Origin of the sequence: Streptococcus dysgalactiae subsp. dysgalactiae (genome assembly GCF_900459225.1) — a bacterium.
Lineage (GTDB): Bacteria > Bacillota > Bacilli > Lactobacillales > Streptococcaceae > Streptococcus > Streptococcus dysgalactiae.
On sequence record NZ_UHFH01000003.1, the window covers coordinates 32,501 to 90,000 of the forward strand.

Annotated in this window: 60 protein-coding genes, 1 tRNA gene, 2 rRNA genes and 1 pseudogene (2 of these 64 running past the window's edge); 60 read left to right on the forward strand and 4 right to left on the reverse strand. The window is 40.1% G+C overall.

The genetic code is table 11. From position 1 onward, the window contains the following. Window positions 1-1,081 (reverse strand): IS3-like element ISSdy2 family transposase gene (locus tag DYD17_RS00330; RefSeq protein ID WP_115252487.1). Its coding sequence is split into 2 segments (ribosomal slippage): window positions 1-805 and window positions 805-1,081, totalling 1,107 coding nucleotides (it extends 25 nt beyond the left edge of the window); the frame shifts between segments, so codons are not numbered across the junction. Window positions 1,082-1,632: 551 nt separating this feature from the next. On the opposite strand from DYD17_RS00330, the gene pcsB reads away from it, so the two are divergent. From pcsB to DYD17_RS00355, 5 genes are all read left to right on the forward strand, one after another. Then, complete coding sequence (gene pcsB, locus DYD17_RS00335) at window positions 1,633-2,829, forward strand: peptidoglycan hydrolase PcsB (protein ID WP_003049030.1); 1,197 nt, start codon at window positions 1,633-1,635, stop codon at window positions 2,827-2,829. Between the two features lie 166 nt (window positions 2,830-2,995). Further along, entirely contained in the window at window positions 2,996-3,958 is a 963-nt protein-coding gene (locus tag DYD17_RS00340) for a ribose-phosphate diphosphokinase (RefSeq protein ID WP_003049033.1), read from the forward strand. A gap of 229 nt (window positions 3,959-4,187) precedes the next feature. Further along, complete coding sequence (gene recO / locus DYD17_RS00345) at window positions 4,188-4,952, forward strand: DNA repair protein RecO (RefSeq protein ID WP_003049037.1); 765 nt, start codon at window positions 4,188-4,190, stop codon at window positions 4,950-4,952. A gap of 106 nt (window positions 4,953-5,058) precedes the next feature. Continuing rightward, complete coding sequence (gene plsX / locus DYD17_RS00350; protein WP_115252488.1) at window positions 5,059-6,066, forward strand: phosphate acyltransferase PlsX; 1,008 nt, start codon at window positions 5,059-5,061, stop codon at window positions 6,064-6,066. Continuing rightward, complete coding sequence (locus DYD17_RS00355) at window positions 6,059-6,301, forward strand: phosphopantetheine-binding protein (protein ID WP_003049042.1); 243 nt, start codon at window positions 6,059-6,061, stop codon at window positions 6,299-6,301. Before plsX ends, DYD17_RS00355 begins: the two co-directional genes overlap by 8 nt. A 73-nt stretch (window positions 6,302-6,374) precedes the next feature. On the opposite strand, the gene DYD17_RS00360 is transcribed toward DYD17_RS00355, so the two are convergent. After that, window positions 6,375-7,623, reverse strand: a protein-coding gene (locus DYD17_RS00360) for an ISL3 family transposase (RefSeq protein WP_174221685.1) whose coding sequence is annotated in 2 segments (ribosomal slippage) — window positions 6,375-7,211 and window positions 7,213-7,623 — 1,248 coding nt in all. Because the reading frame shifts where the segments join, the coding sequence is not laid out codon by codon here. A gap of 253 nt (window positions 7,624-7,876) precedes the next feature. Between DYD17_RS00360 and purC the strand changes: the two genes are divergently transcribed. The 8 genes from purC to purH all read left to right on the forward strand — a co-directional run bounded on the left by purC (window position 7,877) and on the right by purH (window position 18,682). Continuing rightward, window positions 7,877-8,587, forward strand: coding sequence for a phosphoribosylaminoimidazolesuccinocarboxamide synthase (gene purC / locus DYD17_RS00365; RefSeq protein WP_003049045.1), 711 nt, complete (start codon window positions 7,877-7,879; stop codon window positions 8,585-8,587). A 208-nt stretch (window positions 8,588-8,795) separates the two neighbouring features. Next, on the forward strand, window positions 8,796-12,521 hold the full coding sequence (locus DYD17_RS00370; RefSeq protein WP_003049048.1) for a phosphoribosylformylglycinamidine synthase: 3,726 nt from the start codon (window positions 8,796-8,798) through the stop codon (window positions 12,519-12,521). Window positions 12,522-12,639: 118 nt separating this feature from the next. Continuing rightward, window positions 12,640-14,091 carry an amidophosphoribosyltransferase gene (gene purF, locus DYD17_RS00375; protein WP_003049051.1) on the forward strand — a complete coding sequence of 484 codons (1,452 nt, stop codon included), beginning with the start codon at window positions 12,640-12,642 and terminating at the stop codon, window positions 14,089-14,091. 152 nt (window positions 14,092-14,243) lie between these two features. Then, on the forward strand, window positions 14,244-15,272 hold the full coding sequence (purM, locus tag DYD17_RS00380; protein ID WP_115252491.1) for a phosphoribosylformylglycinamidine cyclo-ligase: 1,029 nt from the start codon (window positions 14,244-14,246) through the stop codon (window positions 15,270-15,272). Next, complete coding sequence (gene purN / locus DYD17_RS00385; protein ID WP_003049057.1) at window positions 15,265-15,819, forward strand: phosphoribosylglycinamide formyltransferase; 555 nt, start codon at window positions 15,265-15,267, stop codon at window positions 15,817-15,819. Before purM ends, purN begins: the two co-directional genes overlap by 8 nt. A gap of 214 nt (window positions 15,820-16,033) precedes the next feature. Continuing rightward, window positions 16,034-16,489 carry a GNAT family N-acetyltransferase gene (locus DYD17_RS00390; protein WP_003049059.1) on the forward strand — a complete coding sequence of 152 codons (456 nt, stop codon included), beginning with the start codon at window positions 16,034-16,036 and terminating at the stop codon, window positions 16,487-16,489. 117 nt (window positions 16,490-16,606) lie between these two features. Further along, window positions 16,607-17,119, forward strand: coding sequence for a VanZ family protein (locus DYD17_RS00395; protein ID WP_003049062.1), 513 nt, complete (start codon window positions 16,607-16,609; stop codon window positions 17,117-17,119). Between the two features lie 18 nt (window positions 17,120-17,137). Then, window positions 17,138-18,682 (forward strand): bifunctional phosphoribosylaminoimidazolecarboxamide formyltransferase/IMP cyclohydrolase, encoded by a 1,545-nt coding sequence (gene purH / locus DYD17_RS00400; protein ID WP_003049065.1) that lies wholly within the window; start codon window positions 17,138-17,140, stop codon window positions 18,680-18,682. Between the two features lie 79 nt (window positions 18,683-18,761). Here the strand turns inward: purH and DYD17_RS00405 are convergent, their stop codons facing one another. Continuing rightward, on the reverse strand, window positions 18,762-19,889 hold the full coding sequence (locus DYD17_RS00405) for a peptidoglycan hydrolase ScrM (protein WP_115276304.1): 1,128 nt from the start codon (window positions 19,887-19,889) through the stop codon (window positions 18,762-18,764). 280 nt (window positions 19,890-20,169) lie between these two features. Between DYD17_RS00405 and purD the strand changes: the two genes are divergently transcribed. The 44 genes from purD (at window position 20,170) to rplQ (ending at window position 52,960) form a co-directional block, all read left to right on the forward strand. After that, the gene (gene purD / locus DYD17_RS00410) at window positions 20,170-21,432 is read left to right on the forward strand and encodes a phosphoribosylamine--glycine ligase (protein ID WP_003049071.1); all 1,263 of its coding nucleotides are present in this window, start codon (window positions 20,170-20,172) and stop codon (window positions 21,430-21,432) included. Window positions 21,433-21,686: 254 nt separating this feature from the next. Next, window positions 21,687-22,175 (forward strand): 5-(carboxyamino)imidazole ribonucleotide mutase, encoded by a 489-nt coding sequence (gene purE / locus DYD17_RS00415; protein WP_003049074.1) that lies wholly within the window; start codon window positions 21,687-21,689, stop codon window positions 22,173-22,175. Continuing rightward, window positions 22,162-23,247, forward strand: coding sequence for a 5-(carboxyamino)imidazole ribonucleotide synthase (gene purK, locus DYD17_RS00420; RefSeq protein ID WP_115252493.1), 1,086 nt, complete (start codon window positions 22,162-22,164; stop codon window positions 23,245-23,247). The genes purE and purK overlap by 14 nt, the downstream gene beginning before the upstream one ends. A gap of 9 nt (window positions 23,248-23,256) precedes the next feature. After that, window positions 23,257-24,549, forward strand: coding sequence for an adenylosuccinate lyase (gene purB / locus DYD17_RS00425; protein ID WP_115252494.1), 1,293 nt, complete (start codon window positions 23,257-23,259; stop codon window positions 24,547-24,549). Window positions 24,550-24,690: 141 nt separating this feature from the next. After that, a complete protein-coding gene (locus DYD17_RS00430; protein WP_003049081.1) occupies window positions 24,691-25,602 on the forward strand; it encodes a helix-turn-helix domain-containing protein in 912 nt (303 codons plus the stop codon). Window positions 25,603-25,688: 86 nt separating this feature from the next. Further along, on the forward strand, window positions 25,689-25,784 hold the full coding sequence (locus DYD17_RS10970) for a quorum-sensing system DWW-type pheromone (protein WP_198455558.1): 96 nt from the start codon (window positions 25,689-25,691) through the stop codon (window positions 25,782-25,784). A 50-nt stretch (window positions 25,785-25,834) separates the two neighbouring features. Further along, window positions 25,835-26,833: a Holliday junction branch migration DNA helicase RuvB gene (gene ruvB / locus DYD17_RS00435; RefSeq protein ID WP_003049085.1), complete on the forward strand. Its 999-nt coding sequence runs from the start codon at window positions 25,835-25,837 to the stop codon at window positions 26,831-26,833. A 134-nt stretch (window positions 26,834-26,967) separates the two neighbouring features. Beyond that, the gene (locus tag DYD17_RS00440) at window positions 26,968-27,399 is read left to right on the forward strand and encodes a low molecular weight protein-tyrosine-phosphatase (protein ID WP_003049087.1); all 432 of its coding nucleotides are present in this window, start codon (window positions 26,968-26,970) and stop codon (window positions 27,397-27,399) included. A 28-nt stretch (window positions 27,400-27,427) separates the two neighbouring features. Next, window positions 27,428-27,829 carry an MORN repeat-containing protein gene (locus DYD17_RS00445; protein WP_003049089.1) on the forward strand — a complete coding sequence of 134 codons (402 nt, stop codon included), beginning with the start codon at window positions 27,428-27,430 and terminating at the stop codon, window positions 27,827-27,829. Next, entirely contained in the window at window positions 27,826-29,601 is a 1,776-nt protein-coding gene (locus DYD17_RS00450) for an acyltransferase family protein (protein WP_003049091.1), read from the forward strand. Before DYD17_RS00445 ends, DYD17_RS00450 begins: the two co-directional genes overlap by 4 nt. Window positions 29,602-29,921: 320 nt before the next feature. After that, window positions 29,922-32,564, forward strand: coding sequence for a bifunctional acetaldehyde-CoA/alcohol dehydrogenase (gene adhE / locus DYD17_RS00455; RefSeq protein ID WP_115252495.1), 2,643 nt, complete (start codon window positions 29,922-29,924; stop codon window positions 32,562-32,564). A gap of 258 nt (window positions 32,565-32,822) precedes the next feature. Next, window positions 32,823-33,875 (forward strand): zinc-dependent alcohol dehydrogenase family protein, encoded by a 1,053-nt coding sequence (locus DYD17_RS00460; RefSeq protein ID WP_003049094.1) that lies wholly within the window; start codon window positions 32,823-32,825, stop codon window positions 33,873-33,875. 185 nt (window positions 33,876-34,060) lie between these two features. Further along, window positions 34,061-35,077, forward strand: a complete 1,017-nt coding sequence (gene adhP, locus DYD17_RS00465) for an alcohol dehydrogenase AdhP (RefSeq protein WP_003049096.1) — start codon at window positions 34,061-34,063, stop codon at window positions 35,075-35,077. A 193-nt stretch (window positions 35,078-35,270) separates the two neighbouring features. After that, window positions 35,271-36,755 (forward strand): threonine synthase, encoded by a 1,485-nt coding sequence (gene thrC / locus DYD17_RS00470; protein ID WP_003049098.1) that lies wholly within the window; start codon window positions 35,271-35,273, stop codon window positions 36,753-36,755. A gap of 44 nt (window positions 36,756-36,799) precedes the next feature. Continuing rightward, the gene (locus DYD17_RS00475; RefSeq protein WP_115252496.1) at window positions 36,800-38,089 is read left to right on the forward strand and encodes an MATE family efflux transporter; all 1,290 of its coding nucleotides are present in this window, start codon (window positions 36,800-36,802) and stop codon (window positions 38,087-38,089) included. A 198-nt stretch (window positions 38,090-38,287) separates the two neighbouring features. Next, window positions 38,288-38,596 carry a 30S ribosomal protein S10 gene (rpsJ, locus tag DYD17_RS00480; protein ID WP_003046044.1) on the forward strand — a complete coding sequence of 103 codons (309 nt, stop codon included), beginning with the start codon at window positions 38,288-38,290 and terminating at the stop codon, window positions 38,594-38,596. 105 nt (window positions 38,597-38,701) lie between these two features. Beyond that, the gene (rplC, locus tag DYD17_RS00485; protein WP_003049101.1) at window positions 38,702-39,328 is read left to right on the forward strand and encodes a 50S ribosomal protein L3; all 627 of its coding nucleotides are present in this window, start codon (window positions 38,702-38,704) and stop codon (window positions 39,326-39,328) included. A gap of 23 nt (window positions 39,329-39,351) precedes the next feature. Continuing rightward, window positions 39,352-39,975: a 50S ribosomal protein L4 gene (gene rplD / locus DYD17_RS00490; protein WP_115276305.1), complete on the forward strand. Its 624-nt coding sequence runs from the start codon at window positions 39,352-39,354 to the stop codon at window positions 39,973-39,975. Next, the gene (locus tag DYD17_RS00495) at window positions 39,975-40,271 is read left to right on the forward strand and encodes a 50S ribosomal protein L23 (RefSeq protein ID WP_002986656.1); all 297 of its coding nucleotides are present in this window, start codon (window positions 39,975-39,977) and stop codon (window positions 40,269-40,271) included. Before rplD ends, DYD17_RS00495 begins: the two co-directional genes overlap by 1 nt. 17 nt (window positions 40,272-40,288) lie before the next feature. Then, window positions 40,289-41,122, forward strand: coding sequence for a 50S ribosomal protein L2 (rplB, locus tag DYD17_RS00500; RefSeq protein ID WP_003049108.1), 834 nt, complete (start codon window positions 40,289-40,291; stop codon window positions 41,120-41,122). Between the two features lie 138 nt (window positions 41,123-41,260). Continuing rightward, the gene (rpsS, locus tag DYD17_RS00505; RefSeq protein ID WP_000533765.1) at window positions 41,261-41,539 is read left to right on the forward strand and encodes a 30S ribosomal protein S19; all 279 of its coding nucleotides are present in this window, start codon (window positions 41,261-41,263) and stop codon (window positions 41,537-41,539) included. Window positions 41,540-41,554: 15 nt separating this feature from the next. After that, window positions 41,555-41,899: a 50S ribosomal protein L22 gene (gene rplV, locus DYD17_RS00510; protein ID WP_002986651.1), complete on the forward strand. Its 345-nt coding sequence runs from the start codon at window positions 41,555-41,557 to the stop codon at window positions 41,897-41,899. 12 nt (window positions 41,900-41,911) lie between these two features. Further along, window positions 41,912-42,565 carry a 30S ribosomal protein S3 gene (gene rpsC / locus DYD17_RS00515; RefSeq protein ID WP_003049111.1) on the forward strand — a complete coding sequence of 218 codons (654 nt, stop codon included), beginning with the start codon at window positions 41,912-41,914 and terminating at the stop codon, window positions 42,563-42,565. A 3-nt stretch (window positions 42,566-42,568) separates the two neighbouring features. Further along, window positions 42,569-42,982, forward strand: coding sequence for a 50S ribosomal protein L16 (rplP, locus tag DYD17_RS00520; protein ID WP_003049114.1), 414 nt, complete (start codon window positions 42,569-42,571; stop codon window positions 42,980-42,982). Window positions 42,983-42,991: 9 nt separating this feature from the next. Further along, the gene (rpmC, locus tag DYD17_RS00525; protein ID WP_003046054.1) at window positions 42,992-43,198 is read left to right on the forward strand and encodes a 50S ribosomal protein L29; all 207 of its coding nucleotides are present in this window, start codon (window positions 42,992-42,994) and stop codon (window positions 43,196-43,198) included. Between the two features lie 27 nt (window positions 43,199-43,225). After that, window positions 43,226-43,486, forward strand: a complete 261-nt coding sequence (gene rpsQ, locus DYD17_RS00530; RefSeq protein ID WP_003049116.1) for a 30S ribosomal protein S17 — start codon at window positions 43,226-43,228, stop codon at window positions 43,484-43,486. 24 nt (window positions 43,487-43,510) lie between these two features. Next, entirely contained in the window at window positions 43,511-43,879 is a 369-nt protein-coding gene (gene rplN / locus DYD17_RS00535; protein WP_000615920.1) for a 50S ribosomal protein L14, read from the forward strand. An 83-nt stretch (window positions 43,880-43,962) separates the two neighbouring features. Then, the gene (gene rplX, locus DYD17_RS00540; RefSeq protein ID WP_003046059.1) at window positions 43,963-44,268 is read left to right on the forward strand and encodes a 50S ribosomal protein L24; all 306 of its coding nucleotides are present in this window, start codon (window positions 43,963-43,965) and stop codon (window positions 44,266-44,268) included. Between the two features lie 23 nt (window positions 44,269-44,291). Then, a complete protein-coding gene (gene rplE / locus DYD17_RS00545; protein ID WP_003046060.1) occupies window positions 44,292-44,834 on the forward strand; it encodes a 50S ribosomal protein L5 in 543 nt (180 codons plus the stop codon). Between the two features lie 15 nt (window positions 44,835-44,849). After that, window positions 44,850-45,035 carry a type Z 30S ribosomal protein S14 gene (locus tag DYD17_RS00550; RefSeq protein ID WP_002987746.1) on the forward strand — a complete coding sequence of 62 codons (186 nt, stop codon included), beginning with the start codon at window positions 44,850-44,852 and terminating at the stop codon, window positions 45,033-45,035. Between the two features lie 207 nt (window positions 45,036-45,242). Continuing rightward, a complete protein-coding gene (rpsH, locus tag DYD17_RS00555) occupies window positions 45,243-45,641 on the forward strand; it encodes a 30S ribosomal protein S8 (RefSeq protein ID WP_003049119.1) in 399 nt (132 codons plus the stop codon). Window positions 45,642-45,842: 201 nt separating this feature from the next. Continuing rightward, on the forward strand, window positions 45,843-46,379 hold the full coding sequence (rplF, locus tag DYD17_RS00560; protein ID WP_115252498.1) for a 50S ribosomal protein L6: 537 nt from the start codon (window positions 45,843-45,845) through the stop codon (window positions 46,377-46,379). Between the two features lie 104 nt (window positions 46,380-46,483). Next, the gene (rplR, locus tag DYD17_RS00565) at window positions 46,484-46,840 is read left to right on the forward strand and encodes a 50S ribosomal protein L18 (protein WP_003046068.1); all 357 of its coding nucleotides are present in this window, start codon (window positions 46,484-46,486) and stop codon (window positions 46,838-46,840) included. A gap of 18 nt (window positions 46,841-46,858) precedes the next feature. Next, window positions 46,859-47,353, forward strand: coding sequence for a 30S ribosomal protein S5 (rpsE, locus tag DYD17_RS00570; protein WP_003046070.1), 495 nt, complete (start codon window positions 46,859-46,861; stop codon window positions 47,351-47,353). Window positions 47,354-47,367: 14 nt separating this feature from the next. After that, window positions 47,368-47,550 carry a 50S ribosomal protein L30 gene (gene rpmD / locus DYD17_RS00575; protein ID WP_002986624.1) on the forward strand — a complete coding sequence of 61 codons (183 nt, stop codon included), beginning with the start codon at window positions 47,368-47,370 and terminating at the stop codon, window positions 47,548-47,550. Window positions 47,551-47,763: 213 nt separating this feature from the next. Continuing rightward, window positions 47,764-48,204 carry a 50S ribosomal protein L15 gene (gene rplO / locus DYD17_RS00580; protein ID WP_003049124.1) on the forward strand — a complete coding sequence of 147 codons (441 nt, stop codon included), beginning with the start codon at window positions 47,764-47,766 and terminating at the stop codon, window positions 48,202-48,204. A 16-nt stretch (window positions 48,205-48,220) separates the two neighbouring features. Next, window positions 48,221-49,525, forward strand: a complete 1,305-nt coding sequence (gene secY / locus DYD17_RS00585) for a preprotein translocase subunit SecY (RefSeq protein ID WP_003049126.1) — start codon at window positions 48,221-48,223, stop codon at window positions 49,523-49,525. 147 nt (window positions 49,526-49,672) lie between these two features. Beyond that, window positions 49,673-50,314, forward strand: a complete 642-nt coding sequence (locus DYD17_RS00590; protein WP_003049128.1) for an adenylate kinase — start codon at window positions 49,673-49,675, stop codon at window positions 50,312-50,314. A gap of 116 nt (window positions 50,315-50,430) precedes the next feature. Next, window positions 50,431-50,649 carry a translation initiation factor IF-1 gene (infA, locus tag DYD17_RS00595; RefSeq protein ID WP_001040189.1) on the forward strand — a complete coding sequence of 73 codons (219 nt, stop codon included), beginning with the start codon at window positions 50,431-50,433 and terminating at the stop codon, window positions 50,647-50,649. A 25-nt stretch (window positions 50,650-50,674) separates the two neighbouring features. Further along, a complete protein-coding gene (rpmJ, locus tag DYD17_RS00600; protein WP_000868345.1) occupies window positions 50,675-50,791 on the forward strand; it encodes a 50S ribosomal protein L36 in 117 nt (38 codons plus the stop codon). Window positions 50,792-50,808: 17 nt separating this feature from the next. After that, the gene (gene rpsM / locus DYD17_RS00605; protein WP_003046081.1) at window positions 50,809-51,174 is read left to right on the forward strand and encodes a 30S ribosomal protein S13; all 366 of its coding nucleotides are present in this window, start codon (window positions 50,809-50,811) and stop codon (window positions 51,172-51,174) included. Between the two features lie 17 nt (window positions 51,175-51,191). After that, entirely contained in the window at window positions 51,192-51,575 is a 384-nt protein-coding gene (gene rpsK / locus DYD17_RS00610; RefSeq protein WP_001118387.1) for a 30S ribosomal protein S11, read from the forward strand. Window positions 51,576-51,620: 45 nt separating this feature from the next. Next, on the forward strand, window positions 51,621-52,559 hold the full coding sequence (locus tag DYD17_RS00615) for a DNA-directed RNA polymerase subunit alpha (protein WP_003049133.1): 939 nt from the start codon (window positions 51,621-51,623) through the stop codon (window positions 52,557-52,559). Window positions 52,560-52,573: 14 nt separating this feature from the next. Further along, complete coding sequence (rplQ, locus tag DYD17_RS00620; RefSeq protein ID WP_002986602.1) at window positions 52,574-52,960, forward strand: 50S ribosomal protein L17; 387 nt, start codon at window positions 52,574-52,576, stop codon at window positions 52,958-52,960. Between the two features lie 230 nt (window positions 52,961-53,190). Here the strand turns inward: rplQ and DYD17_RS00625 are convergent. Further along, window positions 53,191-53,597 (reverse strand): annotated as a pseudogene (locus tag DYD17_RS00625) (transposase); the annotation flags it as partial. A 741-nt stretch (window positions 53,598-54,338) separates the two neighbouring features. Between DYD17_RS00625 and DYD17_RS00630 the strand changes: the two are divergent. From DYD17_RS00630 to DYD17_RS00640, 3 genes are all read left to right on the forward strand, one after another. Further along, a 16S ribosomal RNA gene (locus tag DYD17_RS00630) occupies window positions 54,339-55,887 on the forward strand. Between the two features lie 53 nt (window positions 55,888-55,940). After that, window positions 55,941-56,013, forward strand: a tRNA-Ala gene (locus DYD17_RS00635). Between the two features lie 161 nt (window positions 56,014-56,174). Next, a 23S ribosomal RNA gene (locus DYD17_RS00640) occupies window positions 56,175-57,500 on the forward strand; it runs 1,577 nt beyond the window's last position. The 16S and 23S rRNA genes sit together here with 1 tRNA gene alongside, the layout of an rRNA operon.

Sequence of the window (57,500 nt, forward strand, 5' to 3'; positions counted from 1 at the left end):
GGTGTTTGGTAGTTGAGACTACCATGAATGCGGTGGTAATTCCACCAATGAACATAGTCTTTAGTCTTAAGAGCTAGTTCTTCCAGCGATTGAAAGGTTTCTTGATAAACAAATTCAATTTTGAAAGCACGATACGTACTTTCAGCTACGGCATTGTCATAAGGACAACCAGCCTGACTAAGCGAACGTGTGATTCCAAAGGCTTCCAATATTTCATCAATTAACTGATTATCAAACTCTTTGCCACGATCTGAATGGAACATCTTGACTTTGGTCAGGGCGTAAGGGATGCTTTGAATGGCTTGCTTAACGAGTTCAGCGGTTTTGTGCCAACCAAGAGACAGGCCGATGATTTCACGGTTGTATAGGTCAATAATAAGGCAAACATAAGCCCAACGATTGCCTACACGAACATAGGTTAAGTCAGTGACTAAGGCTTGTAGTGGTCTTTCTTGCTTAAATTGCCTGTCTAAATGGTTGGGAATAGGGGCTTCATTCTTGCCTCTGTAATGTGGTTTGAAGGTGGCTTTCTGATAAACAGAAACCAAATTGAGTCGCTTCATAATGCGTCGAATCCGACGACGTGAAAGTGTAATACCTTCGTTATTCAAGCATATTTTGATTTTTCTGGATCCGTATCTGGACTTGCTCTTGAGGAAAATTCTTTTAATAGTTTCTTCAAACTCCGTTTCAGATACTGACTCCACGGCTTGATAGTAATAACTTGAGCGTGGCATATTCAGCCAGCGACACATGGCTGAAATGCTATAGTTATCCTTATTAGCAGTGATTATTTCCCTTTTTGTGCCATAATCACCGCCGCTTGCTTTAGGATATCTAATTGCATTTCGAGTTCTTTATTGCATTTTCTGAGTTCAATCAGCTCCCGCTGTTCATCTGTCAGATTATCAACAGACTTGAATGAACCTGTTGTTTTGGCTTGTCTAACCCACTTATCGAAGGTGGAAGGGGTTAGCTCATATTCCTTGATGAGACTGCTACGCTTTCTACCAGCATTGTAAAGGTCAACAATTTGTTGCTTAAAATCATCGGTGAAGTGGCGACGTATTTTTCTAGACATATCTGTTCTCCTATTTTCTTTAGTGTAGAACACTTTATAAATTCTGTCTAGTTTAGTGTAACCGATTCAGTTTGCGCCGAAAGGCTAATAATTCCTATGGGTGTTTTACCCATTACAGAAATTAGAGAGACGAATTTCTTTGAGGAAGTACATAAGTTACTTGTAAATGATTTCAATCATTTCTTTGTTGTGAGGGAATAGTGTAATGGGTTATACTACTAAATGACTATAACCTTATTTTTTGTTATTAACCTGTGGAAAAGTTTATTAATTGTAGTTTATATCTGTGGATAAGAAAAACATAACTTTAGTAAGTCTGATAAAAAGGGAACAATGCTTTAAATACAATTGGTAATAGTTTCAATCTGATAACATTTCAGAAATACGGTCTATATAGTTGGGAGAGTTTTTTGATTTTACATGTCGCCTAATAAATAAGAAGGGAATTTTAGTGATTATTACATATAACTGTAACAATTGCGTAATATTAAATGCTTGTTTTTTTGATAAAATATAAGATGTCTTATCGAAAAAGGAGTAATTTTTTAATTATGAAAAAAAGAATTTTATCAGCCGTTCTTGTAAGTGGTGTAACCCTTGGAGCAGCTACTGTAGTTAGCGCGGATAATTTTGATACCAAAATCTCTGATGCTAACTCAAGAATCTCAGCCTTAACTGCAGAACAGCAATCTGCTCAGAATCAAGTTAATGCATTACAGGCAAAAGTTAGTTCATTACAATCTGAACAAGATAAATTAACAGCAAAAAATTCAGAACTTGAAGAACTTTCAAAAGGATTCGAACAAGAAATTCAATCTCTTACAAGCCAAATTATTGCTCGTAACGAAAAACTGAAAAATCAAGCACGTAGCGCTTATAAGAATAATGAAACATCTAGTTACATCAATGCGCTTTTAAATTCTAAGTCAATTTCTGACATGGTTACTCGTTTAGTTGCTATTAACAAAGCAGTCTCTGCTAATGCTAAAATGTTAGAGCAACAAAAAGCTGATAAAGCTTCACTTGAAGAAAAACAAGCGGCTAATCAAGAAGCCATCAACACCATTGCTGCTAATATGGCAATGATTGAAGAAAATCAAAATACTTTACGTACTCAACAAGCAAACTTAGAAGCTGCAACTGCTAATCTAGCTCTTCAATTGGCTACTGCTAACGAAGACAAAGCAAGCTTAGTAGCTCAAAAAGAGGCAGCAGAACAAGCAGCTGCTCAGGCTTTAGCAGCAGAACAAGCAGCTAAAGCTAAATCTCAAGAACAGGCAGCTCAACAAGCAGCTTCTGTTGAGGAAGCAAAAGCTACAATCGTTGCACCAGTAGCTATGATAGCTGAAAGCCCAGCTGCTCCAGCTTCAGTTACAGCACCTTCTGCAACACCAGTAGCATCTGTAGCAAGACCACAAGTTTCATATAGTTCTGTTAATAATTACCCAGTAGGACAATGTACATGGGGTGCAAAATCATTAGCTCCATGGGCAGGAAACAATTGGGGTAATGGTGGACAATGGGCTGCAAGTGCTCAAGCAGCGGGCTACTCTGTAGGATCTACACCTATGGCAGGAGCTATTGCGGTTTGGAATGATGGCGGTTATGGTCACGTCGCAGTAGTTGTTGAAGTTCAAAGTTCATCAAATATTCGAGTGATGGAATCAAACTATAGTGGTAAACAGTATATTGCTGACCACCGTGGCTGGTTTAACCCATCTGGAGTTGTATTTATCTACCCACATTAATAATCGTTTAGGTTAGAATAGTTCTGTTCTAACCTTTTTTATTTCTTTCCCAAAATAAAGAAAAGAAATAAAGGAAAGAAGTTTTGTGAGTTGCCTTTTTAATTTCATTTGATAAATACTTTAAAAAACGTTAAAATAGTATAGGATTAAAGCTTTGGAGGAAAAAATGTCTTATTCTGATTTAAAATTGTTTGCCTTATCGTCAAACAAGGAATTAGCAGAAAAAGTTGCGTCTGCAATGGGGATTCAACTTGGAAAGTCTACTGTACGTCAGTTTTCAGATGGTGAAATTCAAGTAAATATTGAAGAATCAATTCGTGGTCATCATGTCTTTATTTTGCAATCAACTAGCTCGCCAGTGAATGACAACTTGATGGAAATCTTGATCATGGTTGATGCGTTGAAACGAGCTAGTGCAGAGAAAATTTCAGTTGTAATGCCTTACTACGGCTATGCACGCCAAGACCGTAAAGCACGTTCTCGTGAACCGATTACTTCTAAATTAGTTGCTAATATGTTAGAAGTTGCTGGTGTAGATCGCTTATTAACGGTTGATTTGCATGCTGCTCAAATTCAAGGGTTCTTTGATATTCCAGTTGATCACTTGATGGGTGCACCTTTAATTGCAGATTATTTTGATCGTCATGGTTTAGTGGGTGAAGATGTTGTCGTTGTCAGTCCTGACCATGGTGGTGTGACTCGTGCGCGTAAGTTAGCACAATTCCTCCAAACACCAATTGCAATTATTGATAAGCGTCGTAGTGTGGATAAAATGAACACCAGTGAAGTGATGAATATTATCGGTAATGTTGAGGGTAAGAAGTGTATCTTGATTGATGATATGATTGATACCGCAGGGACTATTTGCCATGCAGCAGATGCCCTTGCTGAAGCGGGTGCAACAGCTGTGTATGCGTCATGTACGCATCCAGTTCTTTCTGGGCCAGCACTTGATAATATTCAACGTTCGGCTATCGAAAAACTAATTGTTCTTGATACTATTTATCTGCCAGAAGAACGTCTCATTGATAAAATTGAACAAATCTCGATTGCTGATTTGGTTGCGGAAGCTATTATTCGTATTCATGAAAAACGTCCATTATCACCTTTATTTGAAATGGGGAAATAATAAGTTGATGAAGCTTGAGACCTTATGTCTCAGGCTTTTTTTATGTCTCTTTCTTTTTACTAGCTAAGTTTATTTGTTTTAATGGGACTACTCTTCCTTAATATGAGAGGTTTTAGGCAAGGCTAGTGAAGTAATGTTGGTCATGCAATTTTCTAAGATTTTGGGTATAATAAGAGCTGTATTTAATGCTCTGAATGGGCTAAATCTGAGAAAAGATGTGGCGAGGAATATGCAGTTAAACGAGTCATTGGGAATTGTTCTTTTTAATAGAAATTATCGAGAAGATGATAAATTGGTCAAGATATTCACAGAGGCAGCAGGCAAACGTATGTTTTTCGTGAAACATATTAGTCGTTCTAAACTTTCTTCCGTCATTCAACCTTTAACGGCTGCTGACTTTATATTTAAGTTGAACGAATCAGGTCTTTCTTATATTGACGACTACAATCATGTGGATACTTATCAACAGATTAATCAGGATCTTTTTCGACTTTCCTATGCGAGCTATGTAGTGGCTTTGGCAGATGCTGCTATTTCAGATAATGAGCCAGATCCTCACCTCTTTGCCTTTTTGAAAAAGACACTTGATTTAATGGAAGAGGGGTTGGATTACGAGGTTTTGACCAACATTTTTGAAATCCAAGTTTTAGAGCGTTTTGGGATTAGAATAAACTTTCATGACTGTGTTTTTTGTCATCGTGTCGGTTTACCATTTGATTTTTCACATCACTATTCGGGTGTGCTTTGCCCTGAACATTATCATAAAGATGATTACCGGAATCATCTAGATCCTAATGTCATCTATTTACTAGACCGTTTTCAAACTATTCAGTTTGATGAATTGAGAACCATTTCCTTAAATGATGAGATGAAAAGAAAACTTCGTTATTTTATTGATGAGTTATATCATGACTATGTAGGAATCAAGTTAAAAAGTAAAACGTTTATTGATGATTTAGCTAAATGGGGAGATATTATGAAACCAAAGGACTAGCTGAGTCTTTCTTGGTTCTAAATGGGAAATGTCCTTAGATTGTGCTATAATAATGACGTTATGATAAGTGATATTAAAAAGATGAAATGAAATCAAAGGAGTAAAAATGAAGAAAATTGCAATAGATGCTATGGGCGGAGACAACGCTCCTAAAGCCATCATTGAAGGTGTGAATCAGGCAATAGAAACTTTTCCAGATATTGACATTCAACTTTATGGAGATCAGGCTCAAATTGAGGCTTACCTTGTTCCCTCTGATCGGGTCTCTATTATCCATACTGATGAGAAAATTTATTCAGAAGATGAGCCTGCGAAAGCCATTCGTCGAAAAAAGAATGCGTCGATGGTTTTAGCAGCTAAGGCTGTTAAAGAGGGAGAGGCAGATGCCATTCTTTCAGCAGGAAATACAGGTGCCCTTTTAGCCGCGGGTTTATTTGTTGTAGGGCGTATCAAAGGTGTTGATCGTCCAGGATTATTATCAACTATTCCCACCACAGATGGTAAAGGTTTTGATATGTTAGACCTTGGCGCCAATGCTGAAAATACAGCAGCACATTTGCATCAATATGCGATTTTGGGTTCTTTTTACGCGAAGAATGTTCGAGGTGTTCATAAGCCTCGTGTTGGTTTGTTAAACAATGGAACAGAGGCCACTAAGGGGGATTCGCTTCGTAAGGAAACTTATAATCTTTTGGCTGCAGATTCCAATTTAACCTTTGTAGGGAATGTGGAAGCGCGTGATTTGATGTCAGGTGTTGCAGATGTTGTAGTCGCAGATGGTTTCACAGGAAACGCAGTTTTGAAAGCCATAGAGGGAACTGCGATTAGTATTATGGGACAACTCAAGGAGGTTATTAAATCGGGTGGTCTGAAAGCAAAAATAGGAGCCCTTCTCTTGAAAGATAGCCTTTATGACATGAAGAATTCTTTAGATTATTCTAGTGCTGGTGGAGCGGTTTTATTTGGTTTAAAGGCACCTGTTGTGAAATCCCATGGTTCAAGCGATGCTAAGGCTATCTTTTCAACGATTAAACAAGTACGCACTATGCTAGAGACACAGGTTGTTGGGCAATTGGTGGAAGAATTTGCCAAGGAGACTGAAACAGATGACTAGAGAAGCTATTTTAGAGAGATTGATTGCATTAATCCAAAAACAAAGGAGTCACCTAGAACTCACTATTACAGAGCAAACAAGTCTAAAAGATGATTTAGCTGTTGATTCTATTGAATTGGTGGAATTTGTGATTAATATTGAAGATGAATTTCATATCGCTATTCCAGATGAAGATGTTGATGGGATGAAGTCTATGGGAGATATGTTAGATTATTTGGTCAACCGTTTGGCTTAGGGTGATATTAGAGTAGACAAAGAGCGCAAGCTCTTTTTTATTGGCTCTTTGTCAACTGTAGTTGGTAGCGGGTCTAAACCCTAGAGAGAACCAGATTGGCTCTCTCTTTTTGTATGTTCAAAGCGAGGAGGATTTTAGATCTAAAGTTCTTAAAATTGCGAAAGCCGAAGGCTGATCGTTTGATGTCCTTGATGAGTTTGTTGGTAGCCTCGAGCTTGGCGTTAGAATAGTCGAACTGGAGGGCATTTTCGATGTAAGGTTTGAGTTTGCGGAAGGTCACAAAAAACTTTTTGAAGGTCGGAGTGACGAGCTCCGTGTTATCCTCGATGATTTCAAAGAAAACCTCTGTTCGTTTTTCTTGAAAATGGAAGAGCAGGAGCTGGTAGAAATCGTAGTAATAACGGAGTTCGTCTGAGAATTGAAGTGTCTTGTCCACGCTTTCCTGAGGCTTGAGGGTCTGTCTAAAGGTCTTGGAATAAAAACGATTATTAGACAGTTTTTGGCTGTCTTTCTGAAAAAGGCGCCAGTGATTTTTAAGGGCACGATAAGGCAGAGATTTCTTGTCAAAGGTCTTCATGATAGCGATTCGAGTGGTCATCATTGCTCTGCCAAGATGTTGGACGATGTGAAACCTATCCAACACAATTCTAGCCTTAGGAAATAGTTGCTTGATGATTGGAATGTAAGCACCAGACATGTCCACGGTCACGACTTTGACCTGTTCTCTGACCTTTCTCGGGTAGCGGTAGAAATAATTTTTGATGGTATTCTGGCGATTGTTTTCGAGGAGGGCGATGAATTTCCTGGTCTCAAAATCTTGAGCGATAAAAGCCAATTTCCCCTTGTTCCTGGCAAATTCGTCCCAAGATAAAACCTCAGGCAACCTGGTGTAGTCCTCTTTAAACGTTAGACCGGTCTAGCTTTCTCTGGACGGTTGAGACAGAGACGTGAAGGGCTCTAGTATTGGTTCGGTTTTCAGTCAACAGCTGGGTAAGCTTCTGCCAGACCAGGTTGGAAATCTGATGATTCTTGTCTACGACTGGCGTCTCAGCCACAGTCACTCGACGACAGGATTTGCATTGAAATCGCCGTTTTTTGAGTCGGAGCAGACTTGGAAAACCATGGGCATCCAAGAGTGGCATTTTAGAGGGTTTCTGGAAACCGTACTGAATCATCTTCCCGCCACAGTGGGGGCAGCAAGAAGCTGCACAATTCAGCGTAGCTCTGATTTCAAGATGAGTCTGGTGCTGTAGGATAAAGTTGATTTTGATATTTGGGTCTTTCATTCCCAGCAATTCTGTGGTATTCTTGATGTGTTCCATATGAGTCTTTCTAAATGATAGTTTAGTCGCTTTTCATTATAGGTCATATGGGACTTTTTGTCTGCACTCAAAAAGCCCTATAACCTCTGTGTCGGATTTACCAACTACAGATATTATAGAGCCTTTTTATTTTTACTTCTCTTTATAGAAAACGAACATTTAAAACTATTTTACCTATAAATGTAAACAAATAATTGAATAATATTTTTTGTTATGTTATTCTTAAATAAAAAAATGACGAAAGACGAATATTATGAAAACTAACCAACTTATTTATTCAGGTAAAGCCAAAGACCTTTATGCTACGGAAGATGAGCACATGATTTTATCTGTTTATAAGGACCAGGCAACGATGCTAAATGGAGCCCGTAAGGAGACTATTAACGGGAAGGGGCGCCTAAATAATGCTATTTCTTCTTTAATTTTTGAAAAGTTAAACACTGTTGGGATAAACACACATTTTGTGAAACGCTTGTCAGAAACCGAACAATTAGTCAAAAAAGTGACTATTATTCCTTTAGAAGTAGTACTTCGCAATGTCGCTGCAGGTTCTTTTTCCAAGCGGTTCGGTATTGAAGAGGGAGTGGTTTTAGAAACACCTATTATTGAATTCTACTACAAAAAGGATGAGTTGGATGATCCTTTTCTTAATGAAGAGCATATTAGCTTGTTAAAAATTGCTAGTGAGGAAGATATCGCTTATATCAAACAAGAAGCACGTCGTATTAATGCTTATCTAAAGTCTTGGTTTGAACAAGTTGGTCTTCGATTAGTTGACTTTAAACTAGAGTTTGGCTTTGATAAGGATGGTCATATTCTGCTAGCTGATGAATTTTCACCAGATAATTGTCGTCTTTGGGATGAAGATGGGCATCATATGGACAAGGATGTCTTTCGAAGGGATTTAGGTAGTCTGACAGCTGTTTATGAGGTTGTTTTAGAGAAGTTAAAAGAACTGGATTAAGGCAAACGTAGTGAGAAAATGAAAGGAAATTGAACCCGTCCGGCAAGTGATAGGGAAAACGCGTGAATAAGTCAGAGGCATCGTTGTAGACGTCTGAACTTTCTTTGAAAGTTCTAGTCTCTCTGATGGGGTTGCGTCAAGGGAATCAAAGATTTCGAACTTACCGACATTTTTCAGACGCTTGCTGGTCGGACTTGGTATCATAATTATGGACAAACGTATTTTCATTGAGAAGAAGGCTGATTTTCAGATTAAGACTGAGTCGTTAGTAAAGGAACTGACGCATAATTTGCAGTTATCGACATTGAAAACACTTCGTATAATTCAAGTTTATGATGTATTTGGATTAACCGCTGCTGAGTTTCCACGTGCAGAGAAACACATCTTTTCTGAACAGGTTACAGATTGTATCTTGTCTGAGGAAATTATTAGCACAGAGCTAACTAATGCCGCTTTTTTTGCAATTGAGAGTTTGCCAGGACAGTTTGATCAAAGAGCAGCATCTGCTCAAGAAGCTTTATTATTGTTAGGGGCTCCCAATGATGTAGTGGTTAACACGGCTCAACTATATTTGGTCAATAAAGACATTTTAGAGACAGAGCTTGAAGCTATAAAACGTTATCTTCTCAATCCAGTTGATTCTCGATTTAAAGATATAACAAAAGGCATTGAACGACATGACTTTTCTGAGTCGGACAAGGTTATCCCAACCTTGGATTTCTTTGAGACTTACACGTCAAATGAGTTTAAGATTTATAAGGCAGAGCAGGGCTTGGCAATGGAGGTTGATGACCTTGTTTTCATTCAAGAGTACTTTAAATCAATTGGCCGTGTACCGACAGAAACAGAGTTAAGAGTTTTGGACACTTATTGGTCTGATCACTGTCGTCATACTACTTTTGAAACAGAATTAAAACATATTGATTTTTCCGCTTCTAAATTTCAAAAACAACTACAAGCGACTTACGATAAATATATTGCTATGCGTGAAGAATTGGGACGTTCTGATAAGCCACAGACGCTTATGGATATGGCGACAATTTTCGGTCGCTATGAGCGTGCGAATGGGCGTTTGGATGATATGGAAGTGTCTGATGAAATCAATGCTTGTTCCATTGAGATTGACGTGGATGTTGATGGTGTTAAAGAGCCATGGCTCTTAATGTTTAAAAATGAGACACATAATCATCCAACAGAAATTGAGCCCTTTGGTGGAGCAGCGACCTGTATCGGTGGAGCCATTCGTGATCCATTATCAGGCCGCTCATATGTTTACCAAGCGATGCGTATTTCAGGTGCTGGAAACATTACAACACCTATTTCTGACACTCGTGCTGGAAAGCTCCCTCAACAAGTCATTTCAAAAACAGCAGCGCATGGCTATTCCTCATACGGAAACCAAATCGGTCTTGCTACAACTTATGTTAAGGAATACTTCCACCCAGGATTTGTCGCAAAACGTATGGAATTGGGAGCCGTTGTTGGTGCAGCACCTACAGGAAATGTGATCCGTGAAAAACCAGAAGCTGGTGATGTTGTTATTCTTCTAGGTGGGAAAACAGGTCGTGATGGTATCGGTGGAGCAACGGGTTCCTCTAAAGTACAGACCGTTGAGTCTGTGGAAACGGCTGGTGCTGAAGTCCAAAAAGGGAATGCTATCGAAGAACGGAAAATTCAGCGTCTCTTCCGTAATGGTGAAGTAACACGCCTGATTAAGAAATCAAATGACTTTGGCGCAGGTGGTGTTTGTGTAGCTATTGGGGAATTGGCTGATGGTTTAGTAATTGATTTAAACAAAGTACCACTCAAATACCAAGGATTAAATGGAACAGAGATTGCTATTTCAGAGTCCCAAGAGCGGATGGCGGTTGTCGTTCGTTCTAAAGATGCTGAGGAATTTATTACTAAGTGTTCCAAAGAAAATATTAAGGCTGTTACTGTAGCAATGGTTACTGAAAAGCCAAATCTAGTCATGACTTGGAATGGCCAAACTATCGTTGACATTGAACGTTCTTTCCTGGATACAAATGGTGTTCGTGTCGTTGTTGATGCAAAGGTAGTTGACAAGGCTGTCAACTTGCCTGAAAGTCGCATAACATCCGTAGCAACGCTTGAAAAAGATACACTTACTGTGCTTTCAAATCTTAATCATGCTTCTCAGAAAGGTCTTCAAACCCTTTTTGATTCTTCTGTTGGTCGTTCAACAGTTAATCATCCCATCGGGGGTCGTTACCAACTTACCCCAAGCGAGGCTTCTGTCCAAAAACTACCTGTTCAAAATGGTGTCACCACAACAGCCTCAGTTATCGCTCAAGGGTACAATCCCTACATTGCTGAGTGGTCACCATATCATGGTGCAGCTTATGCTGTAATTGAGGCCACAGCACGATTGGTGGCATCTGGCGCTAACTGGTCTAAAGCACGTTTCTCTTATCAAGAGTATTTCGAGCGCATGGATAAACAGGCAGAGCGCTTTGGGCAACCCGTTTCAGCACTACTTGGTTCTATTGAAGCTCAAATTCAACTTGGTCTACCATCCATTGGTGGCAAGGATTCCATGTCTGGAACATTTGAGGAATTGACAGTACCACCAACCTTGGTTGCTTTTGGTGTTACAACTGCACACTCACAAGACGTTTTATCTCCGGAATTTAAAGCCGCAGGTGAGACTATTTACTATCTTCCTGGTCAAACTATTTCTGAAGAGATTGATTTTGACCTCATAAAAGCTAATTTTAGTAACTTTGAAAGTATTCAAGCTAACCATACGATTAGTTCTGCATCAGCTATAAAATATGGGGGTATTATAGAGAGTTTAGCCCTAGCTAGTTTTGGTAATCATATTGGAGCATCTGTAACCTTGACAGAGCTTGACAATAGCTTGACAGGACAACTTGGTGGCTTTATATTTACTTCAGCTGAAGAAATCTCAGGTGTAACCAAAATTGGAAAAACACATGCGGACTTTACACTTACTGTCAACGGAGTTACTCTTTCGGGTGCCAAGTTGCTGACAGCTTTTGAAGGCAAATTGGAAGATATTTATCCAACTATTTTTAGTCAAAGTCAAGATATAGAAGACGTTCCTGTTGTCATCTCTGATGCAGTTATCACGACTCAAAAAATAATTGACAAACCATTGGTTTATATCCCGGTATTTCCTGGTACAAACTCTGAATATGACTCAGCTAAAGCTTTTGAACAAGCGGGTGCAGAAGTTCATTTGGTCTCTTTTGTGACCTTGAATGAAGTGGCTATTGCACAGTCAGTTGACACAATGGTTGACAATATCAGTAAGGCCAATATTATCTTCTTTGCTGGTGGATTTTCAGCAGCGGATGAGCCAGATGGTTCTGCCAAATTCATCGTCAACATCCTACTCAATCAAAAGGTTCGCTCTGCTATTGATAATTTTATTGAAAAAGGTGGACTTATCATAGGTATCTGTAATGGTTTTCAAGCTCTTGTTAAATCTGGACTCTTACCTTATGGCAATTTTGAAAATGTCAAGGGGAGTTCTCCAACTCTTTTCTACAATGATGCTAACCAGCATGTGGCTAAGATGGTCGAGACGCGCATTGCAAATACTAATTCACCATGGCTTTCAGGTGTGGAAGTCGGTGATGTGCATGTGATTCCAGTTTCACATGGTGAAGGGAAGTTTGTTGTCTCTGCAGAGGAATTCGCAGAGTTGCGCGACAATGGTCAAATTTTTAGTCAATACGTAGATTTTGATAGTCATCCAAGTATGGATAGTCGCTACAATCCAAATGGATCGGTCAATGCTATCGAAGGAATTACCAGCAAAAATGGTCAAATTATTGGCAAGATGGGACACTCAGAACGTTGGGAAGAAGGTCTTTTCCAAAATATTCCAGGGAATAAAGACCAAAAGCTCTTTGAATCTGCAGTCCGTTATTTTACTGGTAACTAAGGTTGCGAACAAGAGGAGCGCGATTCACGAGTGTCATTTTCAGATCATGGTGTTTTTAAAAAGAGTAATAGTGACTTTGGATTTAAAGAGCATTGCTAAAAGAAATTAGGAAAAATAAATGTACGAAGTAAAATCTCTTAATGAAGAATGTGGTGTCTTCGGAATATGGGGACATCCTCAAGCAGCTCAGGTAACCTATTTTGGGCTTCATAGTCTTCAGCATCGAGGTCAAGAAGGTGCCGGTATTATCTCAAATGATGAAGGTAACCTACATCAACACCGAGCCACTGGCCTTTTATCAGATGTTTTTAAAAATCAGGATGACTTGACTAAGTTGACAGGTCATGCAGCAATTGGGCATGTTCGTTATGCCACGGCAGGATCTGCTTCTATTAATAATATTCAACCCTTCTTATACCAGTTTACAGATGCTCAATTTGGGTTATGTCACAATGGTAATTTAACCAATGCGATTTCCTTAAAGAAAGAACTAGAGAGAGAAGGAGCTATTTTCAATGCTTCGTCAGACACTGAAATTCTGATGCATTTGGTCCGCCGTAGCCACCAGTCTAACTTTATTGGAAAAGTTAAAGAAGCTCTTAATACAGTAAAAGGTGGTTTTGCCTACCTACTTATGACAGAAAAGCAATTAATTGCTGCCCTCGATCCAAATGGTTTTAGACCGCTGTCTATTGGTAAAATGAAAAATGGGGCTTGGGTAGTTTCCTCGGAAACCTGTGCTTTTGAAGTAATTGGAGCTGAATGGATTCGAGATGTGAAGCCGGGAGAATTGATTGTCATTGATGATTCGGGCATTACCTACCATCAGTATACGACGGATACTCAACTAGCCATTTGTTCCATGGAATATGTTTATTTTGCACGTCCAGATTCTACCATTTATGGTGTAAATGTTCATACGGCGCGTAAGGAGATGGGAAAAAGGCTAGCGCAGGAATTTCAATATGAAGCTGATATAGTGGTTGGAGTACCCAACTCATCACTATCAGCGGCTATGGGCTTTGCTGAAGAATCTGGGTTGCCAAATGAAATGGGTTTGGTCAAAAATCAATACACCCAACGAACCTTCATTCAACCGACACAGGACTTGCGAGAACAGGGTGTTCGCATGAAGTTATCAGCAGTGTCAGGCGTGGTAAAAGGAAAACGTGTGGTAATGGTGGATGATTCTATTGTCAGAGGAACAACGTCACGCCGTATTGTTAGTTTGCTCCGTGAAGCGGGAGCCACTGAAGTTCATGTGGCAATTGGTAGTCCTGAACTGAAATATCCTTGTTTTTATGGTATTGACATCCAAACAAGAAGGGAATTAATTTCTGCTAATCATACAGTCGAAGAAGTATGTGACATTATTGGGGCAGATAGTTTAACCTATCTTTCTCTAGATGCCATGATTGACGCTATAGGCCTTGAAACGGATGCTCCAAAAGGTGGGCTCTGTGTGGCTTATTTTGATGGGGAATACCCAACACCTTTGTATGATTATGAAGACGAGTATTTACGAAGTTTAGAAGAACAAACTAGTTTTTATATTGAGAAAGTGAAATAACTGCATACAGGAGTAGATTTCAACAGTTAATCAGTAAGTTTGTTAATGACAATAGTTGCCTCCTAAGCCATATAAGAAATGACGATTAGTAGCAGGACCTGCCTAGGACTGTACCACTTTAGTTGAATTTTGATCAAAAAAAGGAAAAAATTATGATAGAAAAAAACGCTTATGCCCAATCTGGAGTAGATGTTGAGGCGGGATATGAAGTTGTTGAACGTATAAAAAAACACGTGGCTCGTACAGAGCGATTAGGAGTTATGGGAGCTCTAGGTGGTTTTGGTGGTATGTTTGATTTATCCCAGACAAGTATTAAAGAACCAGTTCTTATTTCTGGAACAGACGGTGTGGGTACCAAACTCATGCTGGCGATCCAGTATGATAAACATGATACGATTGGTCAGGATTGTGTAGCCATGTGCGTTAATGATATTATTGCCGCAGGTGCGGAGCCTCTCTATTTCCTTGATTATGTTGCAACTGGTAAAAATGAACCTGCTAAGTTGGAACAAGTTGTTGCAGGTGTGGCTGAAGGTTGTGTACAGGCTGGCTGTGCCCTTATCGGAGGTGAAACAGCAGAAATGCCAGGCATGTACGGCGAAGAGGATTATGATTTGGTTGGCTTTACAGTTGGTATTGCTGAAAAGTCTCAGATTTTGGATGGGTCCAAAGTTGCCGAAGGTGATATTCTCCTAGGCCTTGCTTCAAGTGGCATCCACTCGAATGGTTATTCACTTGTTCGTCGTGTCTTTGCTGATTATACGGGAGATGAGGTTCTGCCTGAACTGGAGGGTCAAAAACTTAAAGATGTTCTTCTTGAGCCAACTCGTATTTATGTGAAAGCTGTGCTTCCTCTTATTAAGGAAGGGTTGGTTAACGGCATTGCCCATATCACTGGTGGTGGTTTCACAGAGAATATTCCTCGTATGTTTGCAGATGATTTAGCTGCTGAAATTGACGAAAATAAGGTGCCTGTTCTTCCAATTTTTAAAGCTCTTGAGAAGTATGGGCAGATTAAACATGAGGAAATGTTTGATATTTTCAATATGGGGATTGGCCTGATTTTAGCAGTTACACCGGAAAATGTGAATCGTGTCAGGAAACTCCTTAACGAACCAGTCTATGATATCGGTCATATCGTGACCAAAAGGGATGCTAGTGTGGTGATTTCAAATGGCTAAAAAAATAGCCGTCTTTGCATCTGGCAATGGATCAAATTTTCAAGTGATTGCAGAGCAATTCAAGGTTGAACTGGTCTTTTCAGATCGACGAGATGCTTATGTTTTAGAACGTGCCCAAAAACTTGGTGTTAGAGCAGTTACATTTGAACTCAAGGAATTTGAAACTAAGGCTGCCTATGAAAAAGAAATTGTCCAGTTTCTTGACAAACATGACATTGATTTGATTTGTTTAGCAGGCTACATGAAAATTGTAGGGCCCACTCTTCTGGCTGCCTATGAGGGGCGAATGATTAATATTCATCCAGCTTATTTACCCGAATTTCCAGGAGCTCATGGGATTTCAGATGCCTGGCAAGCAGGCGTAGATCAGTCAGGCGTAACTGTGCATTGGGTTGACAGCGGAATTGATACTGGCCAAATTATCAAACAAGTCCGTGTCCCACGCCTGCAAGAAGATAGCATTGAAAGCTTTGAAGCCAGAATCCATGAAGCAGAATATAAGCTCTATCCGGAGGTACTGATAAGTTTGGGAGTAAACAAAATGTAACTTCATTTTGCTATAATAGTGATAATAAATTTATAAGAAAATTGTCATGTATAACAAGCTCCTAACCTTCATTTTCATTGTTGAACTCATTGTCTTAATGCTCAACTTTATAGTCCTATTTCAGATGGATTAAAATTTCTGAATGACTTAGGCAAAAGAAGTTTCTTTAATTTAAACTGCTTGTAGCATGGCTAGGATTAAGTGAGGTAGAAATATGATAGAACTAAAATTAGTGGATGAAGCTAATTTTGGACGTGTTATAGAGATGGAAGTTGCGGAAGCTGACAAGTCTTTTGTTGCTCCTAATATACGTTCCTTAGCAGAAGCTTGGCTTTATCGAGAAAACGGGGATGTTTTTCCTCATGCTATATACTCATCAGGTAAAGTCATTGGTTTTTTGCTCTTAGAAACTGATTTGGAAGAAGGTCATTATCTTATTTGGAGAATGATGATTGCCCCCGAATTTCAGGGGTTAGGATATGGCAGAAGAGTGGTTGAAGAGGTTATTTCAAAAGCTAGACAAGTTGAAGATATACATGCTGTTCGTGTTGATTATGTCAAAGGGAATCAGAAAATGGCGCAATTACTGGAGAGTTTAGGTTTTCAACAAATTGTACAAGATGATAGAGAAATATGGATGACCTATGAATGGTCATCCAAGAACTTTTAGGGGAACAATCAGACAAGTGATTGTCAGAAAAAATGGTATATTGACACTTATGATTTAAAGTTTTAGACTTGAGATAAATTGAACCTATGTCAAAAAGCTTTTTAGGGGGTGTTGATATTGCTAAAGTCTAAAAAATTAACATTTATACTATTTTATTTATACTTATTCTTACTGTCTTGGTGTATATTATTTAAGTTTGAGACTCAGTTACAATTTATTAATTGTTTTCAAAAAGAACGTGTTGTTAATTGGGTACCATTTACTCAACCAGTGATTGTTAATGGAGATATTGTTTTTGCAGAAATGGGATTTAATTTATTATTTTTTATTCCATTTGGTGTATGTCTTCCAATACTTGCTCCAAATTGGACTTATAAAAAAATAGTTTCTTTAGGCTTATTACTTAGTTTACTTTATGAAACTTTGCAATTTATATTAGCAATAGGTATATCCGATGTAACAGATTTACTATTTAATACATTAGGTGTTTGTTGTGGGATATTACTCTATCAACTAATAAATAATTTATTTAATAATAGAATTACGGTATTGATAAATATTATTGGAATACTATTTGTGGCAATTCCGACAATTGGACTTCTGGCCTTAGTAATTTTAGGGCTAAAATAATAACTTAAGGAGAATAGAATGAAACGTGCACTGATTTCAGTTTCAGATAAAGCGGGCATTGTAGATTTTGCCCAAGAATTAAAAAACCTTGGTTGGGATATTATCTCAACAGGTGGGACTAAGACTGCCCTTGATGCAGCAGGTCTTGAGACCATTGCTATTGATGATGTGACAGGATTTCCAGAAATGATGGATGGTCGTGTTAAGACCCTTCACCCCAATATTCACGGAGGACTTTTAGCTCGTCGTGATAGTGATAGTCACTTGCAGTCTGTTCGCGAGAATAATATAGAGCTCATTGATCTTGTAGTGGTTAATCTTTACCCTTTTAAGGAAACTATTTTGCGTCCAGATGTGACGTATGATTTAGCAGTGGAGAATGTTGATATTGGTGGTCCCTCAATGCTGCGCTCTGCAGCAAAAAATCATGCCAGTGTGACTGTTATAGTTGATCCGAGTGATTACCCTCTTGTCTTGGCAGAATTGACTGAAACCGGGAATACAACATATGAGACGCGTCAGCATCTGGCTGCTAAAGTTTTTCGCCATACGGCTGCCTATGACGCTTTGATTGCAGATTATTTCACGACTCAAGTTGGTGAAAATAAGCCAGAAAAACTGACTTTGACTTATGATTTGAAACAAACTATGCGTTACGGAGAAAACCCCCAACAAGCTGCTGATTTTTATCAAAATGCTATTCCAACGGAATATGCCATTGCTTCTGCCAAACAGCTTAATGGAAAGGAATTATCTTTTAACAATGTTCGAGATGCAGATGCGGCAATCCGAATTATTCGCGATTTTAAAAATCAGCCAACGGTTGTGGCTCTTAAGCATATGAATCCATGTGGCATTGGGCAGGCAGATACTATTGAAACAGCGTGGGATTACTGTTATGAGGCTGATCCGGTATCTATCTTTGGTGGGATTGTGGTTCTCAACCGTGAAGTTGATGCCATGACAGCTCAGAAAATGCATCCTGTTTTTCTTGAAATCATTATTGCGCCATCTTACACGGAAGAAGCGCTCGCCATTCTAACACATAAAAAGAAAAATTTGCGTCTTCTTGAATTACCTTTTGGCACTCAAGATGCTAGCGAGCTGGAAAAGGAGTATACCGGTGTAGTTGGTGGAATGCTAGTCCAAAATCAGGATGTTGTCTCAGAGAGTCCGGCGGATTGGCAAATAGTTACGGAACGACAACCATCAGAGCAGGAAATGACTGCTTTGGAGTTTGCTTGGAAAGCCATCAAATATGTTAAATCAAATGGGATTCTTATTGCGAATGACCATATGACTTTAGGGGTGGGTTCAGGACAAACCAATCGTGTGGCTTCTGTTCGTATTGCTATTGAGCAAGCTAAAAATCATCTTGATGGAGCAGTACTAGCTTCCGATGCTTTCTTTCCTTTTGCTGATAATATTGAAGAAATTGCTACTTCAGGGCTTAAAGCCATTATTCAGCCAGGTGGTTCAGTTAGAGATCAAGATTCTATTGACGCTGCCAATAAACATGGCCTGACTATGGTATTTACAGGTGTCAGACATTTTAGGCATTAAAAACTAAAAGAGATGTGGTCGTTTAGGACACATCTCTTTTATTATAATATTTAGAGAAAACGAAGAAGAGGAAAAGGGATTATTGCAATTTAGATGCTTTATCAGCAGTTAACCATGTTCCACGTGATCCAATCTTGACATAAATCCCATTGCTTGGTCGGTCGACTTTCAGTACCCTATAGTTACCTGGGATAACAAAAAACTCACCGGCCTGTAAAATTTGATTTCCTGCTTTTACTCCTTTACGATCTGTTTCATCCAAAGGTGAGGGATCAATCCAGTTAAGAGAAGTAGCGCCCCCACCAGCTAGCTCCTCGCTAACTAATAGATTGTTTACAATACGATCCACACGGAAAACGCCAGGGAAAGTCACTCTATCACCAATATTGATAGGCGATGTTGTCTCAGAGACTTGTTGTGTTTTTTGCCCCGTCTTTTTAATTGGGATATAACGTCGACTTCCTGAAAAACTGAGATAGCTAATCCATTCATGACCGTCAACGGTCATAGCTTGATCGTAATGAACAGATTGTCCAGGATTATAATAAGCTAAGTCAGGACTAGTGAGTTGAGCCTGTGCTTTAACAGGAGTACGCTCAGTAAAATGGTAAGTTCCTCCTTGTTTTACTGCTTCTTTAGAAACCTGTTGTTCTTTTGTTTGAGACTTACTTGCTTCACCACTAGGCAAATCTTTAAAATGAATATAACCGCTCACATGGTTTTTGGGGATTTGACGCTTATGGTATTTCTCAGGTCCTTGACCAGCATTGTAATTATATTCCTCAATCACAACAGAATCTCCACGTACTTCGGCTACCCAAGCCACATGACCATACGTTGCATGAGATTGGAAAGCGTTAGTATCAAACCACGCCACTGCCCCGACTTTAGGGGTCTTATTGACAGTGTAGCCTTGTTTTTTTGCAATATGTCCCCAAGTGCAGGCATTCCCATAGCCTTTGGGCAACTGAAAACCATTTGCTGAACTCAGACGGAAAGCGACAAATGATGTGCACTGACGAACATACATATTCCAAGAATCAATTCCAGATCCCTTTTTCCATTTGCTAGGATAATTATCCCCAAGGACAGCTGCATGAACAACTCCTGTATGCTCTGCATTCAAAGTGGATGCAACTGAAGATACAGCACCATTAACACTCAAAAGGATTGCTCCTGACACTAACAATTGATGAATTTTTTTCATTCATTACCTCCTGTAACTAATTATTCGAAAGAGGATGACAAAAATGACAGAAGTTGATTAATATTTTAAAAATAGTTACTGTGGATATAGTAGCAGAAGGGTGAACAACGGTGGAGACTGGGAAGCTTCGAACAATGTGAAAGTAAATTTGGAATAGGACATATCCAATCAATTAACGAACATTATATAAAAAAATATTATAAATAGACAAAAAACAAATATTTAAACGAACAAATGTGTTATAATATCTTAAGATAATACGTAAATAGAGGTGTTTGTTTTGAAGTTATTAGTTGTTGGTTCTGGTGGCCGTGAACATGCTATCGCAAAAAAATTGTTAGAGTCTGATGGAGTCGAGACTGTTTTTGTTGCTCCAGGTAATGACGGAATGACCTTAGATGGTTTGCAATTGGTTGATATTGCTATTTCCGAACATTCAAGCTTGATTGCCTTTGCGCAAGATAATAACATTGCTTGGACGTTTATTGGTCCAGACGATGCTTTAGCTGCTGGGATTGTGGATGATTTTAACACAGCCGGTCTGCAAGCTTTTGGCCCAAGCCGCTTAGCAGCGGAGCTTGAGTGGTCTAAGGATTTTGCTAAGGAAATCATGGTTAAGTACCAAGTTCCGACAGCAGACTATGGCACATTTTCCGACTTTGAAGAAGCTAAGGCCTACATCCTGGAGAAGGGCGCGCCAATCGTTGTTAAGGCTGACGGTTTAGCTCTTGGTAAAGGTGTGGTTGTAGCGGAAACGGTTGATCAGGCGGTGGAAGCTGCTCATGAGATGCTTTTGGGTAACCAGTTTGGCGATTCTGGTGCGCGAGTTGTCATTGAAGAGTTTATTGAGGGTGAGGAATTTTCACTCTTTGCATTTGTTAACGGCGATAAGTTCTATATTATGCCAACTGCTCAAGACCACAAGCGTTCTTATGATGGCGACAAGGGTCCTAATACAGGCGGGATGGGAGCTTATGCTCCAGTTCCTCACATTTCACAAGATGTGGTTGATCAAGCTGTGGGAACCATTGTTAAACCGGTCCTTGAAGGTATGATTGCGGAAGGGCGTCCTTACCTTGGTATCCTCTATGCGGGTCTTATTTTGACTGCTGGGGGTCCCAAAGTTATTGAGTTCAATGCCCGTTTTGGGGATCCGGAGGCACAGATTATTCTTCCACGCCTAACGTCAAACTTTGCCCAAAACATTACAGACATTCTTGATCAAAAGGACACCAAAATCACTTGGGTAGAAGAAGGGCTCACACTGGGAGTTGTGGTTGCCTCAGAAGGTTACCCATTAGCCTATGACAAAGGTGTCGTCTTGCCAGCTAAAAGCGAGGGTGAGATTGTGACTTACTATGCCGGAGCTAAGTTTTCGGCGGATGGCCAAGCACTGCTGTCCAATGGCGGTCGAGTCTACATGCTGGTCACCACAGCAGACGACGTCTCAGCTGCGCAAACCAGAATTTACCAGGAACTGGACAAACAGAAACGGCCAGGCCTCTTTTATCGTAAGGACATCGGTAGCAAGGCTTTGAAGTAAGTTTGTGAGTTGGTTAGTTAATTTGTTTGAATTTATTATTTAATAGAAATTGTATGAAGCGTTAGCTCCTAGCGAACGCAGTGAGCCAGCTTGCAGTGACAAAGTGGTGAAAGTCATAGCCTGTTAAGGCTATGACAGGGAGAATGGGAGACCTCAGGCTCACATTTTAACAATGAAACACCATAAATTTGGAAAGGCGGTTGCTTGTGTCCCTCACCACAATGTCACTGCAAAAATTTAATAAAGGAGAGAAAATGGAAGCAATTGTATCCATCATCATGGGTTCCAGTTCTGACTGGACAACCATGCAAAAAGCAGCAGACGTTTTGGATAAATTTGGCATTGCCTATGAGAAAAAAGTAGTTTCTGCCCATCGGACACCGGATTTAATGTTCAAACATGCCGAAGAAGCGCGTGGTCGTGGCATTAAGATTATTATTGCGGGTGCTGGCGGAGCTGCCCATTTGCCTGGTATGGTGGCTGCTAAAACAACCTTGCCGGTTATTGGTGTGCCTGTAAAATCCCGTGCCTTGAGTGGTCTTGATTCCCTTTACTCCATTGTTCAAATGCCAGGTGGCGTTCCAGTCGCAACTATGGCCATTGGAGAAGCTGGAGCAACCAATGCGGCGCTGACAGCTTTGCGGATCCTTTCTGTTGAAAATCAAAACATTGCGGATGCCTTAGCGGATTTCCAAGTGGAACAAGGTAAAATTGCGGAGGCCATGACAGATGAACTCAAGTAAAACCATTGGCATTATTGGTGGCGGACAACTTGGTCAAATGATGGCTATTTCCGCTATTTATCTGGGACATCAAGTGATGACGCTAGACCCCTCAGCCGACTGTCCAGCAGGGCGAGTTAGCCAGCTGATTGTGGCGTCTTATGATGATGTGGGTGCCCTAACTGAGCTTGCAGAGCGCTGCGATGTCCTAACCTATGAATTTGAAAATGTGGATGCTGATGGTTTGGATGCTGTCATCAAGGAGGGCCAACTGCCCCAAGGAACAGATCTGCTTCGAATTTCTCAGAATCGGATTTTTGAGAAAGAGTTTTTGGCCAATAAAGCCAAAGTCACTGTCGCACCTTACAAGGTAGTGAAGATTTCTACCGATTTGGACGATATTGATCTCAGTAAAAAATACGTTTTAAAAACGGCGACAGGTGGTTACGATGGGCACGGACAAGTGGTCATTGCCTCCGATGCTGACCTAGCTGCTGCTAGAGAATTAGCGGACTCAGCCGACTGTGTTTTGGAAGAATTTGTGGCCTTTGACTTGGAAGTGTCGGTCATCGTTTCAGGTAACCAAAAAGAGTTCACCGTCTTCCCTGTTCAAGAAAACATTCACCGCAACAATATCTTGTCAAAAACCATTGTGCCTGCCCGCATTTCGGAAGGTCTAGCAGAAAAAGCTAAGGTCATGGCCTTGGAGATTGCTAAGGAGTTGAACCTAGCAGGAACACTTTGTGTGGAAATGTTTGTCAGCAAGGATGACATTATTGTCAATGAGATTGCCCCAAGACCGCATAATTCTGGTCACTATTCCATTGAAGCTTGTGATTTCTCACAGTTCGACACTCATATTCTGGGTGTGCTTGGTTTGCCGCTGCCAGCCATTACTTTACACGCTCCAGCTGTCATGCTCAATGTCTTGGGTCAACATGTGGACAAAGCGCAAGCCTATGTCCAAGAAAACCCTAGCGCCCACCTTCATCTTTATGGTAAACTAGAAGCGAAACAAAACCGCAAGATGGGACATGTGACGGTGTTTGCGGAAGATGCTGAAGAGTTTGGCAAAGGAATCGATTTTAATTAAGGAGAAAAGATGTTAGAAAGATATTCACGCCCTGAGATGGCGAACATTTGGAGTGAAGAGAATAAATACCGTGCTTGGTTAGAGGTGGAAATCTTAGCTGATGAGGCTTGGGCTGAGCTTGGTGAGATTCCGAAAGAGGATGTGGCTAAGATTCGTGCTAATGCCGACTTTGATGTGGATCGGATTCTTGAGATTGAAAAAGAAACCCGTCATGATGTGGTGGCTTTCACTCGTGCGGTTTCAGAAACGCTTGGTGATGAGCGCAAGTGGGTTCATTATGGTTTGACGTCAACGGACGTTGTTGATACGGCTTATGGTTACCTTTACAAACAGGCTAACGATATTATCCGTCGCGACCTAGAGAACTTTACGCAAATCGTGGCTGATAAGGCGCGTGAACACAAGATGACGATTATGATGGGGCGTACGCACGGTGTTCATGCGGAACCAACGACTTTTGGTCTTAAACTGGCAACTTGGTATAGTGAGATGAAACGTAATCAAGAACGTTTTGAACGTGCTGCTGCTGGGGTTGAGGCTGGTAAAATCTCTGGCGCGGTAGGCAATTTCGCCAATATTCCTCCATTTGTGGAAGAATATGTTTGTGATAAACTTGGCATCCGCCCCCAAGAAATTTCGACACAGGTCCTACCACGTGACCTCCATGCCGAATACTTTGCGGTTCTAGCAAGCATCGCAACTTCTATTGAACGCATGGCAACTGAAATCCGTGGTTTGCAAAAATCTGAACAACGTGAAGTGGAAGAGTTCTTTGCTAAAGGGCAAAAAGGTAGCTCAGCTATGCCACATAAACGTAACCCAATTGGTTCTGAAAATATGACTGGTTTGGCGCGTGTTATCCGTGGTCATATGGTTACTGCCTACGAAAATGTTCCTTTATGGCACGAACGTGATATTTCTCATTCTTCTGCAGAACGAATTATTACTCCAGATACAACCATTCTCATTAACTACATGCTTAACCGCTTTGGCAATATCGTTAAAAACTTAACGGTTTTCCCAGAAAATATGATCCGCAATATGGGTTCTACCTTTGGTCTTATTTTTAGCCAACGTGTTATGCTTAAATTGATTGAAAAAGGCATGACCCGCGAAGGTGCTTATGACTTGGTTCAACCAAAAACAGCTTACTCATGGGACAATCAAGTGGACTTTAAATCACTTTTAGAAGCTGATGAAGAAGTGACTTCTCGTCTAACACAAGAAGAAATCGACGAACTCTTCAACCCTGTTTATTACACCAAACGCGTGGATGACATCTTTAAACGATTAGGACTTTAAAAAGAAAACATTAATCAAAGAAGGGCGAAGCCTTCTTTTTTTGTTTAAAAAGCGAACAAAAGTTGCAAAAAACTCATAAAAATTAGTTTTTTATTAAATAATGTGATATAATAAAGAAAATAGCTTTGGAAGAGAGAAAGCATGTTAGAGCATTTTGGTGAAAAAGTGAGAGGACTAAGACTTGAGAAAGGGATTAGTCGAGAGGAATTATGTGGAGATGAGGCAGAATTGTCTGTTCGCCAGTTGGCGAGGATAGAGCTAGGTCAATCTATACCAAGTTTAGCAAAGGTTATTTTTATTGCGAAAGCCTTAGAGGTCAGCGTCGGTTATTTGACGGATGGTGCTAACCTAGAACTCCCTAAACGATATAAAGAGTTAAAATATCTCATTTTAAGGACTCCGACTTATATGGACGATGGGAAATTGCAAGTCCGAGAGTCTCAGTTTGATGAGATATTCGAAAACTATTATGATCAATTGCCCGAGGAGGAAAAATTGATTATAGAATGTTTACAGGCTACGCTAGACACTTTATTGAGTGAAAACATCAATTTTGGTGTTGAATTATTGCAGGAATATTTTAAACAAACCAAAGTTAAGCTACGTTTTAAACAAAACGACTTGATACTTATTGAACTCTATCTGGCTTATCTCGATATTGAAGGGATGTATGGAGAATATTCTGATAAGGTTTTTTATGATTCTTTGTTAGATAACCTGTTAAAACAATTCGATGACTTTGAATTAGACGAACTGTTCATAGTTAATAAAATTATTATTGATATTTCTTCTTTAAGTATTAAAACTAATAAACTAGATAATCTAGAAAAGACGATTGCTATAAGTCAAAAAATCATGGCAAAAATTCAGGATTGGAATAGAATGCCTATACTAAAATTAATAGAATGGAAGTACTTTTTAATAAAGCAAAAGAACAGAAAACAAGCAGAGGAATCATATACAAAGGCGTGTCTGTTTGCGCAGATAACAGGAGACAAGTATTTGGAAGAGCAATTAATTAAAGAATGGGAGAAAGATATTTGTGCTTATTAACAGGACATGAATGTCATTTTTCTAGAAATAGAAGTGAGTTATAATTCTTTCATAACCTAAAAAATTAATTGAAGGAGTTTTGACCTATGTTCAAAAGATATCACTACTATTTTATACTTACTGCTATGTTGGCATTTAAAGCAGCTCAGATGATAAGTCAAGTGGATTGGTGGCGTTTGTAAACAACAATTCTTCCTCCCTCCCCCTCGCTACTTTGTGTTATAATACTATTATGACTAGAATTTTAGATAATGATGTAATGGGGGATGAAGAGCTTGTTGAGCGAACGCTTCGTCCGAAGTATTTGCGTGAGTACATTGGGCAAGATAAGGTTAAGGAGCAATTAAACATTTTTATTGAAGCGGCTAAGCTTCGTGATGAATCTTTAGATCATGTGTTGTTGTTTGGCCCTCCAGGTTTAGGGAAAACCACAATGGCATTTGTGATTGCTAATGAATTAGGGGTTAATCTGAAACAAACATCTGGTCCGGCAATCGAGAAGGCTGGTGATTTGGTAGCTATTTTGAATGATCTGGAACCAGGAGATGTGCTCTTTATTGATGAAATTCATCGTCTGCCTATGGCAGTCGAAGAAGTATTGTACAGTGCTATGGAAGATTTTTACATCGATATCATGATTGGTGCTGGGGACACTAGTCGAAGTGTTCATTTGGATTTACCACCTTTTACATTGATTGGAGCTACAACACGAGCTGGGATGTTGTCAAATCCTTTGCGAGCTCGATTTGGCATTACTGGACACATGGAATACTATCAGGAAGCTGATTTGACTGAAATTATCGAACGAACAGCTAATATTTTTGACATGGAAATTGTTCATGAAGCGGCTCAAGAGTTAGCTTGCCGTAGTCGGGGAACACCGCGTATTGCTAATAGATTGTTAAAGCGGGTACGTGATTATGCTCAGATTGTTGGAGATGGCGTCATCACGGCTCAGATTACAGACAAAGCCCTAACCATGCTTGATGTTGACCGAGAAGGTCTTGATTATGTAGATCAGAAGATTTTACGAACCATGATTGAAATGTATCAGGGTGGACCGGTTGGGTTAGGCACTTTATCAGTTAATATTGCAGAAGAACGTGATACAGTTGAAGACATGTACGAACCTTATCTGATTCAAAAAGGATTTCTAATGCGTACACGAACTGGTCGTGTGGTGACGGAAAAAGCCTATCGTCATCTTGGTTATCCATATCCGTCTAACTAATCTGTTTGTATTAAGGAATCATCATCTGAACCTGTTCTTAGTGTTCAGATTTTTTGTGTGAAGGCCTGAAATTATTATCTCTATTTCTCCGATAGAGGTGAGAAATTTGATATAATAGTCCAAAGGAGTTTTTCATGAAAAAAGTATGTTTTGTTTGTCTTGGGAATATTTGTCGAAGCCCTATGGCTGAATTTGTCATGAAAACTTTGGTGTCATCTGATACTTTTTTCGTGGAGAGTCGAGCGACCTCAAGTTGGGAACAGGGCAATCCTATTCATCCGGGCACGCAATCCATTTTGAAGGCTTATCAGATTGACTATGACGTGGCAAAACGTGCTCAGCAAATCACAGTAGCTGATTTTGAGGCTTTTGATGTGATTATTGGTATGGATAGCAAAAATGTTAAAGATCTTAGGGATATGTCACACCATCAGTGGGATGCTAAAATTAAACTTTTTAGAGAGGGTGGCGTCCCTGATCCTTGGTACACAGGCGATTTTGAAGAAACCTATCGATTAGTAACCCAAGGTTGTCAGAAGTGGTTAAAGGAACTAGGGGTTGACTAGTAGTCAACTTAGAAAATGAGTAGTAGGAATGACAAATATACAAAGTATGATTAAAAAATGGAATATCACACGAGCCAAGCTTGAAATTTTCTCAGTCATTGTTATTTTGGTTTGTGCCCTTTCGGTTTTTGGAGTGAGGCTAACACATCAAACTAGTCTGACCTACGAACAGGGAAAAATGCGGTATACAGGTTATGTTGTCAACCATAAGATGAATGGCAAAGGTAAGCTGATTTATCCCAATGGGGATACTTATGTTGGGACCTTCAAAAATGGTGTTTTTGAGGGAGAGGGAACTTTTACAGCTAAAACAGGCTGGTCTTATAAAGGTCAGTTTCATAAAGGTCAAGCAGATGGTAAAGGTGTGCTAAAGGCAAAAAATGCGAAGGTTTATAAAGGAACCTTCAAACAGGGGATATTTCAAAAATGAGAATAAAATGGTTTTCGTTTGTTAGGGTAACAGGGCTTTTGCTGGTCTTACTCTATCACTTTTTTAAAAACACATTTCCAGGAGGCTTTATAGGAGTTGATATTTTCTTCACTTTTTCAGGCTATCTAATCACAGCTCTCTTGATAGATGAATACACCAAAAAAGAAAGCATAGATATTATTGGTTTCCTAAGAAGGCGGTTTTATCGTATTGTTCCTCCGCTCGTTTTAATGATTTTATTGACTATCCCTTTTACTTTTTTAGTTAAAAGCGATTTTATTGCTAATTTAGGAAGTCAGATTGCAGCTGTTCTAGGGTTCACAACTAATATTTATGAGATATTAACAGGAAGCAGTTACGAAAGTCAATTTATCCCTCATCTCTTTGTTCACACATGGAGTTTAGCCATTGAAGTCCATTTTTATTTGATTTGGGGAGTGTTGATTTGGTTGTTAGCTAAGCGTCAGGATAGTCATAAGAAGCTGAGAGGCCTTCTCTTTTTAATATCATCAGGAGTTTTTGCAGTCAGCTTTTTGAGCATGTTTATCAGAGCTTTTGTGACTTCTAATATATCATTGATTTATTTTTCAAGCTTCTCACATAGCTTCCCTTTCTTTTTGGGAGCGATGTTTGCGACGATGACAGGTATCAAGGAAACGACCGTTCGTTTTCAAAAAAATGTTCGGTTGTGGTCGCGTCAGCAAGTGATTGCTGTGATGGTTGGTGCTTCTGCCCTTTTACTCTTATTGACCATTACCTTGAATTTTAATCATATTATGACTTATTTATTTGGCTTTGCATTAGCTAGTTTATTTGCATCGGTTATGATTTACGCTGCGCGTGTGCTTCACGAACAGACGCCAGACTGGCAAGAGCCTAAAGTAGTAACGTATTTGGCTGATATTAGTTACGGTATTTACCTTTTCCATTGGCCTTTTTACATTATTTTTACCCAATTAATGTCAAATGTCTTGGCGGTTATTCTGACCACTTTCTTTTCGGTCTTGTTTGCTACCATGTCTTATTATATTGTGGAACCTTTGATTCAAGGTAAGAAACCTAACTTGCTTGGTTTGGAAATTGATTTGTCTCCCTATTATAAGTGGATTTCAGGAGTATCATTGGTCTTAGCCTTCCTGGCTTTTGGGATCTGTGTTGCAGCTCCAAAAGTGGGCAAATTTGAACGTCAGCTATTGGTAAGTTCTTTGCAACAGGCACAAAATAATATTGAACGAACGCATACACTAGCAGCAGGAGATGCAAAGGCTTTCAGTGATGTGAGTATTATCGGTGACTCTGTTGCTCTTAGATCCAGTGCAGCTTTCTCAAAACTCATGCCACAGGCTCAGTTAGATGCCGCGGTAAGTCGTAATTTTTCGGAAGCATTTGAGTTATTTACTAATCAAATTAACTCTAACTCTTTATCTAATACAGTTGTTTTAGCAGTTGGGGTCAATTCACTAGATAACTATGTCCAAGACGTTCAATCATTTATTGAAGCTTTACCAAAAGGACATCGTTTGGTCTTAGTTTCTCCGTATAATGCTAAAAATGCAACTCAAGTAGCCGAGGCGAGAGATTATGCTATTAAGCTCCCTAAAAAATATAAGTACGTGACGATAGCAGACTGGTACAAGATTGCTATCGATAACCCAGATATCTGGTATGGCAGTGATGGTGTGCATTACAGTGAAGACAGTCAAGGGGCTGAGTTATACGTTTCTACTATCCAAAAAGCCATTGAACAAGCTGCTAAAAAAGTCGCTAAATAAAATGCTTGCAAATTATTTTACTAAGAAAAGCCGGAGTTGATTTGCTCTGGCTTTTTGTGAGAATGAAATATTTTTTTGATCTCATAGGGAAGTAGTAACTCAAATCTACAAAAGAAGACGCTTTCAGAAAATATCGTCCTAGTTGATACCTTATTTCTGAAAAAAGTAAGTGTAAAAAAGCACGCTATCAAAGGGTTTCAGAAATAGCTTGAAAAAAACTTCACAAAAATCTTGTGAAATGATTTACAAATTTTCAAAAAGTGTTATAATAATTTTGTAAACAAAATTGTGAAACTTTTAACAAGATAAAGGAGTCTCAAATGACTGAAGGACATAACACTGTTGAAACAACCTCTGTTTCTGCGACAATTGATACTCTTGTTCAAAAAGGTTTAGCTGCTCTTGAAGAGATGCGTAAGCTTGACCAAGAACAAGTTGACTATATCGTAGCAAAAGCTTCTGTTGCTGCCTTGGATGCACATGGAGTACTTGCTAAACATGCTTACGAAGAAACAGGTCGCGGTGTCTTTGAAGATAAAGCAACAAAAAATCTATTTGCTTGTGAGCATGTGGTTAATAACATGCGCCATCAAAAAACAGTAGGAATTATTGAAGAAGATGACGTGACAGGTTTGACGTTGATTGCTGAGCCGGTGGGTGTTATCTGTGGGATTACGCCAACAACTAACCCAACTTCAACAGCTATCTTTAAATCTTTAATCTCGTTAAAAACACGTAATCCAATCATTTTTGCTTTCCACCCATCTGCTCAAGAATCATCAGCGCATGCCGCTCGGATTGTTAGAGATGCTGCTATAGCCGCTGGTGCTCCTGAGAACTGTGTTCAGTGGGTTGAAACACCATCGCTTGAAGCAACAAATGCTTTGATGAATCATGATGGCATTGCAACCATCCTTGCTACAGGTGGAAATGCTATGGTTAAAGCAGCTTACTCATGTGGAAAACCTGCTCTTGGGGTAGGTGCTGGTAATGTTCCAGCCTATGTGGAAAAATCTGCTAACATCCGCCAAGCAGCTCATGATATTGTTATGTCAAAATCATTTGACAACGGTATGGTCTGTGCGTCTGAACAAGCTGTTATCGTGGACAAAGAAATCTATGACGACTTTGTTGCAGAGTTCAAATCTTATCATACTTATTTTGTAAATAAAAAAGAAAAAGCCCTTCTTGAAGAATTCTGTTTTGGTGCAAAAGCTAACAGCAAAAACTGTGCTGGCGCTAAATTGAATCCAAACATTGTTGGGAAACCAGCTACTTGGATTGCAGAACAAGCTGGATTTACTGTCCCAGAAGGAACGAATATTCTTGCTGCAGAATGTAAAGAAGTTTCAGAAAATGAGCCATTAACACGTGAAAAATTATCTCCAGTCATTGCTGTTTTGAAGTCTGAATCACGTGAAGACGGTGTTGAAAAAGCTCGTCAAATGGTTGAATTTAATGGACTTGGTCACTCAGCTGCCATTCATACAGCAGATGCAGAGTTGGCGAAGGAATTTGGTACTAGAATTCGTGCTATCCGTGTCATCTGGAATTCACCTTCTACATTTGGTGGTATCGGTGATGTTTACAATGCTTTCTTACCATCATTGACCTTAGGATGTGGTTCTTATGGCCGCAACTCAGTTGGTGATAACGTTAGTGCTGTTAATCTCTTGAACATCAAAAAAGTAGGAAGACGTAGAAATAATATGCAATGGTTTAAAGTTCCTTCAAAAACATACTTCGAACGTGATTCAATTCAATACCTTCAAAAATGCCGTGACGTTGAACGCGTGATGATTGTTACTGACCATGCCATGGTTGAACTTGGCTTCTTGGATCGTATCATTGAACAATTGGACCTTCGTCGTAATAAAGTGGTTTACCAAATCTTTGCAGATGTTGAACCAGATCCAGATATTACAACGGTTATGAAAGGTACTGAATTAATGCGTACCTTCAAGCCAGACACCATTATTGCCCTTGGGGGTGGTTCCCCAATGGATGCTGCCAAAGTAATGTGGTTATTCTATGAGCAACCAGAAGTTGATTTCCATGACCTTGTCCAAAAATTCATGGATATTCGTAAACGTGCTTTCAAATTCCCAGAACTTGGTAAGAAAACAAAATTCATTGCCATTCCAACTACATCTGGTACAGGTTCAGAGGTAACACCATTTGCTGTTATTTCAGACAAGGCTAACAACCGTAAGTACCCAATTGCTGACTACTCATTGACACCAACTGTGGCAATTGTTGACCCAGCTTTGGTATTGACAGTTCCAGGCTTTATCGCTGCAGATACTGGTATGGACGTTTTGACACACGCCACAGAAGCTTATGTATCTCAAATGGCTAACGACTTTACAGATGGTTTGGCGCTTCAAGCAATTAAGATTGTCTTTGAAACTCTTGAAAAATCTGTTAAAGAAGCTGACTTTGAGTCACGTGAAAAAATGCATAATGCTTCAACAATGGCAGGTATGGCATTTGCCAATGCTTTCCTAGGTATTTCTCACTCAATGGCACATAAGATTGGTGCACAATTCCACACTGTTCATGGTCGTACCAATGCAATCTTGCTTCCATACGTTATCCGTTACAACGGTACACGTCCAGCTAAGACTGCAACATGGCCTAAGTACAATTACTACCGTGCGGATGAAAAATACCAAGACATTGCGAAATTATTAGGACTTCCAGCTTCAACACCAGAAGAAGCCGTTGAGTCTTATGCGAAAGCTGTTTATGAGCTTGGTTGCCGTGTTGGCATTAAGATGAACTTCAAAGATCAAGGAATTGATGAGAACGAGTGGAAAGAACATTCACGTGCCTTGGCTTACCTTGCTTATGAAGACCAATGTTCGCCTGCTAACCCACGCTTACCAATGGTTGACCATATGCAAGAAATCATTGAAGATGCTTATTATGGTTACGCAGAGCGCCCAGGACGCCGTAAATAATCTCTTTTAAAGTGTTGTGATGCAACGACCTCTTATGACTAGAACCATAAGAGGTCGTTTTTTCGTGTATTGAGTTGACTACAACATACCCAAATCCCCTCTACAAACAAAAAGATAAAGAACAAAAAACTTAACTAGTTATGTTTCTGAAAATTTTCAAAAATGAGTTGACATTGACTATACAAAGGTATAAAATTCTAAGTGTAAACGATTTCATTAAAACAATTAATCCGTTATTAGAATAAATGGAGGAAACTTATGAAAGCAGTTACTTATATCGCGCCAGGGAAACTGGAGCTTACTGATCACCCTAAACCAGAGATTCTTGCTCCAACAGATGCAGTGGTTCGCTTGTTAAAAACAACTATTTGTGGGACAGATTTACATATCTTAGGTGGAGATGTCCCTGAGACTACTGCTGGAACTATCTTGGGACATGAAGGGATTGGTATTATTGAGTCAGTAGGTTCTGCAGTTAATCAGTTCAAGGTAGGTGATAAAGTCATCATTTCATGTATTACTGCCTGCAACACCTGCTATTACTGTAAAAAAGGCGTTCCTGCCCATTGTGAAAAAGGGGGATGGATTCTAGGACATTTAATTAATGGCACACAAGCAGAATATGTTCATGTTCCTCAGGCAGATGGTAGCCTTTATCATGCTCCAAAAACGGTCGAAGACGATGCCTTAGTGATGTTATCAGATATTTTTCCAACTTCTTATGAAATAGGAGTTCAGTCAGCCAAGGTAAAACCTGGCGATACAGTTTGTATTGTTGGAGCAGGTCCTATTGGCTTGGCAGCTCTGCTAACAGCCCAATTTTATTCCCCAGCTAAGCTTATCATGGTTGACCTGTCAGAATCACGTTTAGAAGCAGCTAAGCGCTTTGGAGCGACAGACACGATTTGCTCTGGGAACCTTGAAGTTATTGCTCAGAAAGTCAATGAATTAACTGATGGGCGAGGTGTTGACGTTGCAATTGAGTGTGTAGGATATCCAGCTACCTTTGATATTTGCCAAAAAATTGTTGCTATCGGTGGACATGTTTCTAACGTCGGAGTGCATGGAAAACCAGTGACTTTAGATTTACAGGATCTATGGATAAAAAATATTACAATGTCCACTGGTCTAGTGAATGCCAATACAACAGAGATGCTGCTGAATGTTTTGAAATCAGGCAAGATTGATGCGACTAAGATGGTAACACATCACTTTAAGTTATCGGAGATTGAAAAAGCGTACGAGGTCTTTAAAAACGCTGGTCCAAATAAGGCCCTTAAAGTTATTATTGAAAATGATATCACAGGTTAGTTGTAGAAACTTAGAGAAGGATTTTGTTTGTAATAATCAAAGAAAGGTTTCAACAACTTAACTAGTTAACTTAATTTTCAGAAAACTTTCGAAAATGAGTTGACAATAATTGTGAAAAGATATACAATCTTAATTGTAAACGATTACATAAGTAACAATTAAACATTAAAATATGGAGGACTTATATGAAAGCCGTAGTTGTTAATGAAGCTAGTACAGGTGTTGAAGTTGTTGATCATGAAATGCCATCAATTGGGCACGGAGAAGCACTTGTTAAAGTCGAATATTGTGGTGTTTGCCATACAGATTTGCACGTTGCACATGGCGATTTTGGACAAGTTCCTGGGCGTATTCTAGGCCACGAAGGAATTGGTATTGTTGAAGAAATTGGTGAAGGTGTAACCTCATTACAAGTTGGTGATCGCGTCTCTATTGCTTGGTTCTTTGAAGGTTGTGGTCATTGTGAATATTGTACGACTGGTCGTGAAACTCTCTGCCGTTCTGTTAAAAATGCAGGTTACAGTGTTGATGGAGGAATGAGCGAATATGCTGTCGTAACAGCTGATTACGCTGTAAAAGTCCCTAAAGGACTTGATCCTGCCCAAGCTTCATCAATCACATGTGCGGGTGTCACTACTTATAAAGCTATCAAAGAAGCGGGTGCCGCTCCAGGTCAATGGATTGTTATTTTTGGTGCTGGGGGGCTTGGAAACCTAGCTGTTCAATACGCTAAGAAAGTCTTTAATGCTCATGTTGTCGCAGTCGATATCAACAATGATAAATTAGAATTGGCTAAAGAAGTCGGTGCTGATATTGTGGTTAATGGCAAAGAAATTGAAGACGTTCCAGGTTACATTCAGGAAAAAACTGGTGGAGCCCATGGTGTCGTTGTAACAGCTGTTTCCAAAGTTGCCTTTAACCAAGCGATTGATAGCGTCCGTGCAGGAGGAACTGTTGTAGCTGTAGGCCTTCCATCAGAATATATGGAACTCTCTATCGTAAAAACAGTTCTAGATGGTATCAAAGTGATTGGATCACTTGTAGGAACACGTAAAGACTTGGAAGAAGCCTTTGCTTTTGGTGCAGAAGGTCTGGTTGTTCCAGTTGTTGAAAAAGTTCCAGTTGATACTGCTCCAGATGTCTTTGATGAAATGGAACGTGGCTTGATTCAAGGACGCAAAGTTTTGGATTTTACTCGCTAAGAAACTAAAGTATAATAGTATTATCTAGTAATGGCTTCGTTTGCTGGAGTAATTCTTAAATTGTACCATTAGCGGCATTCTTGAGTAAGAGAGCTTCTCTCTGCTTGAGAATGCTTTTTTTATTTTTTAGAAGTTTTAAAAATTGAGAATATATTATATAATGGAAAAAATAAAGAATAGGTAGGGTAGAGCGATGCCAATGATGTACCAATCAACACGAGATCAAGAGAATAAAGTGACGGCAAGTCAAGCTATTTTGCAAGGCTTAGCTGCAGATGGAGGTTTATTTACACCTGTTAGTTTCCCCAAATTAGCATTGTCATTTAACAAGCTTAAGGATGAAAGTTATCAATCCATTGCCAAGCTTGTGTTATCCGCTTTTTTTGATGATTTTACTGAAGATGAAATTGAGTACTGTATCAGCTCAGCATATGATAATAAATTTGACACCTCTCTTATTGCACCAGTAGTTTCTCTAACAGACTCTCATCACTTGGAATTGTTTCACGGAACAACGATTGCTTTCAAAGATATGGCTCTGTCTATTTTGCCTTATCTTTTAACCACTGCAGCTAAAAAGCAAAGTGTGGAACAGAAAATTGTGATTTTAACAGCTACTTCTGGAGATACAGGTAAGGCTGCTATGGCAGGTTTTGCAGATGTTCCTGGAACAGAAATTATTGTTTTTTACCCTCACGCAGGTGTTAGTAAGATTCAAGAATTGCAAATGACAACTCAAGTTGGAGGAAATACTCAAGTTGTTGCCATTGAGGGCAATTTTGATGATGCTCAAACAGATGTGAAACGTATGTTTAATGACCCTGTCTTGGCTCAGAAATTAGCAGCTCGCGGGATGCAGCTCTCATCTGCAAACTCCATGAATATTGGTCGTCTTATTCCACAAGTAGTCTATTATATTTATGCTTATGCTCAATTGGTTAAAGCTGGTCGGATTGAAGCAGGGCAGAACATTAATATTACGGTTCCTACTGGTAATTTTGGGAATATTTTAGCTGCTTATTATGCCAAGAAAATTGGTCTACCTGTAGCAAAATTTATTTGTGCTTCTAATGAGAACAAGGTCTTAACGGATTTCTTTACCAGTGGTATTTATGATAAAAAACGGTCCTTCAAAGTCACAACAAGTCCTTCGATGGATATTTTGGTGTCATCTAATTTAGAACGTCTTGTTTTCCATTTAGTAGGGGATAATGCTGAAAAGACCAAATGTTTAATGGGTGCTCTAACAAGAAATGGATCCTACGAATTAAAAGATAGTGATGAGACTATTTTTTCTCAGTTTGTTGCTGGTTTTGCCACAGAAGCAGAAACAGCGGCTGAAATTAAACGAGTATTTGAGTTAGACGATTATGTTATGGATCCTCATACTGCAGTTGCTTCGGCAGTTTACCAAAGTTATCGTCACGAGACAAGGGATGATACCCCCACACTCATTGCCTCAACAGCCAGTCCTTATAAATTCCCGAGTGTTGTAGTAGAAGCAATTACTGGAGAACCGGTCGCCGATGACTTTGAAGCAGTGAGTCAACTTAAGCAGCTTTCTCACGTAGTACAACCAAAAGCTGTGATAGGTTTGCAAAACGCAACGGTTCGGCACCGTCTGCTTGTGAAAACGGCAGATATGCAAACAGCTGTTGAAGATTATCTTGGTCTGTAAAACGGAGCCGACAAGGCTCCTTTAATTTGGAAATTATAAATGACATGATATATAATGGAAGAAAATTGCTTTCTTTGGCTTTGCCTTCAATGGCAGAAAATATTTTACAAATGGTAATGGGGATTGTTGATAACTACCTTGTCGCTCAAATTGGCCTAGTGGCAGTTTCAGGTGTTTCCATAGCCAATAATATTATTACTATTTATCAGGCTCTTTATATTGCTCTAGGAGCTGCTATATCTAGCTTGATTGCTCGAAGTATTGGAGAGCACAATCAAAACAAACAGTTAAATGATATCGCTGATGGCCTCCGACTAACCTTAGGGGTATCTATCTTTCTTGGGCTTTTCTCAGTCCTTGGTCACCGACAGATTTTAAAAGTGTTAGGAGCTAATGGTAGCCTAACCCTAATTGGAGGTCAGTATTTAGCGATTGTTGGCGGTATGATTGTGAGTTTAGGGTTTTTGACAATTTTAGGAGCTATTGTTCGTGCTCAAGGAAAACCTCGTATCCCTATGCAAGTTAGTTTTTTAATAAATATGCTGAATGCTGTTTTCTCTGCTTTATCTATCTACGTGTGGGGCTTCGGGCTTGCTGGGGTTGCCTGGGCAACTGTTCTATCTCGTTTAGTAGGTATACTTTTGCTTTGTCGCTTCGTTCCTATAAAAAGCGTTGTGAGACGATCTACGAGGCCTATAGATAAAACAATCTTTAATCTCTCCTTTCCTACTGCCGGTGAACGTTTGATGATGAGGGCGGGAGATGTTCTGATTACGATTATTATTGTACACTTTGGAACAACCGTTTTAGCAGGAAATGCAATTGGAGAAACACTAACTCAGTTTAATTACATGCCTGGACTTGCTATGTCAACGGCTACGGTCATTCTAGTCGCTGGTCAATTAGGAAGTGGAAAAGAAGCAGATATTAGATGTACGATTAGAGCATCATTTCTTTTATCAACTCTGATGATGCTCACCATGGGAATTCTAACATATTTGCTCGGTCCTCTCTTATTGAATATGTTCACTCAAAATCCTTATGCTCGTGACTCGGCCATGATTGTTCTTCTTTTTTCACTATTAGGAGCTCCCGCAACAGCGGGGACTTTAGTTTACACAGCTGCTTGGCAGGGGATTGGAAGACCTCAACTTCCTTTTTACGCAACCACTATAGGAATGTGGTTCATTCGTATTGTTCTTGGATATCTTCTAGGAGTTGTCTGCCAAATGGGATTGATGGGAGTTTGGGTAGCTACTGTTTTAGACAATTCTGCTAGATGGCTGATTTTATCGAGACAATTTAAGAAATATCAGAAGATTGCTTTTCACTAGAAGGCAATCTTTTTTAAAAAGATGCCTAAAAAAGCTTGCATTGAATGAGTGATTCTGTTATTATATTATGGTGCTGTAAAAAAACAGCTTTAGCTATGATACGAGAGGTTGCGACACACTCGGTTGCATTGCCACGCAACAGGTGTCGGTTTTCTCGAGGAGCTAGCCTATTATCGTAAATAGACGAGAGGAGAAAAGATGGCAAACAAAAAAATCCGTATCCGTTTGAAAGCGTACGAACACCGTACACTTGACACAGCGGCAGAAAAAATCGTTGAAACTGCAACACGTACAGGTGCTACTGTAGCTGGACCAGTTCCGCTTCCAACAGAACGTAGTCTTTACACAATTATTCGTGCGACTCACAAATACAAAGATTCTCGCGAACAATTTGAAATGCGTACACACAAACGTCTTATCGACATCGTGAACCCAACTCAAAAGACTGTTGACGCTCTTATGAAATTGGATCTTCCAAGTGGTGTTAACGTAGAAATCAAACTTTAATCTGATTTCTGAGCACAAAAAACGCTCGTAAAAAACTTTTTTGAGCATGAAAAACGCTCATAAAAAACTTTTTGAAATATTATTAAGAAAAGGAAATATTTTCTCATGACAAAAGGAATCTTAGGGAAAAAAGTGGGAATGACTCAAATCTTCACTGAAACTGGTGAATTTATCCCTGTTACTGTCATTGAAGCAACTCCAAACGTTGTGCTTCAAGTTAAAACTGTTGAAACAGACGGTTATGAAGCAGTTCAAGTTGGTTTTGATGACAAACGCGAAGTATTGAGCAACAAACCTGCCAAAGGCCATGTAGCAAAAGCTAACACAGCTCCTAAGCGCTTCATTCGTGAATTCAAAAACATTGAAGGCTTAGAAGTAGGATCAGAAATTACTGTTGATACATTCGTAGCTGGAGATGTTGTTGATGTAACTGGTACTTCAAAAGGTAAAGGTTTCCAAGGTGTTATCAAACGCCATGGTCAATCACGTGGTCCCATGGCTCACGGTTCTCGTTACCACCGTCGTCCAGGTTCAATGGGACCTGTTGCGCCAAACCGTGTTTTCAAAAACAAACGTTTGGCAGGACGTATGGGTGGCAACCGTGTGACAATTCAAAACCTTGAAATTGTACAAGTTATCCCAGAAAAGAACGTTATCCTTATCAAGGGTAACGTACCAGGTGCTAAGAAATCTCTTATCACTATCAAATCAGCAGTTAAAGCTGCTAAATAATAAGAAAGGAGAAAACAGTTAAAATGGCAAACGTAAAACTATTTGACCAAACTGGTAAAGAAGTTAGCTCAGTTGAATTGAACGATGCTATCTTCGGTATCGAACCAAACGAATCAGTTGTTTTTGATGTTGTAATTAGCCAACGCGCTAGCCTTCGCCAAGGTACTCATGCGGTTAAAAACCGTTCAGCAGTATCAGGTGGTGGACGTAAACCATGGCGTCAAAAAGGAACTGGACGTGCTCGTCAAGGTTCTATCCGCTCACCACAATGGCGCGGTGGTGGTGTTGTCTTTGGACCAACTCCACGTTCATACGGATACAAACTTCCACAAAAAGTTCGTCGCCTTGCTTTGAAATCAGTTTACTCAGCAAAAGTTGCTGAAGATAAATTTGTAGCTGTAGAAGGCCTTTCATTTGCAGCTCCAAAAACTGCTGAATTTGCGAAAGTGCTTTCAGCTCTTGGCATTGATACAAAAGTGCTTGTTCTTGTTGAAGAAGGAAACGAATTTGCAGCGCTTTCTGCACGTAACCTTCCAGACGTAACAGTTGCAACTGCAGCAACTGCAAGTGTTCTTGATATCGTGAACGCAGACAAACTTCTTGTTACTAAAGAAGCAATCTCTGCAATTGAGGAGGTTCTTGCATAATGAATTTGTACGACGTAATCAAAAAACCAGTTATCACTGAGAAGTCAATGATTGCTCTTGAAGCAGGCAAATACACTTTCGAAGTTGATACTCGTGCACACAAACTTTTGATCAAACAAGCTGTTGAAGCTGCCTTTGACGGAGTTAAAGTTGCAAGTGTAAACACTGTTAACGTTAAACCAAAAGCAAAACGCGTTGGCCGTTACACAGGTTTCACTTCAAAAACTAAAAAAGCTATCATCACTCTTACAGCTGATTCTAAAGCAATCGAGTTGTTCGCAGCTGAAGCTGAATAATCTAAGGAGGAAATAACGTGGGTATTAAAGTTTATAAACCAACGACAAATGGCCGTCGTAACATGACTTCTTTGGATTTCGCGGAAATCACAACAAGCACACCAGAGAAATCATTGCTTGTTTCTCTTAAGAGCAAAGCTGGTCGTAACAACAATGGTCGCATCACAGTTCGTCACCAAGGTGGTGGACACAAACGTCATTACCGTTTGATCGACTTCAAACGTAACAAAGATGGCGTTGAAGCAGTTGTTAAAACAATCGAATACGATCCAAACCGTACTGCAAACATTGCACTCGTACACTACACTGACGGTGTTAAAACTTACATCATTGCACCTAAAGGTCTTGAAGTAGGTCAACGTATTGTTTCTGGTCCAGATGCAGACATCAAAGTTGGTAATGCACTTCCATTAGCAAATATTCCTGTCGGTACAGTTGTTCACAACATTGAGTTGAAACCTGGTAAAGGTGGAGAACTTGTTCGTGCAGCTGGTGCTTCTGCTCAAGTACTTGGTCAAGAAGGTAAATATGTTCTTGTTCGTCTTCAATCAGGCGAAGTTCGTATGATTCTTGGTACATGCCGTGCAACTATCGGTACTGTTGGTAACGAACAACAATCACTTGTTAACATTGGTAAAGCAGGACGTAGCCGTTGGAAAGGTATCCGCCCAACAGTTCGTGGTTCTGTAATGAACCCTAACGATCACCCACACGGTGGTGGTGAAGGTAAAGCACCGGTTGGACGTAAAGCGCCATCAACTCCATGGGGTAAACCAGCGCTTGGTCTTAAAACTCGTAACAAGAAAGCTAAATCAGACAAACTTATCGTTCGTCGTCGTAACGAAAAATAATTTTAGTAAGTCACTTAAAACTTGCTGAACTAGCGTTACAATAGCTTTGCTATTTATTCCGCCAACTCGGTAGAGTTTAGAGTCTGGCTCTTGAGCTCAAGCCGCTGTGGTACATTATTTAAAGGAGAAAACTACAAAATGGGACGTAGTCTTAAAAAAGGACCTTTCGTCGATGAGCATTTGATGAAAAAAGTTGAAGCTCAAGCAAACGATGAAAAGAAAAAAGTAATCAAAACTTGGTCACGTCGTTCAACGATTTTCCCAAGTTTCATCGGATATACGATCGCAGTTTATGATGGACGTAAACATGTACCTGTTTACATCCAAGAAGACATGGTAGGTCACAAGCTTGGTGAATTTGCACCAACTCGTACCTACAAAGGTCACGCAGCTGACGACAAGAAAACACGTCGTTAATAGGAGGAGGACACAATGGCAGAAATTACTTCAGCTAAAGCAATGGCTCGTACAGTGCGTGTTTCACCTCGTAAAACACGTTTAGTACTTGATCTTATCCGTGGTAAGAAAGTTGCTGACGCAATCGCAATCTTAAAATTCACTCCAAACAAAGCAGCTCGTGTTATTGAGAAAACTCTTAACTCAGCAATTGCTAATGCAGAAAACAACTTTGGTTTGGAAAAAGCTAACTTGGTAGTATCTGAAACATTCGCTAACGAAGGACCAACAATGAAACGTTTCCGTCCACGTGCGAAAGGTTCAGCTTCACCAATCAACAAACGTACAACTCACGTAACAGTAGTTGTATCAGAAAAATAAGGAGGTAAAATCGTGGGTCAAAAAGTACATCCAATTGGTATGCGTGTCGGTATCATCCGTGACTGGGATGCGAAATGGTATGCTGAAAAAGAATACGCGGATTACCTTCATGAAGATCTTGCAATCCGTAAATTCATTAACAAAGAATTGGCAGAAGCTTCAGTTTCAACAATCGAAATTGAACGCGCTATAAACAAAGTTATTGTTTCACTTCACACTGCAAAACCTGGTATGGTTATCGGTAAAGGTGGCGCAAACGTTGACGCACTTCGCGCTCAACTTAACAAATTAACTGGAAAACAAGTACACATCAATATCATCGAAATCAAACAACCTGATCTTGATGCTCACCTTGTTGGTGAAAACATTGCTCGTCAACTTGAGCAACGTGTTGCTTTCCGTCGTGCTCAAAAACAAGCTATCCAACGTACAATGCGTGCTGGAGCTAAAGGGATTAAAACTCAAGTTTCAGGTCGTTTGAACGGTGCTGATATCGCTCGTGCAGAAGGTTACTCAGAAGGAACTGTTCCTCTTCATACCCTTCGTGCGGATATCGATTACGCTTGGGAAGAAGCAGATACTACATACGGTAAACTTGGTGTTAAAGTTTGGATCTATCGTGGTGAAGTTCTTCCAGCTCGCAAAAACACTAAAGGAGGCAAATAACAAATGTTAGTACCTAAACGTGTTAAACACCGTCGTGAGTTCCGTGGGAAAATGCGTGGTGAAGCAAAAGGTGGAAAAACTGTAGATTTTGGTGAATACGGTCTTCAAGCTGCAACTAGCTCATGGATCACTAACCGTCAAATCGAAGCTGCTCGTATCGCGATGACTCGTTACATGAAACGTGGCGGTAAAGTTTGGATTAAAATTTTCCCTCACAAATCTTACACAGCGAAAGCTATCGGGGTTCGTATGGGTTCTGGTAAAGGGGCACCTGAAGGTTGGGTAGCACCAGTTAAACGTGGTAAAGTAATGTTTGAAATCGCAGGTGTTTCTGAAGAAATCGCTCGCGAAGCACTTCGTCTTGCTAGCCACAAATTACCAGTTAAATGTAAATTCGTAAAACGTGAAGCAGAATAAGGAGAAGACATGAAACTTGAAGAAATCAAAAAGTTTGTTGCTGAGCTTCGTGGCTTGTCTCAAGAAGAGCTTGCTAAAAAAGAAAACGAACTCAAGAAAGAACTTTTCGACCTTCGTTTTCAAGCTGCAGCAGGTCAACTTGATCAAACTGCTCGTTTGAACGAAGTTAAAAAACAAATTGCACGTGTTAAAACTGTGCAATCTGAAATGAAATAATAGATTGGGAAAGGAGAAATTCTAATAATGGAACGTAATCAACGTAAAACCCTTGTTGGACGCGTAGTATCTGACAAGATGGACAAAACAATCACTGTTGTAGTTGAAACAAAACGTAACCACCCAGTCTATGGTAAACGTATCAACTATTCTAAAAAATACAAAGCACATGATGAAAAGAACCTTGCTAAAGAAGGCGATATCGTTCGTATCATGGAAACTCGTCCACTATCAGCTACAAAACGTTTCCGTCTTGTAGAAGTTGTGGAAGAAGCTGTTATTATCTAATCAAACTAAAAGGAGAAAATTGAAATGATTCAACAAGAAACTCGCTTGAAAGTTGCTGATAATAGCGGTGCTCGTGAGATCTTGACTATCAAAGTTCTTGGTGGTTCAGGACGTAAATTCGCTAACATCGGTGACGTAATCGTTGCTTCTGTCAAACAAGCTACTCCTGGTGGAGCGGTTAAAAAAGGTGACGTGGTTAAAGCTGTTATCGTTCGTACAAAAACTGGTGCTCGCCGTCCAGACGGTTCATACATCAAGTTTGACGACAATGCTGCTGTAATCATCCGTGATGACAAAACTCCTCGTGGAACTCGTATCTTCGGCCCTGTTGCACGTGAATTGCGTGAAGGTGGCTACATGAAGATTGTTTCACTTGCACCAGAAGTACTTTAATTTTTAAAATTAAACAAACTAAGTCCCCTAGGCTTACCTAGGGTGCCCATCAGGGCGTAAGAAATTAATAGGAGAAACCCAGAATGTTTGTAAAAAAAGGCGACAAAGTTCGCGTAATTGCTGGTAAGGATAAAGGCACTGAAGCCGTAGTTCTTAAAGCACTTCCAAAAGTTAACAAAGTTGTTGTTGAAGGTGTTGGAATGATCAAAAAACACCAAAAACCAAATACTGAAAACCCTCAAGGTGCTATCGTTGAAAAAGAAGCTCCAATCCATGTATCTAACGTTCAAGTTTTAGATAAAAACGGTGTGGCTGGACGTGTTGGTTATAAAGTTGTTGACGGCAAAAAAGTACGTTACAACAAAAAATCAGGCGAAGTGCTTGATTAATCACGAAGGAAAGGAGAAGCATAATGGCAAATCGTTTAAAAGAAAAATATACTAACGAAGTAATTCCTGCGTTGACAGAGAAATTCAATTACACATCAGTTATGGCTGTGCCAAAAGTTGAGAAAATCGTTCTTAACATGGGTGTTGGTGATGCTGTATCAAACGCAAAAAACCTTGAGAAAGCTGCTGCTGAATTAGCGCTTATCTCTGGTCAAAAACCACTTATTACTAAAGCTAAGAAATCAATCGCTGGCTTCCGTCTTCGTGAAGGTGTTGCAATCGGTGCGAAGGTAACTCTTCGTGGCGAACGTATGTACGAGTTCCTAGACAAATTAGTTAGCGTTTCACTTCCTCGTGTTCGTGACTTCCACGGAGTTCCAACAAAATCATTTGACGGACGTGGTAACTACACTCTTGGTGTGAAAGAACAACTTATCTTCCCAGAAATCAACTTCGATGATGTTGATAAAGTGCGTGGTCTTGATATCGTAATCGTCACTACTGCAAATACTGACGAAGAATCACGTGAATTGCTTAAAGGCCTTGGAATGCCTTTTGCAAAATAATAGGGGGTAAATAAATTGGCTAAAAAATCTATGATTGCTAAGAACAAACGTCCTGCAAAACACTCTACACAAGCTTATACTCGCTGTGAAAAATGTGGACGTCCACATTCAGTTTACCGCAAGTTTAAACTTTGCCGTGTTTGCTTCCGTGAATTGGCCTACAAAGGTCAAATTCCAGGTGTTGTTAAAGCTTCTTGGTAAAAAAATGATACAAAGAGCATAGCATACAAAGTGAAAATATAGAATCTAACAAAGACTGCTTGCATTCTAGGAAGGTTTATCTTTTTCACATAGGTTGCAGCTCGTGTCCAAATAAGCTATTCAGCCTAGTTGGACAACCCGCCCGGTCGGGCACGATTAACTAGCAAGTGATTGATTCAAACTACTAGTAAGAGGAGAAAAAATAAAATGGTTATGACTGACCCAATTGCAGACTTTTTAACACGTATCCGTAACGCTAACCAAGTGAAACACGAAGTGTTAGAAGTACCTGCTTCAAACATCAAAAAAGGGATTGCTGAAATCCTTAAACGTGAAGGTTTTGTAAAAAACGTTGAAGTTATCGAAGATGACAAACAAGGTATCATCCGTGTATTCCTTAAATATGGACAAAACGGTGAGCGCGTTATCACTAACTTGAAACGTGTATCAAAACCAGGTCTTCGTGTTTATGCAAAACGTGAAGATGTTCCTAAAGTTCTTAACGGACTTGGAATCGCAATTATTTCTACATCAGAGGGTCTTTTGACGGACAAAGAAGCGCGTCAAAAGAACGTTGGTGGAGAAGTTATCGCATACGTTTGGTAATTTAAGATACTAAGAGCGTCGTGGACAAAGTGAAAATAGGAAATCTGACGTAGAGTGTTTACACTCAAGGAAGATTTATCTTTTTCACACAGGCCACAGCTCGTGTTCAATTTTGAAATATAAATTGAAGTATATCATTCTATCAACCCCCGTGAAAACTAGTCGCTTGGCGGCTTGATAATTTAACAGGAGAAAAAAATAATGTCACGTATTGGTAATAAAGTTATTACTTTGCCAGCAGGTGTCGAAATCATTAACAGTGACAACGTTGTTACTGTAAAAGGCCCTAAAGGCGAACTCACTCGTGAGTTCAACAAAAATATTGAAATCAAAGTTGAAGGAACTGAGATTACTCTTGCACGTCCTAACGACTCAAAAGAAATGAAAACAATCCATGGTACAACTCGTGCTAACTTGAATAACATGGTTGTAGGTGTTTCTGAAGGTTTCAAAAAAGATCTTGAAATGAAGGGTGTCGGTTACCGTGCTCAACTTCAAGGTACTAAACTTGTCCTTTCAGTAGGTAAATCTCACCAAGACGAAGTCGAAGCTCCAGAAGGAATTACATTTACTGTTGCTAACCCAACTTCAATCTCAGTTGAAGGAATCAACAAAGAAGTTGTTGGTCAAACAGCTGCTTACATCCGTAGCTTGCGTTCACCAGAGCCTTATAAAGGTAAAGGGATTCGTTACGTTGGTGAATACGTACGCCTTAAAGAAGGTAAAACAGGTAAATAATGTTCTTAGTCGGGTATGGGAAGTATTGCATCTTACCATGCTTGATAAGTTCAATCGACAACTTGTCAGTGAGACAAATTGATTAAAATTAAGAGGTGAAAATTGTGATTTCGAAACCAGATAAAAACAAAATCCGCCAAAAACGCCATCGTCGCGTCCGCGGTAAACTCTCTGGAACTGCAGAACGCCCACGTTTGAACGTATTCCGTTCTAATACAGGCATCTACGCTCAAGTTATTGATGACGTAGCGGGTGTAACGCTCGCAAGTGCATCAACTCTTGATAAAGACGTTTCTAAAGGAACAAAAACAGAACAAGCCGTTGTAGTCGGCAAACTTGTTGCTGAACGTGCAGTGGCTAAAGGTATTTCTGAAGTGGTGTTTGACCGCGGTGGATATCTCTATCACGGACGTGTTAAAGCCTTGGCTGATGCAGCTCGTGAAAACGGATTGAAATTCTAATAGGGAGGACACAAAATAATGGCATTTAAAGATAATGCAGTTGAACTTGAAGAACGCGTTGTTGCGATTAACCGCGTTACAAAAGTTGTTAAAGGTGGACGTCGTCTTCGCTTTGCAGCTCTTGTAGTTGTTGGTGATGGAAATGGTCGTGTTGGATTTGGTACTGGTAAAGCTCAAGAAGTTCCAGAAGCTATCCGTAAAGCAGTTGAAGCTGCTAAGAAAAACATGATCGAAGTACCAATGGTTGGTACAACAATTCCTCACGAAGTTTACACTAACTTCGGTGGAGCTAAAGTATTGTTGAAACCAGCTGTAGAAGGTTCTGGAGTTGCTGCTGGTGGCGCAGTTCGTGCCGTCATCGAATTAGCAGGTATTGCTGATATTACTTCAAAATCTCTTGGTTCAAACACTCCAATCAACATTGTTCGTGCAACTGTTGAAGGATTGAAACAACTTAAACGTGCAGAAGAAGTTGCCGCACTTCGTGGCATTTCAGTTTCTGACTTAGCATAAGAAAGGGGATCATAATGGCTCAAATTAAAATTACTTTGACTAAGTCTCCAATCGGACGTAAGCCAGAACAACGTAAAACTGTTGTTGCTCTTGGACTTGGTAAATTAAACTCTTCAGTAGTCAAAGAAGATAACGCTGCTATCCGTGGTATGGTGACAGCTATTTCTCACTTGGTTACCGTTGAAGACGTTAAATAAGTTATAACTGTGAAATCCCTGATTTCATAATTAAACACAAGCACAAAACCGACTCTTGTAGTTTGCTTTTTTGGCAACAAACAGTAGTCGGTTAGTGCGTATCTGTATTAAGTTATTTTGGATAACTTAATCACCATTAATGTATAGGCGAGTTTCTATGGGGAGTCCTTTCCCCTCATAGAGGCGCTAGCATTTTACAAAAAAGGAGAAAAAATGAAACTTCATGAATTAAAAGCTGCTGAAGGCTCACGTAAAGTACGTAACCGTGTTGGTCGCGGAACATCATCAGGTAATGGTAAAACATCTGGTCGCGGTCAAAAAGGTCAAAAAGCTCGTAGCGGTGGCGGCGTACGTTTAGGTTTTGAAGGTGGACAAACACCATTGTTCCGTCGTATTCCAAAACGTGGATTTACAAACATCAACGCTAAAGAATATGCACTTGTTAACCTTGATCAATTGAACGTTTTTGAAGATGGTACAGAAGTAACACCAGTTGTTCTTAAAGAAGCTGGAATCGTTCGTGCTGAAAAATCAGGCGTTAAAGTTCTTGGTAACGGCGAATTGACTAAAAAATTGACTGTAAAAGCAGCTAAATTCTCAAAATCTGCTGAAGCAGCGATTACTGCTAAAGGTGGTTCAATCGAAGTCATCTAATGAGGGGATACTCATTATGTTCTTAAAAATACTTAAAGACGCATTGAAGATAAAGACGGTAAGAAATAAAATTTTCTTTACTATCTTTATCATCCTTGTATTCCGAATAGGGACACACATCACTGTGCCAGGTGTAAATGCAAAAAGCTTAGAGCAACTGAGTGAACTTCCTTTCTTAAATATGTTGAATTTGGTCAGTGGGAATGCCATGAGAAATTTCTCGGTATTCTCTATGGGGGTTAGCCCTTATATCACAGCTTCGATTGTTGTTCAACTGTTACAAATGGATATTTTACCTAAGTTTGTTGAATGGGGTAAACAAGGAGAGGTGGGTCGCCGTAAATTAAATCAAGCGACACGCTATATTTCTCTTGTTTTAGCTTTTGCTCAGTCAATTGGTATCACAGCAGGGTTTAACACGCTATCAAGTGTTGCTCTTGTGAAAACACCAGATGTTAAAACTTATTTGCTTATTGGAGCATTGCTCACAACAGGTAGTGTGATTGTGACCTGGCTTGGAGAACAAATCACCGATAAAGGATTTGGTAATGGAGTGTCAATGATTATCTTTGCCGGTATCATTTCCTCAATTCCCAATGCGATTGCAACTATCCGTGAAGATTATTTTGTAAATGTTAAGGCAAGTGATTTACAGTCATCTTATCTCATTGTTGGCATTTTAATCTTAGCTGTTCTTGCTATTGTTTTCTTTACGACTTACGTTCAACAAGCAGAATACAAAATTCCAATCCAATATACAAAATTGATGCAAGGTGCGCCTACAAGTTCATACCTTCCATTAAAAGTAAATCCAGCTGGCGTTATTCCCGTTATCTTTGCCAGCTCGATTACAACTATCCCAAGTACGATTATTCCATTTGTTCAAAATGGTAGAGATATACCATGGCTAACCCGTTTACAGGAGATTTTCAATTACCAAACTCCAGTCGGAATGATGGTTTATGCTGTGTTGATTATCTTGTTCTCATTCTTCTATACCTTTGTACAAGTAAATCCTGAGAAGACAGCAGAAAATCTTCAGAAGAATTCCTCATATATCCCAAGTGTTCGACCTGGACGTGAGACAGAACAATTTATGTCATCGTTGCTTAAAAAATTAGCCACAGTGGGTGCTATTTTCCTAGCATTTATCTCTCTAGCTCCTATTGCAGCGCAACAAGCTCTCAACCTTTCTTCTAGTATTGCTCTAGGTGGGACAAGCTTGCTCATTTTGATTTCAACTGGTATCGAAGGAATGAAACAACTTGAAGGATACTTGCTCAAGAGAAAATATGTCGGATTTATGAATACAGCAGAATAGAATACAGGTTGACATTGTCAACCTTCTATTTTGTTTTTAAATGACAATAAGACTTCGTCGCAAAAACATTTCTTATTGCCATTTGAAAACAAAAAAACTAAGGAAACTTATTTCCTGTTATCATTTATTTTAAAAGAGGAGAAAAAGATGAATCTTTTAATCATGGGCTTACCAGGAGCTGGTAAAGGAACTCAAGCTGCAAAGATTGCTGAAGCCTTTGGACTTATCCATATTTCAACAGGCGATATGTTCCGTGCAGCTATGGCTAACCAAACTGAAATGGGTGTTCTCGCTAAGTCTTATATTGACAAAGGTGATTTGGTACCTGATGAAGTCACAAATGGAATCGTTAAAGAACGTCTGTCACAAGATGATGTTAACGAAAAGGGCTTCTTATTAGATGGTTACCCACGTACCATTGAACAAGCACATGCTTTGGATGCTACGTTAAAAGCATTAGGACTTACTTTGGATGGGGTTATTAATATTGATGTTGATCCTACTGCTCTTGTTGAAAGACTTAGTGGTCGTATCATTAACAAGAAAACGGGTGAAACTTTTCACAAAGTCTTTAACCCACCAGCTGGTGATTATGATGAAAATGATTTTTATCAACGTGAAGATGACAAACCTGAGACTGTTAAACGTCGTTTAGATGTTAACATTGCACAAGGTGAGCCAATTCTTAATCACTATCGTCAAGCAGGAATTGTTCACGATATTGACGGAAATAAAGACATTTCAGAAGTTTTTGTAGATATCGACGAAGTCATTAAGAGTCTAAAATAATTCAAGAAAATAGCTTGCGCAAGATATTAACTCGTGATATAATAGGCTAGTCTGACTTATAATTGTTACCTCTGTGCTCAGAGGACATCAAATCGAAATTTAGGGGGTACTTTTGCGTGGCAAAAGAAGACGTGATTGAAATTGAAGGCAAAGTAGTAGAAACGATGCCAAATGCAATGTTTACTGTTGAATTGGAAAATGGACATCAAATTCTAGCAACTGTATCAGGAAAAATCCGCAAAAATTACATTCGTATTTTAGTTGGTGATCGTGTTACTGTAGAGATGAGTCCATACGACTTGACACGTGGACGTATCACATACCGCTTTAAATAATCGAAATAATTGGAGGGATTAAAACATGAAGGTAAGACCATCGGTTAAACCAATTTGCGAATACTGCAAAGTTATTCGTCGTAACGGTCGTGTTATGGTGATTTGTCCAACAAATCCAAAACACAAACAACGTCAAGGATAAAATAGAAAGGAGAAAAAATGGCTCGTATTGCTGGAGTTGATATTCCAAATGATAAACGCGTAGTAATTTCACTTACTTATGTTTACGGAATTGGTCTTGCAACATCTAAAAAAATCTTAGCAGCTGCTGGTATTTCAGAAGATATCCGTGTTAAAGATTTGACATCAGATCAAGAAGACGCTATCCGTCGTGAAGTAGATGCAATTAAAGTTGAAGGTGACCTTCGTCGTGAAGTTAACTTGAACATCAAACGTTTGATGGAAATCGGTTCATACCGTGGAATCCGTCACCGTCGTGGACTTCCTGTCCGTGGACAAAATACTAAAAACAATGCTCGCACTCGTAAAGGTAAAGCTGTTGCGATTGCAGGTAAGAAAAAATAAAATAGGAGGTAAAAAAATTGGCTAAACCAACACGTAAACGTCGTGTGAAAAAGAACATCGAATCTGGTGTTGCACATATTCACGCTACATTTAATAACACTATTGTTATGATTACAGATGTGCATGGTAATGCTCTTGCATGGTCATCAGCTGGTGCTCTTGGTTTCAAAGGTTCTCGTAAATCTACTCCATTTGCTGCTCAAATGGCTGCAGAAGCTGCTGCAAAATCTGCACAAGAACACGGACTAAAAACTGTTGAAGTTACTGTAAAAGGTCCTGGTTCAGGTCGTGAATCAGCTATTCGTGCCCTAGCAGCTGCTGGTCTAGAAGTAACTGCAATTCGTGATGTGACTCCTGTGCCACATAATGGTGCTCGTCCTCCAAAACGTCGTCGTGTATAATCATATAACAAATAGTACACAAGTTTCGTTTCGAGGGGTGAAAAAATGATTGAGTTTGAAAAACCAATAATAACAAAAATTGATGAAAATAAAGATTACGGTAGATTTGTAATCGAACCACTTGAACGTGGCTACGGAACAACTCTAGGTAATTCTCTTCGTCGTGTACTCTTGTCTTCACTTCCAGGTGCAGCAGTAACATCAATTAAAATTGATGGAGTACTACACGAATTTGATACAATCCCAGGTGTACGTGAAGATGTCATGCAAATTATCCTTAATGTCAAAGGACTTGCTGTGAAATCATACGTCGAAGACGAAAAGATTATCGAACTTGAAGTAGAAGGACCAGCAGAAGTAACAGCTGGTGATATCCTTACTGACAGTGATATCGAACTTGTTAACCCGGATCATTATCTTTTTACAATTGCTGAAGGACATTCTCTACGTGCGACAATGACTGTTGCTAAAAAACGTGGATATGTACCAGCAGAAGGCAACAAAAAAGATGATGCACCTGTGGGTACATTGGCTGTAGATTCAATCTATACGCCAGTTAAAAAAGTTAATTATCAAGTTGAGCCTGCCCGTGTAGGTAGCAATGATGGATTTGATAAATTAACGATTGAAATCATGACAAACGGAACAATTATTCCTGAAGATGCTTTAGGTCTATCTGCTCGAGTTTTAATCGAACACTTAAACTTGTTTACTGATTTAACTGATGTTGCAAAAGCAACTGAAGTAATGAAAGAAACTGAAAAAGTGAACGATGAAAAGGTACTTGACCGCACCATCGAGGAACTTGATTTATCCGTACGCTCATATAACTGTTTGAAACGTGCAGGCATTAACACTGTCTTCGATTTAACAGAAAAATCTGAGCCTGAAATGATGAAAGTCCGTAACCTTGGACGTAAGAGTCTTGAAGAAGTTAAGGTTAAACTTGCTGATTTAGGTCTCGGACTAAAAAACGATAAATAATATAGGAGGACAAAATGGCTTACCGTAAACTAGGACGCACTAGCTCACAACGTAAAGCAATGCTTCGTGATTTGACGACAGATCTTTTGATCAATGAATCAATTGTAACGACAGAAGCACGTGCAAAAGAAATCCGTAAAACAGTTGAAAAAATGATTACTCTTGGTAAACGTGGTGATCTTCATGCTCGTCGCCAAGCAGCTGCATACGTTCGTAACGAAATCGCATCAGAAAATTATGATGAAGCTACTGATAAATACACATCAACTACAGCTCTTCAAAAACTTTTCTCAGAAATTGCACCTCGTTATGCAGAACGTAACGGTGGATACACTCGTATTCTTAAAACAGAACCACGCCGTGGAGATGCTGCTCCAATGGCAATTATCGAATTAGTTTAATTTTTATCAATTTTGTTGAGTGTTATGATGATGGAATAACCATTAGGGATATTCTTAGTCTAGCTCTGGTCTACCGCTAGGAAAAATCCTAGCGGGAACACTCATCATATTGTTAATGTGTAACGCTTGTTTACGAAATGTCTCTAATGTAGTAGAAACTTTTCGTAAGCAGGCGTTTTGTCATTTTATGAATTATTCAGGCTCTTTGTCAACTGTAGTTGGTAGCGGGTCTAAACCCTAGAGAGAACCAGATTGGCTCTCTCTTTTTGTATGTTCAAAGCGAGGAGGATTTTAGATCTAAAGTTCTTAAAATTGCGAAATCCGAAGGCTGATCGTTTGATATCCTTGATGAGTTTGTTGGTAGCCTCGAGCTTGGCGTTAGAATAGTCGAACTGGAGGGCATTTTCGATGTAAGGTTTGAGTTTGCGGAAGGTCACAAAAACCTTTTTGAAGGTCGGAGTGACAATCTCCATGTTATCCTCGATGATTTCAAAGAAAACCTCTGTTCGTTTTTCTTGAAAATGGAAGAGCAGGAGCTGGTAGAGATCGTAGTAATAACGGAGTTCGTCTGAGAATTGAAGGTCTGTCTAAAGGTCTTGGAATAAAAACGATTATTAGACAGTTTTCGGCTGTCTTTCTAAATGATAGTTTAGTCGCTTTTCATTATAGGTCATATGGGACTTTTTGTCTGCACTCAAAAAGCCCTATAACCTCTGTGTCGGATTTACCAACTACAGATATTATAGAGTCGTTATTCAACAGCACAATTAAAATTTACCTAAAAGCGTCTTTAACATCCTGTGAGACCATTTAAGAGGCTTCTAAAACAATTAGAATAGAAAGCCCCTAAAAAGAACTTCTACGGCCAAATAAGTGCATCAATTAGCTCCTTGTATAAATCACAATCAAAAAACTTTTAAGAAAGTTTGGCTCAGCACTTGTAATAATAAAAATATATTAGTAGTTTCGGTTCAGCTAAGGGCGATACTTGATGCAAATATTTCTTATAATGAGAGAATTAAGCCTATTTTTTATCTTAAAAGTCGTTGATTTTAAGCTGTTTTCAATAAAAATGTAAAAAAACGACATAAAACTGCGAAAAAGCTGTTGACATCAAGGGGTTAAATATCGTATACTAATAAAGCTGTCAGCTGATCAGGCGTTGGCGACTGAAATTATTCGGAAAAAAGAGTAAAAAAGCTGTTGACAAAGTTAGTAAAAGTTGATAGAATAAAATAGTTGTCTCGAAAGAGGACAAGACCTTTGAGAACTGAATAAGACGAACCAAATGTGAGGGTGATATGGAGACATATTACCCGTCAAAGAAACGAGAAATAAATCTGTCAGCGACAGAAAGAACGAGTAAGTTCAAACACATCTTAATGAGAGTTTGATCCTGGCTCAGGACGAACGCTGGCGGCGTGCCTAATACATGCAAGTAGAACGCTGAGGACTGGTGCTTGCACCGGTTCAAGGAGTTGCGAACGGGTGAGTAACGCGTAGGTAACCTACCTCATAGCGGGGGATAACTATTGGAAACGATAGCTAATACCGCATGACAATGGAGGACCCATGTCTTTCATTTAAAAGGTGCAACTGCATCACTATGAGATGGACCTGCGTTGTATTAGCTAGTTGGTGAGGTGACGGCTCACCAAGGCGACGATACATAGCCGACCTGAGAGGGTGAACGGCCACACTGGGACTGAGACACGGCCCAGACTCCTACGGGAGGCAGCAGTAGGGAATCTTCGGCAATGGACGGAAGTCTGACCGAGCAACGCCGCGTGAGTGAAGAAGGTTTTCGGATCGTAAAGCTCTGTTGTTAGAGAAGAATGATGGTGGGAGTGGAAAATCCACCATGTGACGGTAACTAACCAGAAAGGGACGGCTAACTACGTGCCAGCAGCCGCGGTAATACGTAGGTCCCGAGCGTTGTCCGGATTTATTGGGCGTAAAGCGAGCGCAGGCGGTTCTTTAAGTCTGAAGTTAAAGGCAGTGGCTCAACCACTGTACGCTTTGGAAACTGGAGAACTTGAGTGCAGAAGGGGAGAGTGGAATTCCATGTGTAGCGGTGAAATGCGTAGATATATGGAGGAACACCGGTGGCGAAAGCGGCTCTCTGGTCTGTAACTGACGCTGAGGCTCGAAAGCGTGGGGAGCAAACAGGATTAGATACCCTGGTAGTCCACGCCGTAAACGATGAGTGCTAGGTGTTAGGCCCTTTCCGGGGCTTAGTGCCGGAGCTAACGCATTAAGCACTCCGCCTGGGGAGTACGACCGCAAGGTTGAAACTCAAAGGAATTGACGGGGGCCCGCACAAGCGGTGGAGCATGTGGTTTAATTCGAAGCAACGCGAAGAACCTTACCAGGTCTTGACATCCTCCTGACCGGTCTAGAGATAGACTTTCCCTTCGGGGCAGGAGTGACAGGTGGTGCATGGTTGTCGTCAGCTCGTGTCGTGAGATGTTGGGTTAAGTCCCGCAACGAGCGCAACCCCTATTGTTAGTTGCCATCATTAAGTTGGGCACTCTAGCGAGACTGCCGGTAATAAACCGGAGGAAGGTGGGGATGACGTCAAATCATCATGCCCCTTATGACCTGGGCTACACACGTGCTACAATGGTTGGTACAACGAGTCGCAAGCCGGTGACGGCAAGCTAATCTCTTAAAGCCAATCTCAGTTCGGATTGTAGGCTGCAACTCGCCTACATGAAGTCGGAATCGCTAGTAATCGCGGATCAGCACGCCGCGGTGAATACGTTCCCGGGCCTTGTACACACCGCCCGTCACACCACGAGAGTTTGTAACACCCGAAGTCGGTGAGGTAACCTATTAGGAGCCAGCCGCCTAAGGTGGGATAGATGATTGGGGTGAAGTCGTAACAAGGTAGCCGTATCGGAAGGTGCGGCTGGATCACCTCCTTTCTAAGGAAATGGAACACGTTAGGGTCGTCTTATTTAGTTTTGAGAGGTCTTGTGGGGCCTTAGCTCAGCTGGGAGAGCGCCTGCTTTGCACGCAGGAGGTCAGCGGTTCGATCCCGCTAGGCTCCATTAGGATAGAGATATCCTAAAAACTGTCCATTGAAAATTGAATATCTATATCAAATTCCACGATCAAGAAATTGATTGTACGAATAGTAACAAGAAAATAAACCGAAAACGCTGTGAATAATCAAGAGTTTTTCTAGTTAAGATATACTAGTAAAAGATAAGGTTAAGTTAATAAGGGCGCACGGTGGATGCCTTGGCACTAGAAGCCGAAGAAGGACGTGACTAACGACGAAATGCTTTGGGGAGCTGTAAGTAAGCGCTGATCCAGAGATGTCCGAATGGGGGAACCCACTAGCTACTGGCTAGTATCCATAACTGTTAAGGTTATGAGAAGGAAGACGCAGTGAACTGAAACATCTAAGTAGCTGCAGGAAGAGAAAGCAAACGCGATTGCCTTAGTAGCGGCGAGCGAAACGGCAGGAGGGCAAACCGAGAAGTTTACTTCTCGGGGTTGTAGGACTGCGACATGGGACTTTAAAAGGATAGAAGAATTACCTGGGAAGGTAAGCCAAAGAGAGTAATAGCCTCGTATTTAAAATTCTTTTGAGCCCTAGCAGTATCCTGAGTACGGCGAGACACGCGAAATCTCGTCGGAATCTGGGAGGACCATCTCCCAACCCTAAATACTCTCTAGTGACCGATAGTGAACCAGTACCGTGAGGGAAAGGTGAAAAGCACCCCGGGAGGGGAGTGAAATAGAACCTGAAACCGTGTGCCTACAACAAGTTCGAGCCCGTTAATGGGTGAGAGCGTGCCTTTTGTAGAATGAACCGGCGAGTTACGATATGATGCGAGGTTAAGTTGAAGAGACGGAGCCGCAGGGAAACCGAGTCTTAATAGGGCGTTTTAGTATCATGTTGTAGACCCGAAACCATGTGACCTACCCATGAGCAGGTTGAAGGTGCGGTAAGACGCACTGGAGGACCGAACCAGGGCACGTTGAAAAGTGCTTGGATGACTTGTGGGTAGCGGAGAAATTCCAAACGAACTTGGAGATAGCTGGTTCTCTCCGAAATAGCTTTAGGGCTAGCGTCGATGTTAAGTCTCTTGGAGGTAGAGCACTGTTTGGGTGAGGGGTCCATCTCGGATTACCAATCTCAGATAAACTCCGAATGCCAACGAGATATAATCGGCAGTCAGACTGCGAGTGCTAAGATCCGTAGTCGAAAGGGAAACAGCCCAGACCACCAGCTAAGGTCCCAAAATATATGTTAAGTGGAAAAGGATGTGGGGTTGCACAGACAACTAGGATGTTAGCTTAGAAGCAGCTATTCATTCAAAGAGTGCGTAATAGCTCACTAGTCGAGTGACCCTGCGCCGAAAATGTACCGGGGCTAAAACATATTACCGAAGCTGTGGATGACACATTAGTGTCATGGTAGGAGAGCGTTCTATGTGTGAAGAAGGTGTACCGTGAGGAGCGCTGGAACGCATAGAAGTGAGAATGCCGGTATGAGTAGCGAAAGACAGGTGAGAATCCTGTCCAC

What these genes read in the sequence shown, in the direction of transcription:
- pcsB (WP_003049030.1), top strand. Translation starts at nt 1,633, where the DNA reads ATGAAAAAAAGAATTTTATCAGCCGTTCTTGTAAGTGGTGTAACCCTT.
- DYD17_RS00340 (WP_003049033.1), top strand. Translation starts at nt 2,996, where the DNA reads ATGTCTTATTCTGATTTAAAATTGTTTGCCTTATCGTCAAACAAGGAA.
- recO (WP_003049037.1), top strand. Translation starts at nt 4,188, where the DNA reads ATGCAGTTAAACGAGTCATTGGGAATTGTTCTTTTTAATAGAAATTAT.
- plsX (WP_115252488.1), top strand. Translation starts at nt 5,059, where the DNA reads ATGAAGAAAATTGCAATAGATGCTATGGGCGGAGACAACGCTCCTAAA.
- DYD17_RS00355 (WP_003049042.1), top strand. Translation starts at nt 6,059, where the DNA reads ATGACTAGAGAAGCTATTTTAGAGAGATTGATTGCATTAATCCAAAAA.
- purC (WP_003049045.1), top strand. Translation starts at nt 7,877, where the DNA reads ATGAAAACTAACCAACTTATTTATTCAGGTAAAGCCAAAGACCTTTAT.
- DYD17_RS00370 (WP_003049048.1), top strand. Translation starts at nt 8,796, where the DNA reads ATGGACAAACGTATTTTCATTGAGAAGAAGGCTGATTTTCAGATTAAG.
- purF (WP_003049051.1), top strand. Translation starts at nt 12,640, where the DNA reads ATGTACGAAGTAAAATCTCTTAATGAAGAATGTGGTGTCTTCGGAATA.
- purM (WP_115252491.1), top strand. Translation starts at nt 14,244, where the DNA reads ATGATAGAAAAAAACGCTTATGCCCAATCTGGAGTAGATGTTGAGGCG.
- purN (WP_003049057.1), top strand. Translation starts at nt 15,265, where the DNA reads ATGGCTAAAAAAATAGCCGTCTTTGCATCTGGCAATGGATCAAATTTT.
- DYD17_RS00390 (WP_003049059.1), top strand. Translation starts at nt 16,034, where the DNA reads ATGATAGAACTAAAATTAGTGGATGAAGCTAATTTTGGACGTGTTATA.
- purH (WP_003049065.1), top strand. Translation starts at nt 17,138, where the DNA reads ATGAAACGTGCACTGATTTCAGTTTCAGATAAAGCGGGCATTGTAGAT.
- DYD17_RS00405 (WP_115276304.1), bottom strand. Translation starts at nt 19,889, where the DNA reads ATGAAAAAAATTCATCAATTGTTAGTGTCAGGAGCAATCCTTTTGAGT.
- purE (WP_003049074.1), top strand. Translation starts at nt 21,687, where the DNA reads ATGGAAGCAATTGTATCCATCATCATGGGTTCCAGTTCTGACTGGACA.
- purK (WP_115252493.1), top strand. Translation starts at nt 22,162, where the DNA reads ATGAACTCAAGTAAAACCATTGGCATTATTGGTGGCGGACAACTTGGT.
- purB (WP_115252494.1), top strand. Translation starts at nt 23,257, where the DNA reads ATGTTAGAAAGATATTCACGCCCTGAGATGGCGAACATTTGGAGTGAA.
- DYD17_RS00430 (WP_003049081.1), top strand. Translation starts at nt 24,691, where the DNA reads ATGTTAGAGCATTTTGGTGAAAAAGTGAGAGGACTAAGACTTGAGAAA.
- DYD17_RS10970 (WP_198455558.1), top strand. Translation starts at nt 25,689, where the DNA reads ATGTTCAAAAGATATCACTACTATTTTATACTTACTGCTATGTTGGCA.
- ruvB (WP_003049085.1), top strand. Translation starts at nt 25,835, where the DNA reads ATGACTAGAATTTTAGATAATGATGTAATGGGGGATGAAGAGCTTGTT.
- DYD17_RS00440 (WP_003049087.1), top strand. Translation starts at nt 26,968, where the DNA reads ATGAAAAAAGTATGTTTTGTTTGTCTTGGGAATATTTGTCGAAGCCCT.
- DYD17_RS00445 (WP_003049089.1), top strand. Translation starts at nt 27,428, where the DNA reads ATGACAAATATACAAAGTATGATTAAAAAATGGAATATCACACGAGCC.
- DYD17_RS00450 (WP_003049091.1), top strand. Translation starts at nt 27,826, where the DNA reads ATGAGAATAAAATGGTTTTCGTTTGTTAGGGTAACAGGGCTTTTGCTG.
- adhE (WP_115252495.1), top strand. Translation starts at nt 29,922, where the DNA reads ATGACTGAAGGACATAACACTGTTGAAACAACCTCTGTTTCTGCGACA.
- DYD17_RS00460 (WP_003049094.1), top strand. Translation starts at nt 32,823, where the DNA reads ATGAAAGCAGTTACTTATATCGCGCCAGGGAAACTGGAGCTTACTGAT.
- adhP (WP_003049096.1), top strand. Translation starts at nt 34,061, where the DNA reads ATGAAAGCCGTAGTTGTTAATGAAGCTAGTACAGGTGTTGAAGTTGTT.
- thrC (WP_003049098.1), top strand. Translation starts at nt 35,271, where the DNA reads ATGCCAATGATGTACCAATCAACACGAGATCAAGAGAATAAAGTGACG.
- DYD17_RS00475 (WP_115252496.1), top strand. Translation starts at nt 36,800, where the DNA reads ATGATATATAATGGAAGAAAATTGCTTTCTTTGGCTTTGCCTTCAATG.
- rpsJ (WP_003046044.1), top strand. Translation starts at nt 38,288, where the DNA reads ATGGCAAACAAAAAAATCCGTATCCGTTTGAAAGCGTACGAACACCGT.
- rplC (WP_003049101.1), top strand. Translation starts at nt 38,702, where the DNA reads ATGACAAAAGGAATCTTAGGGAAAAAAGTGGGAATGACTCAAATCTTC.
- rplD (WP_115276305.1), top strand. Translation starts at nt 39,352, where the DNA reads ATGGCAAACGTAAAACTATTTGACCAAACTGGTAAAGAAGTTAGCTCA.
- DYD17_RS00495 (WP_002986656.1), top strand. Translation starts at nt 39,975, where the DNA reads ATGAATTTGTACGACGTAATCAAAAAACCAGTTATCACTGAGAAGTCA.
- rpsS (WP_000533765.1), top strand. Translation starts at nt 41,261, where the DNA reads ATGGGACGTAGTCTTAAAAAAGGACCTTTCGTCGATGAGCATTTGATG.
- rplV (WP_002986651.1), top strand. Translation starts at nt 41,555, where the DNA reads ATGGCAGAAATTACTTCAGCTAAAGCAATGGCTCGTACAGTGCGTGTT.
- rplP (WP_003049114.1), top strand. Translation starts at nt 42,569, where the DNA reads ATGTTAGTACCTAAACGTGTTAAACACCGTCGTGAGTTCCGTGGGAAA.
- rpmC (WP_003046054.1), top strand. Translation starts at nt 42,992, where the DNA reads ATGAAACTTGAAGAAATCAAAAAGTTTGTTGCTGAGCTTCGTGGCTTG.
- rpsQ (WP_003049116.1), top strand. Translation starts at nt 43,226, where the DNA reads ATGGAACGTAATCAACGTAAAACCCTTGTTGGACGCGTAGTATCTGAC.
- rplN (WP_000615920.1), top strand. Translation starts at nt 43,511, where the DNA reads ATGATTCAACAAGAAACTCGCTTGAAAGTTGCTGATAATAGCGGTGCT.
- rplX (WP_003046059.1), top strand. Translation starts at nt 43,963, where the DNA reads ATGTTTGTAAAAAAAGGCGACAAAGTTCGCGTAATTGCTGGTAAGGAT.
- rplE (WP_003046060.1), top strand. Translation starts at nt 44,292, where the DNA reads ATGGCAAATCGTTTAAAAGAAAAATATACTAACGAAGTAATTCCTGCG.
- rpsH (WP_003049119.1), top strand. Translation starts at nt 45,243, where the DNA reads ATGGTTATGACTGACCCAATTGCAGACTTTTTAACACGTATCCGTAAC.
- rplF (WP_115252498.1), top strand. Translation starts at nt 45,843, where the DNA reads ATGTCACGTATTGGTAATAAAGTTATTACTTTGCCAGCAGGTGTCGAA.
- rpsE (WP_003046070.1), top strand. Translation starts at nt 46,859, where the DNA reads ATGGCATTTAAAGATAATGCAGTTGAACTTGAAGAACGCGTTGTTGCG.
- rpmD (WP_002986624.1), top strand. Translation starts at nt 47,368, where the DNA reads ATGGCTCAAATTAAAATTACTTTGACTAAGTCTCCAATCGGACGTAAG.
- rplO (WP_003049124.1), top strand. Translation starts at nt 47,764, where the DNA reads ATGAAACTTCATGAATTAAAAGCTGCTGAAGGCTCACGTAAAGTACGT.
- secY (WP_003049126.1), top strand. Translation starts at nt 48,221, where the DNA reads ATGTTCTTAAAAATACTTAAAGACGCATTGAAGATAAAGACGGTAAGA.
- DYD17_RS00590 (WP_003049128.1), top strand. Translation starts at nt 49,673, where the DNA reads ATGAATCTTTTAATCATGGGCTTACCAGGAGCTGGTAAAGGAACTCAA.
- rpmJ (WP_000868345.1), top strand. Translation starts at nt 50,675, where the DNA reads ATGAAGGTAAGACCATCGGTTAAACCAATTTGCGAATACTGCAAAGTT.
- rpsM (WP_003046081.1), top strand. Translation starts at nt 50,809, where the DNA reads ATGGCTCGTATTGCTGGAGTTGATATTCCAAATGATAAACGCGTAGTA.
- DYD17_RS00615 (WP_003049133.1), top strand. Translation starts at nt 51,621, where the DNA reads ATGATTGAGTTTGAAAAACCAATAATAACAAAAATTGATGAAAATAAA.
- rplQ (WP_002986602.1), top strand. Translation starts at nt 52,574, where the DNA reads ATGGCTTACCGTAAACTAGGACGCACTAGCTCACAACGTAAAGCAATG.